This is a genomic window from Phenylobacterium sp. (assembly GCF_036821595.1).
In the GTDB taxonomy this organism is placed as follows: domain Bacteria; phylum Pseudomonadota; class Alphaproteobacteria; order Caulobacterales; family Caulobacteraceae; genus Phenylobacterium.
Map to the genome: position 1 here is coordinate 1 of NZ_DAISJG010000027.1, position 41,603 is coordinate 41,603.

The 41,603-nt window shown below is 71.0% G+C and carries 44 protein-coding genes; 13 read left to right on the top strand and 31 right to left on the bottom strand.

Annotation, left to right across the window (positions count from 1 at the left end; genetic code table 11):
• Positions 1–194: 194 nt before the first annotated feature.
• Together V7Z97_RS12760 and V7Z97_RS12765 are read right to left on the bottom strand one after the other, a co-directional pair.
• Complete coding sequence (locus V7Z97_RS12760; RefSeq protein WP_334163810.1) at positions 195–836, bottom strand: glutathione S-transferase family protein; 642 nt, start codon at positions 834–836, stop codon at positions 195–197.
• 71 nt (positions 837–907) lie between these two features.
• Positions 908–1,519 carry a DUF2306 domain-containing protein gene (locus V7Z97_RS12765; RefSeq protein WP_334163811.1) on the bottom strand — a complete coding sequence of 204 codons (612 nt, stop codon included), beginning with the start codon at positions 1,517–1,519 and terminating at the stop codon, positions 908–910.
• A 160-nt stretch (positions 1,520–1,679) separates the two neighbouring features.
• Here V7Z97_RS12765 and V7Z97_RS12770 point away from each other — a divergent pair, with 160 nt between their 5' ends.
• Positions 1,680–2,432, top strand: a complete 753-nt coding sequence (locus V7Z97_RS12770; protein WP_334163812.1) for a LytTR family DNA-binding domain-containing protein — start codon at positions 1,680–1,682, stop codon at positions 2,430–2,432.
• A 12-nt stretch (positions 2,433–2,444) separates the two neighbouring features.
• Here the strand turns inward: V7Z97_RS12770 and V7Z97_RS12775 are convergent, their stop codons facing one another.
• Genes V7Z97_RS12775 through V7Z97_RS12785 form a run of 3 tightly spaced genes read right to left on the bottom strand, consistent with a single transcriptional unit; the run spans position 2,445 to position 7,959 of the window.
• Positions 2,445–4,268: a DUF885 domain-containing protein gene (locus V7Z97_RS12775; RefSeq protein ID WP_334163813.1), complete on the bottom strand. Its 1,824-nt coding sequence runs from the start codon at positions 4,266–4,268 to the stop codon at positions 2,445–2,447.
• An 11-nt stretch (positions 4,269–4,279) separates the two neighbouring features.
• A complete protein-coding gene (locus tag V7Z97_RS12780; RefSeq protein ID WP_334163814.1) occupies positions 4,280–6,088 on the bottom strand; it encodes a DUF885 domain-containing protein in 1,809 nt (602 codons plus the stop codon).
• 14 nt (positions 6,089–6,102) lie between these two features.
• Positions 6,103–7,959 carry a DUF885 domain-containing protein gene (locus tag V7Z97_RS12785; RefSeq protein ID WP_334163815.1) on the bottom strand — a complete coding sequence of 619 codons (1,857 nt, stop codon included), beginning with the start codon at positions 7,957–7,959 and terminating at the stop codon, positions 6,103–6,105.
• Between the two features lie 186 nt (positions 7,960–8,145).
• On the opposite strand from V7Z97_RS12785, the gene V7Z97_RS12790 reads away from it, so the two are divergent.
• Both V7Z97_RS12790 and V7Z97_RS12795 read left to right on the top strand, forming a co-directional pair.
• Complete coding sequence (locus tag V7Z97_RS12790) at positions 8,146–9,438, top strand: M20/M25/M40 family metallo-hydrolase (RefSeq protein WP_334163816.1); 1,293 nt, start codon at positions 8,146–8,148, stop codon at positions 9,436–9,438.
• A complete protein-coding gene (locus tag V7Z97_RS12795) occupies positions 9,435–10,661 on the top strand; it encodes an NAD(P)/FAD-dependent oxidoreductase (RefSeq protein WP_334163817.1) in 1,227 nt (408 codons plus the stop codon). Before V7Z97_RS12790 ends, V7Z97_RS12795 begins: the two co-directional genes overlap by 4 nt.
• A gap of 10 nt (positions 10,662–10,671) precedes the next feature.
• Here V7Z97_RS12795 and V7Z97_RS12800 read toward each other — a convergent pair whose 3' ends face one another.
• Entirely contained in the window at positions 10,672–11,553 is an 882-nt protein-coding gene (locus V7Z97_RS12800) for a TauD/TfdA dioxygenase family protein (RefSeq protein WP_334163818.1), read from the bottom strand.
• A 147-nt stretch (positions 11,554–11,700) separates the two neighbouring features.
• Between V7Z97_RS12800 and V7Z97_RS12805 the strand changes: the two genes are divergently transcribed.
• Positions 11,701–12,531: a phytanoyl-CoA dioxygenase family protein gene (locus V7Z97_RS12805; protein ID WP_334163819.1), complete on the top strand. Its 831-nt coding sequence runs from the start codon at positions 11,701–11,703 to the stop codon at positions 12,529–12,531.
• Here the strand turns inward: V7Z97_RS12805 and V7Z97_RS12810 are convergent.
• The 13 genes from V7Z97_RS12810 to V7Z97_RS12870 form a co-directional block, all read right to left on the bottom strand.
• Positions 12,528–12,755: a hypothetical protein gene (locus V7Z97_RS12810; RefSeq protein ID WP_334163820.1), complete on the bottom strand. Its 228-nt coding sequence runs from the start codon at positions 12,753–12,755 to the stop codon at positions 12,528–12,530. The genes V7Z97_RS12805 and V7Z97_RS12810 overlap by 4 nt on opposite strands.
• Positions 12,756–12,774: 19 nt before the next feature.
• Positions 12,775–13,047 (bottom strand): translation initiation factor IF-1, encoded by a 273-nt coding sequence (infA, locus tag V7Z97_RS12815; protein WP_325461684.1) that lies wholly within the window; start codon positions 13,045–13,047, stop codon positions 12,775–12,777.
• A gap of 42 nt (positions 13,048–13,089) precedes the next feature.
• Entirely contained in the window at positions 13,090–13,449 is a 360-nt protein-coding gene (locus tag V7Z97_RS12820; RefSeq protein WP_334163821.1) for a DUF6481 family protein, read from the bottom strand.
• Positions 13,450–13,457: 8 nt separating this feature from the next.
• Positions 13,458–13,658 (bottom strand): hypothetical protein, encoded by a 201-nt coding sequence (locus tag V7Z97_RS12825; protein ID WP_334163822.1) that lies wholly within the window; start codon positions 13,656–13,658, stop codon positions 13,458–13,460.
• Between the two features lie 233 nt (positions 13,659–13,891).
• A complete protein-coding gene (locus V7Z97_RS12830) occupies positions 13,892–14,629 on the bottom strand; it encodes a dienelactone hydrolase family protein (protein ID WP_334163823.1) in 738 nt (245 codons plus the stop codon).
• Positions 14,630–14,638: 9 nt separating this feature from the next.
• Entirely contained in the window at positions 14,639–15,457 is an 819-nt protein-coding gene (locus V7Z97_RS12835) for an SDR family NAD(P)-dependent oxidoreductase (RefSeq protein ID WP_334163824.1), read from the bottom strand.
• Between the two features lie 99 nt (positions 15,458–15,556).
• Positions 15,557–15,769 (bottom strand): hypothetical protein, encoded by a 213-nt coding sequence (locus V7Z97_RS12840; RefSeq protein ID WP_334163825.1) that lies wholly within the window; start codon positions 15,767–15,769, stop codon positions 15,557–15,559.
• Entirely contained in the window at positions 15,766–16,686 is a 921-nt protein-coding gene (locus tag V7Z97_RS12845; protein WP_334163826.1) for a DUF5996 family protein, read from the bottom strand. Before V7Z97_RS12845 ends, V7Z97_RS12840 begins: the two co-directional genes overlap by 4 nt.
• A gap of 134 nt (positions 16,687–16,820) precedes the next feature.
• Positions 16,821–18,884 (bottom strand): cell cycle histidine kinase CckA, encoded by a 2,064-nt coding sequence (gene cckA / locus V7Z97_RS12850; RefSeq protein ID WP_334163850.1) that lies wholly within the window; start codon positions 18,882–18,884, stop codon positions 16,821–16,823.
• Positions 18,885–18,990: 106 nt separating this feature from the next.
• Positions 18,991–20,079 carry a flagellar biosynthesis protein FlhB gene (gene flhB / locus V7Z97_RS12855; RefSeq protein WP_334163827.1) on the bottom strand — a complete coding sequence of 363 codons (1,089 nt, stop codon included), beginning with the start codon at positions 20,077–20,079 and terminating at the stop codon, positions 18,991–18,993.
• Positions 20,080–20,082: 3 nt separating this feature from the next.
• Positions 20,083–20,841, bottom strand: coding sequence for a flagellar biosynthetic protein FliR (fliR, locus tag V7Z97_RS12860; RefSeq protein ID WP_334163828.1), 759 nt, complete (start codon positions 20,839–20,841; stop codon positions 20,083–20,085).
• A gap of 26 nt (positions 20,842–20,867) precedes the next feature.
• Positions 20,868–21,131: a flagellar biosynthesis protein FliQ gene (fliQ, locus tag V7Z97_RS12865; protein ID WP_325461694.1), complete on the bottom strand. Its 264-nt coding sequence runs from the start codon at positions 21,129–21,131 to the stop codon at positions 20,868–20,870.
• A gap of 349 nt (positions 21,132–21,480) precedes the next feature.
• On the bottom strand, positions 21,481–21,771 hold the full coding sequence (locus tag V7Z97_RS12870; protein ID WP_334163829.1) for a hypothetical protein: 291 nt from the start codon (positions 21,769–21,771) through the stop codon (positions 21,481–21,483).
• Positions 21,772–22,046: 275 nt separating this feature from the next.
• Between V7Z97_RS12870 and V7Z97_RS12875 the strand changes: the two genes are divergently transcribed.
• Positions 22,047–23,033: an alpha/beta hydrolase gene (locus V7Z97_RS12875; protein ID WP_334163830.1), complete on the top strand. Its 987-nt coding sequence runs from the start codon at positions 22,047–22,049 to the stop codon at positions 23,031–23,033.
• On the opposite strand, the gene V7Z97_RS12880 is transcribed toward V7Z97_RS12875, so the two are convergent.
• The 3 genes from V7Z97_RS12880 to V7Z97_RS12890 form a co-directional block, all read right to left on the bottom strand.
• Positions 23,030–25,324, bottom strand: coding sequence for an FG-GAP-like repeat-containing protein (locus V7Z97_RS12880; RefSeq protein ID WP_334163831.1), 2,295 nt, complete (start codon positions 25,322–25,324; stop codon positions 23,030–23,032). The two genes, V7Z97_RS12875 and V7Z97_RS12880, sit on opposite strands and share 4 nt — an antisense overlap.
• A gap of 85 nt (positions 25,325–25,409) precedes the next feature.
• Positions 25,410–26,996 (bottom strand): glycine betaine ABC transporter substrate-binding protein, encoded by a 1,587-nt coding sequence (locus V7Z97_RS12885; protein WP_334163832.1) that lies wholly within the window; start codon positions 26,994–26,996, stop codon positions 25,410–25,412.
• Entirely contained in the window at positions 26,993–27,748 is a 756-nt protein-coding gene (locus tag V7Z97_RS12890) for an ABC transporter ATP-binding protein (RefSeq protein WP_334163833.1), read from the bottom strand. The genes V7Z97_RS12885 and V7Z97_RS12890 overlap by 4 nt, the downstream gene beginning before the upstream one ends.
• Before the next feature lie 75 nt (positions 27,749–27,823).
• On the opposite strand from V7Z97_RS12890, the gene V7Z97_RS12895 reads away from it, so the two are divergent.
• Entirely contained in the window at positions 27,824–28,339 is a 516-nt protein-coding gene (locus tag V7Z97_RS12895; protein WP_334163834.1) for a superoxide dismutase family protein, read from the top strand.
• Between the two features lie 89 nt (positions 28,340–28,428).
• On the opposite strand, the gene fliE is transcribed toward V7Z97_RS12895, so the two are convergent.
• The 3 genes from fliE to flgB are packed head-to-tail and all read right to left on the bottom strand — an operon-like array spanning position 28,429 to position 29,605.
• Complete coding sequence (fliE, locus tag V7Z97_RS12900) at positions 28,429–28,743, bottom strand: flagellar hook-basal body complex protein FliE (RefSeq protein WP_334163835.1); 315 nt, start codon at positions 28,741–28,743, stop codon at positions 28,429–28,431.
• An 11-nt stretch (positions 28,744–28,754) separates the two neighbouring features.
• On the bottom strand, positions 28,755–29,174 hold the full coding sequence (gene flgC, locus V7Z97_RS12905) for a flagellar basal body rod protein FlgC (RefSeq protein WP_334163836.1): 420 nt from the start codon (positions 29,172–29,174) through the stop codon (positions 28,755–28,757).
• 14 nt (positions 29,175–29,188) lie between these two features.
• Positions 29,189–29,605: a flagellar basal body rod protein FlgB gene (gene flgB, locus V7Z97_RS12910; RefSeq protein ID WP_334163837.1), complete on the bottom strand. Its 417-nt coding sequence runs from the start codon at positions 29,603–29,605 to the stop codon at positions 29,189–29,191.
• Between the two features lie 89 nt (positions 29,606–29,694).
• On the opposite strand from flgB, the gene V7Z97_RS12915 reads away from it, so the two are divergent.
• Both V7Z97_RS12915 and fliP read left to right on the top strand, forming a co-directional pair.
• Positions 29,695–29,976 (top strand): hypothetical protein, encoded by a 282-nt coding sequence (locus tag V7Z97_RS12915; protein ID WP_334163838.1) that lies wholly within the window; start codon positions 29,695–29,697, stop codon positions 29,974–29,976.
• Complete coding sequence (gene fliP, locus V7Z97_RS12920; RefSeq protein ID WP_442958037.1) at positions 29,976–30,773, top strand: flagellar type III secretion system pore protein FliP; 798 nt, start codon at positions 29,976–29,978, stop codon at positions 30,771–30,773. Before V7Z97_RS12915 ends, fliP begins: the two co-directional genes overlap by 1 nt.
• Here fliP and V7Z97_RS12925 read toward each other — a convergent pair.
• From V7Z97_RS12925 to V7Z97_RS12945, 5 genes are read right to left on the bottom strand one after another with little or no spacing between them, the layout of a single operon-like run.
• Positions 30,770–33,712, bottom strand: a complete 2,943-nt coding sequence (locus V7Z97_RS12925) for an endoglucanase (RefSeq protein WP_334163839.1) — start codon at positions 33,710–33,712, stop codon at positions 30,770–30,772. The genes fliP and V7Z97_RS12925 overlap by 4 nt on opposite strands.
• Before the next feature lie 4 nt (positions 33,713–33,716).
• Positions 33,717–34,571, bottom strand: coding sequence for a MotE family protein (locus V7Z97_RS12930; RefSeq protein ID WP_334163840.1), 855 nt, complete (start codon positions 34,569–34,571; stop codon positions 33,717–33,719).
• Positions 34,568–35,068, bottom strand: coding sequence for a DUF6468 domain-containing protein (locus tag V7Z97_RS12935; protein ID WP_334163841.1), 501 nt, complete (start codon positions 35,066–35,068; stop codon positions 34,568–34,570). The genes V7Z97_RS12930 and V7Z97_RS12935 overlap by 4 nt, the downstream gene beginning before the upstream one ends.
• 3 nt (positions 35,069–35,071) lie before the next feature.
• A complete protein-coding gene (gene fliM, locus V7Z97_RS12940) occupies positions 35,072–36,148 on the bottom strand; it encodes a flagellar motor switch protein FliM (RefSeq protein WP_334163842.1) in 1,077 nt (358 codons plus the stop codon).
• 34 nt (positions 36,149–36,182) lie between these two features.
• Positions 36,183–36,779 (bottom strand): flagellar basal body-associated FliL family protein, encoded by a 597-nt coding sequence (locus tag V7Z97_RS12945; RefSeq protein WP_334163843.1) that lies wholly within the window; start codon positions 36,777–36,779, stop codon positions 36,183–36,185.
• Between the two features lie 217 nt (positions 36,780–36,996).
• On the opposite strand from V7Z97_RS12945, the gene flgF reads away from it, so the two are divergent.
• The 5 genes from flgF to V7Z97_RS12970 all read left to right on the top strand — a co-directional run bounded on the left by flgF (position 36,997) and on the right by V7Z97_RS12970 (position 40,579).
• On the top strand, positions 36,997–37,734 hold the full coding sequence (flgF, locus tag V7Z97_RS12950) for a flagellar basal-body rod protein FlgF (protein WP_334163844.1): 738 nt from the start codon (positions 36,997–36,999) through the stop codon (positions 37,732–37,734).
• Between the two features lie 13 nt (positions 37,735–37,747).
• A complete protein-coding gene (flgG, locus tag V7Z97_RS12955) occupies positions 37,748–38,536 on the top strand; it encodes a flagellar basal-body rod protein FlgG (RefSeq protein ID WP_334163845.1) in 789 nt (262 codons plus the stop codon).
• 4 nt (positions 38,537–38,540) lie between these two features.
• A complete protein-coding gene (flgA, locus tag V7Z97_RS12960; protein WP_334163846.1) occupies positions 38,541–39,278 on the top strand; it encodes a flagellar basal body P-ring formation chaperone FlgA in 738 nt (245 codons plus the stop codon).
• Positions 39,279–39,293: 15 nt separating this feature from the next.
• Positions 39,294–40,028 carry a flagellar basal body L-ring protein FlgH gene (flgH, locus tag V7Z97_RS12965; RefSeq protein ID WP_334163847.1) on the top strand — a complete coding sequence of 245 codons (735 nt, stop codon included), beginning with the start codon at positions 39,294–39,296 and terminating at the stop codon, positions 40,026–40,028.
• Between the two features lie 89 nt (positions 40,029–40,117).
• The gene (locus V7Z97_RS12970) at positions 40,118–40,579 is read left to right on the top strand and encodes a hypothetical protein (RefSeq protein ID WP_334163848.1); all 462 of its coding nucleotides are present in this window, start codon (positions 40,118–40,120) and stop codon (positions 40,577–40,579) included.
• On the opposite strand, the gene V7Z97_RS12975 is transcribed toward V7Z97_RS12970, so the two are convergent.
• Positions 40,576–41,603, bottom strand: a 1,028-nt coding sequence (locus V7Z97_RS12975; protein WP_334163849.1) for a transketolase C-terminal domain-containing protein, incomplete at its 5' end; no start/stop codon positions are given. The two genes, V7Z97_RS12970 and V7Z97_RS12975, sit on opposite strands and share 4 nt — an antisense overlap.

Sequence of the window (41,603 nt, forward strand, 5' to 3'; positions counted from 1 at the left end):
GGGGCTCGGCGCCTTCGAGGCCGACTTCGACCACATGAGCGAGCTGACCGGCCGCTTGGCGGAGGAGGCGAGCCAGCAGGCAAGGCAGGCGGCGCCGGCGTAGGGCGACGACGGCGCCGTCCGACGACTCCGACCGCGACCATGGATGCATGGCCGCGGCCGGAGTGCGGACCTCTAGGGGACCCGCGGCGACCTCATTCAGCCGGCTCGGGCTGCTTCTGCTGCTGGGCCGCGATGATCCCGTCGTCGATCTCGGCGGCGCGCAGGGCGGCCGGCCGGGCGGTGTGGCGCGCCGCATAGGCCTCGAAAGCGGGGCGCTTCTCGAGCGTGCCGAACTGCATGCCCCAGGCGAGGTGCGAGGCGAGGTAGAGGTCGGCGGCGCTGAACCGGTCGCCGGCCACGAACTCGCGGTCCTTGAGGTAGCCCTCCATGGCGTTCAGCACCCGGGCCATGCTGCCGAAGCCGAGCATGGCCTCCTGGTCGGCCGAGGGCTGGACGCCCATGGCCGCGACGCCCACCGCCTGCTCGATCGGCCCGGCCGCGAAGAACAGCCATCGGTAGTAGGGCGCCCGCTCCCTGCTGCCGGGCGGCGGGGCCAGGCCGGCTTCGGGGAAGGCGTCGGCGAGATAGGCGCAGACGGCGCCGCATTCGGTGACGACGGCGTCGCCGTGCTTCACGGCCGGCACCTTGCCCATCGGGTTCACGGCCAGGAAGGCAGGATCGTTCTTGCCCCACTCGACCAGCACGGTCTCGTAGGGCTGGCCCACCTCCTCCAGCATCCAGCGGATGATGCGGCCACGGGACATGGGGTTGGTGTAGAAGACGAGGTCGGACATGGGAGCCTCCTTCGGCGGGTTTCGGGCATTCAACACCCGTCCTGCTGCCAGGGCATGTCAGCAATACGCGATCAGGCCGGCTGGAGACGCGGCGCGCCGCGGCGCAGGTAGAGCTCGGCGACCAGCAGGTTGGGGATCCAGGAGATCCAGGCGGTCGCCACGTAGATCTGCTCGAAGGTCAGGCCCGCCATCACGCCGAGCGGCAGGTAGAGGCGCAGGGTCACGGCCGCGAAGGTGAGCGCGAAGGAGCGGATCATCCAGCGCCGGTGCTCGTCGAACCGGCGGTCCCGTGCGGTCATCCAGCCCTGGGCGGTGACGTAGATCCACAGCGGCCCCAAGAGGGCGAAGCCCAGGCCCGCCACGGGGCCGGCGGTCGTGCCGAAGGCGAGGCCGAAGCCTGCCGCGCCGCCGACGATGCAGCTCGTGGCATAGATCCGGCCCAGCCAGCGGTGGAGGCGTGGCAGGCGGCGGCGGACGGCCGGCAGGAACTGGAAGGGGCCGGCCAGCAGGGCGGTGGCCGCGCCGGCGGCGTGCACGGCCAGCCAGGGCCGGGCGAACAGATTGGCCATGACTCCCTCGGACAGAGGGCCGACCTGCGGCACATAGCGGTAGGAGACGACGGCGACGCCGACGCTCAGGAAGGCGGCGAGGCTCCAGGCTGCCAGTTGCAGGACGCGGGACATGGGGGCGGGCTCCGGTTGCGACGGGGCCTGGATCGCCGCGCCCGCCGTCCGTCGTCGAGGGGCGAACCCGCGAACGGCGCCGCGGCTGCGCGAACGGATGCGGCCATTTCGCAAGTCGTGCAGGATCGGGCGCGAACGATTCACGCGCCCGAGAGCCCGGATGCCGCTGACCGCCCTGCCGCCCTGGACCCGCCGCCTGGCCGCCGATGTGGCGCTCTATGTGGCGGTCGGGGTGGTGATGGCCTTCCTGGGGCCTTTCGGCTCGTCCGAGCGGCCGCTTCCGGAGCGGTTCGTCTACTGGTTCATCTGCATGGTCGGCGGCGGCCTGATCGGCACCGCCATCGACGAGCCCCTGCGCCGCAGGGTGAGCCACTTCTGGCTCCGGGTCGGGCTGGCCAGCGTCTTGATGACCCCATTCGTCACCGTCCTCGTCGGCCTGACGAACCACATGTTCAGCAACGGGCGGCTCGGGCCGGAGAACATCGCCCAGCCCTGGTTCCAGGTGCTCGTCGTCAGCTTCGCCACCATGACCTTCCGCCAGCTCGCCTGGGCCCATACGGTGACGCCCGAGGCGCCGCCGGAGGCCCCCGGGGATCCCCTCGCCGCCTTCCGCCGGCGGCTGTCGGCGAAGCGGCGCGAGGCGGTCCTGATCGCGGTCGAGGCCGAGGACCACTACCTGCGGGTCCACACCGACGCCGGCGAGGAGCTGATCACCGCCCGGTTCGGGGACGCGCTCGCCGAGCTCGCCCTGGCGCGCGGCTTCCGCACCCACCGCTCCTGGTGGGTCGCCGCCGACGCCATCGACGAAGTCAGGTGGCTGCGCGGCCGCGGCGAGGCGCGTCTGAAGTCCGGGCTGGTGGTCCCGGTCAGCCGGTCCAACGCCGCGGCCCTGAAGGCCGCGGGCTGGTTCTGAGCGGTCCCGTCCCTACGCCTGGTCGGCGACCCAGTCCTGGACGTGGCGCTCCAGCACCGTCAGCGGCATGGAGCCGGAGAGCAGGGTCGCGTCGTGGAAGGCCTTGAGGTCGAACTTCCGGCCGAGCTTCGCGCGGGCGTCCTCGCGGACCTTGACCCACATGGTGTGGCCGACCTTGTAGCTGCAGGCCTGGCCCGGCGAGGTGAAGTAGCGTTCCACCTCCCGCTGCGAGCGCGAGCGCGTGTTGCCGATGGTGTCGACCATGTACTGGGTCGCCTGCTCGCGGGTCCAACGCTTGTGGTGGATGCCGGTGTCGACCACGAGGCGGGCGGCGCGGAACAGCAGGGACTGCAGGTAGCCGGCCTGGCCCAGCGGATCGCTGCGGTAGGCGCCCATCTCGTCGGCGAGCTGCTCGGCGTAGAGGCCCCAGCCTTCCGAGAAGGCCGAGAACCCGAAGCCGGCCCGGCGCAGCATCGGCATGCCGGTCGACTCCTGCGACAGCGCGATCTGCAGGTGATGGCCCGGCGAGGTCTCGTGGTAGGTCAGCGTCGGCAGGTTGTACCGGGGCCAGTCCGCCGTGTCCTTGAGGTTGATGTAGAAGGCCGCCGGCCGCGAGCCGTCGAGGGCGGCGGGCTGGTAGTAGCCGTTGGACGCCCCGTCCTGGATGAAGGCCGGAACCCGGCGGACCTCCACCGGCGCCTTGGGCAGGGTCGCGAAAGCGCTCGGCAGCTGGCGGTAGATATCCTCCACCTGCCTGTTGAGGTCGGCGATGACCTGGGCGCGGCCCTCGTCGGTGTTCGGATAGCGCTGCTTCGGGTCGTTGTTCAGGGCGATCAGCCGCTCGGCGACCGTTCCCTGGCTCATCCCCTGGCCCTTGAGGATGGTGTCGATCCGGGCGGAGATCTCGGCCACCTGGTCGAGTCCCATCTGGTGGACCTGGTCGGGGGTGTAGTTGGTGGTGGTCGAGGCCTTCACCGCGTCGGCGTAGTAGGCGCCGCCGTCCGGCAGGGCCCAGGCGCCGGTGTCGGGCTTCGCCCTGGCGCGCGCCGCCTGCATGCCGGCGAGCTGGCGGTCGAGCGCCGGGAACACCTCGGCGGTGACGATCTTCTCGGCCCGTGCGGCCCAGTCGCCGCCGAGCTTGGCCTCGGCGGCCTTCTTGCCCAGGGAGGTGACCATGATGGTGCGCGCCGCCGGCTGGTCGCGCAGGGCCTTCATCTGGCCGATGGCCAGGTCGCAGGCGAAGTCGGGCGGGACGACGCCCATGGCCATGTCCTCGCGCTGGCGGGCGAGATCCTGGTCCATCTGGACGGCGAAGGCGGAGAGCCGCGAGAGCCAGGCTTCGGCGTCGGCGGCGGTCTCCACCCGGTGCTGGCTGTCCATGAAGTCGGGGATGTCCTGGTAGGCCCCGGTCCGCTGGCTGACGACATAGGGGCTGAAGTTGCCGCCGACGTTGCCGAACCGGTACTTGTCGCCGTTCGCGACGGTCCGCTCCTGCTGGTAGAGCACCACGTCGAGGTCGACCTTGGACGCGGGCGAGAGCTTCGTGCGGTCGATGGCGCGCAGGTCGCGCACCCAGCCGCGGGAGCGCTCCAGGCGGCGCTGCTTCGCGGCGGTGGAGGCGTCGTCGAGCTTCGACTTCAGGCCGGCGCGCGGGCCCTTGTCCATGCCGAGCATGGTGGCGAACTCGGGGCTGTCGTCGACGAGGGTCTCGAACATGCGGTCGAGCTGGGCGCGGAGCTTCGCATCCTCGGAGCCCTGGGCCAGGGCCGGGGTGGCGGCGACGAGGACGGCGCCGGCCGAGGTGGCCAGGAAGCTGCGGCGGTCGATGGCGTTCATTCGGTTTCCCCCTAGGCCCGCTGGGCCGCGATGTGACGGTCGACGACGCCCTCCAGCACGGTGAGCGGCATGGCGCCGCCGAGCAGGACGGCGTCATGGAACTTGCGGATGTCGAAGCGCGGACCGAGCGCGTCCTTGGCCTTCTGGCGCAGGCGCAGCCAGGTGAGCTTGCCGACCATGTAGCTGCAGGCCTGGCCCGGCCGCACGCAGTAGCGCTCGATCTCGGTGGTGGCGGAGGAGACCGGGCTGCCGTCGATGGAGACCATGGTCTCGATGGCCTTCTCGCGGCTCCAGCGCTTGGCGTGCAGGCCGGTGTCGACCACCAGGCGCGCGGCGCGGAACAGGGCGGCCTGCAGCATGCCGATCTCGCCCAGAGGGTCGCCCTCGTACATGCCCATCTCCAGGGCCAGTTCCTCGGTGTAGAGGGCCCAGCCTTCGGCGAAGGCGGAGAAGCCGGCGGTGCGGCGGAGCATCGGCGCGTCGCCCTCCTGCTGCAGGGTGCGCTGCAGGTGATGGCCCGGGATGCTCTCGTGGTAGGTGAGGGTCTTCAGGGTCCAGGTCGGGTTCTCGGCGGAATCCCGCAGGTTGATCCAGTAGATGCCGGGCCGGGAGCCGTCGAGCGCGGGGCGGTTGTAGTAGCCGCCGGGCGCGCCGGCCTCGATGAACTTCGGCACCCGGCGGACCTCGACGGCGGCCTGCGGGAGCTGGCCGAAGTACTGCGGCAGCTTCGGCCGGATGCCCTCCACGTACTTGTTGAGGTCCGCGATCAGCCGCTCCTTGGCCTCGTCGGTGTTGGGGTAGTGGTATTTCTCTTCCTTGAAGAGGGCGGCGATCCGCTCGCCCACCGTGCCCTTCGTGTAGCCCTGGCCCTTGAGCAGGACGTCGGCGCGGGCCGATAGCGACCTGGCGGTCTCCAGGCCGAGCGCATGGACCTCGTCGGCGCTGAGCGTCGTGGTGGTCATGTTCTTCAGCGCGTGGCGGTAGTAGGCCTCGCCGTCCGGGAGGCGCCAGCAGCCGGCGTCGTGCACGGCGCGGGGCCGCAGGCTCTCCATCAGCGCGATCTGGCGGTCGAGGGCCGGGATCACCTTCTGGCTGTAGATGGCCGAGGCCTGGGCCTCGTAGTCGCCGGCCACGCCCTTGGCCTTGGCGCGGTCGGCGACGGAGCGGACCAGGGGGGACTCGCCCGGGGCGGTCTTCAGGCCGCGCATCTGGGTCAGCGTCTTGTCGAGGATGAAGTCGGGCGGCACGACGCCTTCGGCCACGTCGCGGCGGACGCGCTCCACCTCCTCGTCCATCACCGTCGCGAAGGCCTCCAGTCGCGCCAGGTAGGCGTCGGCGTCGGCCTTGGTCTCGATGGAATGCTGGGTGCCCAGGAAGTCCGGCTTGTCCTGGTAGGCCCCGGTGAGCTGGGAGAGGACGTAGGGCTGCTGGCCGAAGGCGTCGCCGTAGTCGAACCTGGCGCCCTCGGCGTTGGTGCGGGCGGTGAAGAGGACCGTCTCCCAGTCCGAGCGGCTGCGGGGCGAGAGCTTGCCGCCGTCGATCTGCTCCAGGCGGCGGAGTTGGCCGGCGTTGCGGGCCCGGTCGTCCGCGAGATCCTTCAGCGACTCCCCGTCGAGGCGGGACTTGGCGGCGGCCCGGGCGCCCTTGTCGAGGCCGAGGCGGGTGACCGCCTCGGGCGAGGCGGCCAGGTTCTCCTCGTACATGGCGTCCAGCAGGGCGCGGAGCTTCGCGTCCTCGGCCGAACCCTGCGCGAGAGCCGGACCCGCCAGCGCCGCCGCGCCGGTGGTGAGCAGGAAGGCGCGGCGGTCGATGGCGTTCATCTTCATCCCTTCAATCAAGCTCGCGCGGAGGCGATGTACTGGTCGATGCGGTTCTCGAGAACCGTCAGCGGCATGGCGCCGGCCAGCAGGCCCGCGTCATGGAACTGGCGCAGGTCGAACCGCGGGCCGAGCGCCGCCTTCGCCTTGTCCCGCAGGCGGACCCAGGTCAGCTTGCCCACCATGTAGCTGCAGGCCTGACCCGGCCACACGCAGTAGCGCTCGATCTCGGTCGTGGCGGCGCTGCGGGGGCTTCCGTCGATCGAGGTCATGGTGTCGATCGCCTTCTCGCGGCTCCAGCGCTTGAAGTGCAGGCCGGTGTCGACCACGAGGCGCGCCGAGCGGAACAGGGAGGACTGCAGGTAGCCCACCTCGGCGAGCGGATCGTCGGCGTAGACGCCCATCTCCTGGGCGAGTTGCTCGGCGTAGAGCGCCCAGCCCTCGCCGTAGGAGGAGAAGAACATCGCCCTGCGGATCATCGGCAGGTCCGCCTCCTGCTGCAGGGCGAGCTGCATGTGATGGCCCGGAACCGCCTCGTGGTAGGTCAGCGTCGGCAGGGTCCAGGTCGGGTTCTCCGCCGTGTCGCGAAGGTTGATCCAGTAGATCCCCGGCCGCGAGCCATCGAGAGTGGGCTGGTTGTAGTAGCCGCCGGGCGCGCCGGCCTCGATGAACTTTGGCACCCGGCGGACCTCCACCGGCGCCTTGGGCAGGGTGGCGAACATCTGCGGCAGGCGGGCGCTCATGGCCTCCGCCTGGGCGTTCAGGTCGGCGAGCAGCTTCTCCTTGCCGGCGTCGGTGTTGGGGTAGTGGTACTTCTTGTCCTTGTAGAGCGCCTGGATCCGCTGGCCGACCGTGCCGCGGCTGTAGCCGGCCTTCTTCAGGAGGACGTCGGCGCGGGCGGAAAGCTCGCGGGCCTGGTCGAGGCCGATCTGATGGATCTCGTCCGGGGAGAGGGTGGTGGTCGTCGAGCCGCGCAGCGCCACGTCGTAATAGGCTTCGCCGTCGGGCAGGCGCCAGGCGCCGGCGTCGTGCACGGCGCGGGGCTGGATCTCCTTCATGAAGTCGATCTGGCGCTGCAGGGCGGGCGCGACCTTGTCGCGGTAGATCAGGCTGGCCTGGCCGGCGTAGTCGCCGGCTATGCCCTTCTCCTTCGCCCGGGTGGCGACCGAGGTGACAAGCGGCGAACGCTCTGCCGGCCCAATCAGCGCCGCCATCTGGGTCAGCGAGCGCTCGACCACGAAGTCCGGCGGGATGACGCCCAGGCCCACGTCGTGGCGGGCGCGCTCCAGCTCCTGGTCCATCTGGACCGCGAAGCCGTCGAGACGCGACAGGTAGGCGTCGGCGTCGGCCTTGGTCTCGATGGTGTGCTGGGTCCCCAGGAAGTCCGGGACCTGCTGATAGGCGCCGGTGAGCTGGGACAGGACATAGGGCTGGCCCGCGCCCTGGTAGCCGTACTGGAACCGGCGGTTGCCCTCGTCGGCGACCTCCAGGGTGGCCAGCAGGGTGTCGTAATTCACCGCCGCCATGCCGGTGAGCGGCGCGCGGGGGATCGCCTTCAGCCGGCGGAGCTGGTCGGCGGTGAGCGCCTTGTCGCGGGCCAGATCGGCGAGCGAGGCGTCGTCCAGGCGGGCCTTGGCGGCGGCGCGGTCGTCCTTGTCGAGGCCGAGGCTGGTGACGAACTGCGGGCTGTCGTCCAGCGCCTCGCGGAACACCTGGTCCATGTAGGCGGAGAGCTGCGCCTCGGGCGCGGGGGGCGGCGGCGCGCCGACCGGCGGCGGCTGCGGTGCGGCGACGACGCTGGGTGAGGCGGTGGCGCACCCCACGAGCGCCACGCTGGCGCCGGCGGAAAGCAGGAGATTGCGACGGCTCAGCATGAGCGTCCCCCCAATTGTTACGTTTGTGACCGGAAGGCTTAAGGGTCCCGGGCGCAAGGCCGCAAGCCGCGCGCAAGGCTCTCGCCGTTAAATTCCGGTAATGCGCAAGGACTTCCCCCTGACCGCTGGTCCGCCGCGCGCAGATCGGCTCATATGCGGCCGCTTCCAGCCAAGGATTCCCGACCGATGTTCTCCGCGCCGCGTCCCGTGCTCGCCGCCGTCCTGGCCCTGACCCTCACCAGCGGCGCCGCCGCGCAAGGCCGCGGCGGACCCGAGCAGACAGTCCAGCGGCTGGTCGCCAGCGCGCCCTTCAAGGCCGCCGTGGCGACGCTCGACCGGACGCACGACCAGACCGTGGCCGACACCATCAAGCTGACCGAGATCCCCGCCCCGCCCTTCAAGGAGGAGGCGCGCGCCAAGGCCTACATGGAGATGCTGAAGGCCCACGGCCTGACGGATGTCGAGATGGATGCGGAAGGCAACGTCATGGGCCTGCGCCGCGGCGCGGGTCCGGCCGGCGGCAAGGTGGTGGTGCTGGCCGCCCACCTGGACACCGTCTTCCCCGAGGGCACGCCGATCAAGGTGCGGCGGGAAGGCACCAAGCTGCATGCGCCCGGCGTCGGCGACGACACCCATTCCCTGGCCGTCCTGCTGGCCTATGTCCGCGCGCTCGACGCCGCGAAGATCAGGACGAAGAGCGACATCCTCTTCGTCGGCAACGTCGGCGAGGAGGGGCCCGGCGACCTGCGCGGGGTCCGCTACCTCTTCACCAAGGGCAAGTACAAGGACCGCATCGGCGCCTTCTTCTCCATGGACGGGACCTCGGCCGAACGGGTGACCTACGGCGCGGTGGGCTCCCGGCGGTACCGCGTCACCTTCAAGGGGCCCGGCGGCCACAGCTACGGCGCCTACGGGGTGGTGAACCCCATGGCCGCCATGGGGACCACCGTGGTCGAGATGAACCGGATCACCACGCCGGCCAAGCCGAAGACCACCTATGCGACGAGCGTGGTCGGCGGCGGCACGTCCGTGAACTCCATCCCCGACGCCATCTGGCTGGAGGTGGACATGCGCTCCGAGAGCAAGGAGGAGCTGGCCAAGCTCGACAGCCGCTTCCTGGAGATCGTCAAGGACGCGGTGGCGACCGAGAACAAGGCCCGCAACACCCGCTTCGGGGAGATCAGCGCCGAGGTGAAGCTGATCGGCGACCGGCCGACCGGCTCCACCCGCGAGGACGCCGAGATCGTGCGCGCAACCACCGCGGCGGTGAAGGCCGCCGGCTACACCCCGGTGCTGGGCGCGAGTTCGACCGACTCGAACATGCCGATCAGCCTGGGCATCCCGGCGGTGACCATCGGCTCCGGCGGCACGGGCGGCCGGGCGCACGCGGTGGACGAGTGGATCGACGTGGAGAAGACCCAGTCGGTGCGCGGCCAGGCCGTCGGCCTCGCCGCCGTGCTGGCCATGGCCGGGGTGTGAGCAGGGCCGTCGCCGTCGTCGGCGCAGGCCCGGCGGGGCTCATGGCCGCCGAGGTGCTGGCGGAGGCCGGCTGCCGGGTCACGGTCTACGAGAAGATGCCCTCGGCGAGCCGCAAGCTGCTGATGGCCGGCCGCGGCGGCCTGAACCTGACCCATTCCGAGGACTTCGAGGCCTTCGTGCGGCGCTACGGCGCGGCGGCCGAGCGGCTGCGCCCGATGATCGAGGCCTTTCCGCCGTCCGCCCTCGTGGCCTGGGCCGAGGGCCTCGACCAGCCGACGTTCGTGGGCTCCTCGGGACGGGTGTTCCCGCGGGCGCTGAAGGCCTCGCCGCTGCTGCGCGCCTGGCTCGGCCGGCTGGCGGCGCTCGGCGTGGAACTCCGGACACGCTGGGAATGGCTGGGCTGGGGGCCGGATGGCGCCCTGCGGTTCCGCACCCCGGACGGCGAGACAGCCGTCCGGCCGGACGCGACGGTCCTGGCGCTCGGCGGGGCGAGTTGGCCGCGGCTGGGCTCGGACGGCGCCTGGGCCGGGCGGTTTGAGGGGGCCGTGTCCCCGTTCCGCCCATCGAACGTCGGCTTCGACGTGGCCTGGAGCGCGGTCTTCCGCGACCGGTTCGAAGGGCAGCCGCTGAAGAACGTCAGCCTGGGATTCGAGGGCCAGACCGCCCGCGGCGACGCGGTGGTGACACGCTACGGCCTGGAGGGCGGCGCGGTCTACGCCCTCTCCGCCCCGCTCCGCGACGCGATCGAGGCCGACGGCGGAGCCACGGTGACGATCGACCTGCGGCCCGACCAGACGGTGGCCAAGCTCACCCAGAAGCTGCTGCGCCCCCGCAAGGGCGAGAGCCTCGCCAACCAGCTGCGCAAGGCGCTGAACCTGTCGCCGCTGGAGGTGAACCTGCTGCGCGAGTCGGCCGGCAAGGACCTGCCCGCAGAGCCCGCGGCGCTCGCCCGGCTGATCAAGGCTGCACCCCTGCGGCTGACCGGCGTGCAGCCGATCGCCCGGGCGATTTCCACGGCCGGCGGTCTGAAGCTGGAGGCGGTGGACGACAACCTGATGCTGACGTCCCACCCCGGCGTGTTCGCCGCCGGCGAGATGCTGGACTGGGAGGCGCCGACCGGCGGCTATCTGCTGCAGGCGAGCTTCGCCAGCGGCGTGGCGGCGGCGAAGGGCGCCCTCGCCTGGATGGACAGGGACCCGGCCGGCGCCGGCCGCAAGCCGTAGCGCGAGACCTCTAGCCCGCCCGGGCCAGCTCCACCTCGCGGGCCTGCTCGGCCATGGCCGGCCAGGGATCGACGGTGACACGGCGCATGTGGCGGCGCTGGCCCGGATAGTCGTTCAGCGCGAAGTGCCAGACGGAACGGTTGTCCCAGAAGGCCACCGAGCCCTTCGCCCAGGTGAACCGGCAGGTGAAACCCTCGTAGCGGCAGTGGTTGAACAGGTAGTCGAGGAGGGCCTTCGACTCCGAGGTCTTCCAGCCGTCGATCCTGAGCGTGAAGGCGGGGTTGACGTAGAGCGCCTTGCGGCCGGTCTCCGGGTGGACGAGCACGACCGGGTGGACGTACTCGCCGACGTAGCCGTCGGCCTCGGCCACGCTCATCCCCTTGCGCTTCTGGGCGGAGTGGCCCTGGGCGGAGTACTCGCGGCTGGCGGAGTGGACGGCGCTCAGCGTCTCCAGCGTCGCCTTGAGGCCGGGCGACAGCGCGTCGTAGGCCGCCGCCTGGCTCGCGAACAGGGTGTCCCCGCCCCAGTCGGGCACCTGGACGGCGTAGAGGATGGAGCCGATGGCCGGCGTCTGGAGGAAGCTCATGTCGGAGTGCCATCCGCCGCCGAAGTTGATGCGGTCCTCCGGCTCCTTGACGATCTCCATGACCTCCGGCTGGTCGGCCATGCCGGCGACGTAGGGGTGGATGTTCAGCGGCCCGAAACGGGCGCCGAAGGCCACCTGACGGGCGGGCGTCAGCTCCTGGTCGCGGAAGAAGACCACCTGGTGCTCGACCAGCGCCTGGCGGATGGCGGCGATGGTGGCGTCGGGCAGGTCCTGAGCAAGGTCGACGCCGGAGATCTCCGCGCCGAGCGCGCCGGCGACGCGGCGGATCTTCAGGGGCTGGACCATGGGACGTCCTCCGTTGTCGGTGGAAACATCCCCCTCGCCTCTCCCGCTGGCAAGCCGAGCAGGTCTGAAGGCGCCCGCAGGGCTTCTGCAACCGTTGGCCTCCGCGGCGGCGACCAGGGTAAAAGGGACCGGGGAGGATTTTCGGCCATGGACGTCGCCACCCACCGCTTCGACGCCGACGCGCACGCCCGGCGCATCGAGACGCAGGGCTACACCGTCATCGAGGACTTCCTGGACGCGCCGACGGTCGCGTCCGTGCGGCAGGGCCTCGCGCCCTATCTCGGAAGCCACCACGGCCGCAATGACTTCGAGGGCTTCAGGACCGAGCGGGTCTACACCCTGGTCGCGCGCGGCAAGGTGTTCGAGGACATCACCGAGGAGCCCCGGCTGATGGCCCTGCTGGGCCGGTTCCTGCAGCCGGGCTTCCTGCTGACCGCCAGCCAGGCGATCTGCATCCATCCCGGCGAGACGGCGCAGGACATCCATGTGGACGACGGCTTCTACCGCCTGCCCCGCCCGCGGCCGGCGATCAGCTATACGGTGATCGTGGCGGTGGACGACTTCACGGCCGAGAACGGCGGCACGGAGATCGTGCCGGGCAGCCATCTGTGGACCCAGGCCGAGATCGACGCGCGGCGCGACGAGCTGGAGGCGATGCTGACGCCAATGGTGATTCCGTCGGGGGCGGCGGTGGTGTTCGCCGGGACGCTGCTGCACCGCGGCGGCGCGAACCGCAGCAGCAGGCCGCGGCTGGCCTTTACCAACCAGTACTGCGAGCCGTGGGGGCGGACGCAGGAGAACTTCTATCTGGGGATTCCGCGCGAGCAGGTGGCGGCCATGTCGCCCCGGCTGCAGCAGCTCCTGGGCTACGACGTCTGGCCGCCGTTCATGGGCCAGGTCACCGCCTCGCACCCGGCCAAGGCCCTGGAGCCCGGCTGGGTCCCGCCGGTGGTCCAGCAGCGGCCGCGCCAGCCCTAGAAGGGGACGACGTCGCCGCCGGCGGAGGACGGCCCCGGGTCGAGCCGGGCCAGGTAGGCCGAGCCCTCCGGGGTGATGTCCCAGCCCTGGCGGCTGCGGGTGGCGAAGCCGAGCTCCGTCAGCCGCCGGGCGTCGCCGATGTTGAGGAAGGCGGTCACGGAGCCCGCCTGCTTCTGGGCGAGGTTGCGCAGGCAGCGCACCTCCGCCTCGGTCAGGTCCGCCATGCCGCGCCGCCTTCGGCCGTCAGCGCCGACGGTACTGCGGACGCGGCGCGCCCGAGCCCACCCGCGCGCCCTCGGGCTTGTGGCGGTAGGTGATCCGTCCCCGGTCCATGTCGTAGGGGGTCATCTCGACCGTCACGCGGTCGCCGACCATGGAGCGGATCCGGTTCTTCTTCATCTTGCCGGCCGTGTAGGCCAGGATCTCGTGATCGTTCTCGAGGCGCACGCGGAAGCGGCCCTCGGGCAGGAGTTCGGTGATCTGGCCGTCGAATTCGACGAGCTCTTCCTTCGCCAAGCGGAATCCTTTCGTGCTTGAGGGGTGGCCGGTGTCCGGCCGTTACTTTCGGGCCTTGCGGGCGGCGTAGCGGGCGTCCCGCTTGGCCTTGGCCTCGGCCTTGGTCAATGCCTTGCGCTCCTTGCGCTCGCCGCGCTTGGCGTCGAGGGCGGCGGCCACCACGGCCTCTTCGGCCTCGCGCGCGGCGACGACGGCGTCTTCGGCGGCCTGCTTGCGCGCGGCGCGGGCTTCGGCCCGCTCGAGGCGCACGCGGGTCAGTTCGGCCGCGCGCTGAGCGGCGCGTTCGCCGATCTGCGGGTCGGTGACGGTGGGCTTGGGCTGGAACTTGGCCAAGAGCGCCTTGCGGGCGTCAGCCTGGGCTTGCAGGCGGTCGTCGAAACCGTCTCGAAGGGCGTTTCTCATTCGATCCTTTAGGAAGTCGCCGCGCCCAGGAAGACGCGGCCGTTGCGGGCGCGGCGCTCCTCCGCCTCGGCCAGGTCGGCCCAGACGGCGGCGGCGCGCTCGTGCTGTTCTCGGGTGCGGTCGAGGGCGCAGCCCTGGGCCGCCTGGGCGGACGCCTCGGCGCGAGCCCGATATTCGACCGCGCGGATTTCAGACTTCTGCGTCGTCATTCACCCTCCGAGCTCTCAACGCCCGATCAGGCGAGGAGATCAATTTTCGGACAGGGTCGGACGGGGCATCCGGAACCCAAGTCTACGACCAGGTCCAGATTGCCGAGGGATCCAGATCACGATTTGATCTGGCTGATATGGAGATGATCGCCTCGAAAATCAAGGTGATATCTGGATCAACGGCCCGGAGCGCGGCGTTCTTCTAGAGCCATGCGCATGAAATCATGTGCAAATCAGCCGAGGTTCCGCCGCCAGAGCGCAAACAGCCGCTCCCAGTGGCGTTCGGCCGACGGCTTGTCGTAGGCGGCCCGCTGGGGGAAGGCGAAGCCGTGCTCGACGCCGGCATAGAGCTCCACCTCGGCCCGAGCCCGGCCCTGCTTCACCGCGGCGTCGAGCGCCTCGACCATCTCCAGCGGCGCCCAGCGGTCCGTCTCGGCGCAGGCGAAATAGAGCTCGGCCCGGGCCCTCTGCGCGGCCAGGTGCGGGCTGTCGTCCTGGTCGGTGACCAGCTGGACGCCGTAGATCGACGCCGCCGCCCCCACCCGCTCCTGATTCCGCGCCGCGTAGTTGATCGCGTACTGGCCGCTCATGCAGTAGCCGAGGGTCCCGATCGGCCCCTTGCCGGCGGCAAGGTCGCGGTCGGCGAAGTCGAGCAGGGCGTCGGCGTCGTCCATGACGCCGGCGATGGTCAGCGAGCCCATCAGGTCGAACATCCGGGCCCGCGCCGCCTCCTCCGGCAGCGGCGGCAGGTCCGCCAGCTCCATGACGCCGCGCCGGTAATAGAGATTGGGCAGCATGACGTAGTAGCCGACGGTAGCGATGCGGCGGGCCATGTCGCGCAGCTCCTCGCGGATCGCCGGGGCGTCCATGAAGAACAGGATCACCGGATGCGGCCCGTCCCGCTCCGGGTGGACCACGAAGGTGGTGGTGGCGCCGTCCTTCGTGGGGATGTCGATCGTCTGCTCGATCATGGGCTTCTCTCAGACCAGTTCGGCCGGCTTCACGCCGAGCTCCTTCAGGAAGGGCTCGGCGTAGTCGATGCGGCCGGTCATGGTCTTCGGGTCGCCCGAGGCCAGGCGGTAGACCGCCTCGGCAATGTATTCGATCGGCTGCACGCGGTCCTTCGTGGCCTCGTTGATCAGGCCGTGGACGGCGACGCCCGGGGTGTCCACCAGGCCCGGCGAGACCACGTTGACGGCGATATTGTCGTCATAGACCTCGGAAGCGAGGCCCGTCGTGAAGCGCTCCAGGGCCGCCTTGCACATCCCGTAGACGGTGCCGCCGCGGCCGCGTGCGAAGGGCAGCTTCGGGTGCAGGCCGGCCGGCGAGGAGATGTTTACGATCCAGCCCTGCTTGCGCTCCCGCATCGACGGCAGGACGAGCTGGGAGAGGTGGAACGGGGCCCAGACCTGGACCTCCATCATCAGCTTGAACCGCTTCTCCGGGAAGGTCTCCACCGGGATGAAGAAGGTGACGGCCGCGTTGTTCACGAGGATGTCCACGGGGCCGTAGGCGTCCACCGCCTCCCGGACCAGGCGCTCGCGATCCTCCTCCGAGGAGAGGTCGGCGCGGATGAAGGTCGCCTCGCCGCCGGCGGCGCGGATCCGGTCGACGGTGGCGTGCAGGGTGCCGGGCAGCTTGCTCTCGCCGGTCTCGGCGGTGCGGGCCGAGCAGACCACCCGGGCGCCCTCCATGGCGAGGCGGGCGGCGATGGCCTCGCCGATGCCGCGGCTGGCCCCGGTGACGATGGCGTTGCGGCCCTTCATCGAGCCATTGGGATCTATGCGCGCCTCACCCATCACGTTCCTCCGAAATGTCTTTGGTTCCAATCCGCAGACGCTCGCGCCTTGCGCGCCGGGATGCAAGGCGCCTGGAGGACGGGACCGGAGGGAGGCGCTCTAGCGCTTCGGCGCGCCCACCTTGCGGACGACCAGCTCGTCGACCTCGAGCCGGCGCACCCTGAGCCGGCCTATGGTCATGCGGCCTACGGCCAAGCGGCCGATGGCCAGGGCGCCCAGGGCCAGCGCGCCGAGCGCCGCGGCGCCCAGGGCGCCGGCGCCGAGGGCCGCGGCCGGCGACGGTCTGCGCACGGCGGGGACGGGTTCGCTCATGGGGATCTCCGGTCCAGCTCAGCGCGCGGCCAGCCGCCGAGGTCGGCGGCGGCCTCGTAGGCGCGCTGGAAGAAGTTGAGGAGGGCAAAGTCGGGCGCGTGGGACAGGCGCGCGGCCTCATAGGGCAGGACGAACTCCCCGAGCGCCTCGTCGTACTGCGACAGGCGGGTCACGTGGGCGTCGCGGAAGCTCGGCGGCTCGGGATAGGCGTAGGCGTAGAACACCGGCTCCTGTCCCGGCCCGCCCGGCCAGAAGCCGCAGCTCGACACCTCGTGCGAATAGGCCTCCAGACTCACGGAGGCCGGCAGGATCGCCGAGCCCGGGTGCGGCGGCGCGCGGCGGCCGGAGAAGCGGGTCACCGCCAGGTCGAAGCTGCCCCAGAAGAAGTGCACCGGGCTCGACTTGCCGATGAAGCGGCCGCGGAAGACCTTCATCACCCGATCGGCCTGGACCAGGACGCGCCAGAACCGCTGCGCCGCCTCGGCGTCATAGGCGCGATGGACGCGGTCCTGCTCGAAGGGGATGGGCTCGGGCAGTTCGCACGGCGTGGTCCAGATGCGCACACGGACGCCCAGGCGGTCCAGGGCGGCCATCAGCCTTTCGTGGAACTCGGCGACGGTCAACGGCCGCAGGTCCAGGCGCTGGCGCGCGCCGTCGCTGCAGGTCACGTCCAGCCGGTGGTCGAGGAAGTTGAACTCCATTTCGAAGCTGCGGCCACCGTCGGGGATGGCCGAGGTGGTGAGGCCGCGCGGGCTCACATAGAGCGGCACGTGCCACCAGTGGTTCACAGGAGGGGTCAGCGCCATGCGCACCTTGCCGACCACCTGGGTCCACAGATGCAGGGTGGCGGCCGTGTCTGCCCAGTCGTCGTACGCCAGGGGCGGCCAGTCCTTCCGGAGCTGCGCCGAGAGGCTCATCCCCGCGCGTCCCTGGCGCGTCGGACGACCGGTAGGGCTCTGGGCGACGGCGCCGGGGCTTCGGGCACGGGAGGCCTCATGGAAGCTGCAGGCCCGATCATTGGATCGGGGGCGTCGCCGAGGCAAGCGGAGCGTCAGGCCGCCTTCTGCAGCTCCTGCTTCACGCGCTCGGCCAGGGTCTTGATGTCGATCGGCTTGGGCAGGAAGGAGACGTTGGTCTCGCCCTCCAGCAGGTCAGAGAACTCGCTCTCCGCATAGCCCGAGATGAACATCACCGGCGCCGCGCCCAGGTAGCCGCGGGCCTGCTTGAGCAGGTCAGGGCCCTGCATGCCTGGCATGACCACGTCGGAGATCATCAGGTCGATCTGGCCGGCGTGCTCCTCGGCCAGCTCGAGCGCCTCCTCGCCGGAGGCGGCCTCGATGACCTCGTAGCCGCGGGCCCGCAGCAGCTTGGCGGCGACGCCGCGGACCGCGTCCTCGTCCTCCACGAAGAGGATGCGGCCGGCGCCGGAGAGGTCGCGGGCCACCGGGCGCTTGGGCTGCACGGGCTGAACCGGCGGAGAGACGGCCGACGGCACATGGACCGGCAGGAAGATGCGGAAGGCCGCGCCCTCTCCCGGACGCGAGTCGATGCTGATCCAGCCGTCCGACTGCTTCACGATGCCGTAGACGGTAGCGAGGCCCAGGCCCGTCCCCTCGCCCACCGGCTTGGTGGTGAAGAAGGGTTCGAAAATCTTCTCCATGATCTCCGGCGCGATGCCGGGGCCGTCGTCGGAGACCTCGATGAAGGCCTGGTCGCCCTGGGCGCCGGGGTAGCCGAGCTGGTGGGCCTGCTCCTGGGTGAGCCGCGCGGTGCGGATCTTCACCTGGCCGCCGCCGTGGGTGCGCACGGCGTCGCGGGCGTTGACCGCGAGGTTCATCACCGCCGTCTCGAGCTGGCCGCGGTCGGCCTTCACCTGCGGCAGGTTCCGGCCGTAGTCGGTGACGAGCTTGACGTCCTCGTAGAGCACCCGGCGCAGCAGCACCTCGAACTCGCTGATCAGTTCGCCGAGGTCGAGGACCTCGCGCTGGACCGTCTGCTTACGGGAGAAGGCGAGCAGCTTGCGCACCAGATCGGCGGCGCGCGCCGAGGTCTGCCGGATCTCGTTCAGCCCCTCGTAGGAGGGATCGCCCACCGGGTGGCGCGACGCCAGCACGTCGAGCTGCATGAAGATGGCGGTGAGCAGGTTGTTGAAGTCGTGGGCCACGCCGCCGGCCAGCTGGCCGATGGCCTGCATCTTCTGGCTCTGGGCGAGCTGCAGCTCGATCTGCTTCTGCTCGGAGACGTCCACGAGATAGGCGACCCAGCGCCCGTCGGACTTCGACAGGTAGAGGTGGGCGATGCGGGCGGGGTCGTGCGCCAGCCGCACCTCCAGGGCCCCGACGTGGCCGCCGGCCGCCAGCCGCTGGGCGGCGTCGGCGCGGGACGCCGGCTCGATAAGCTCGCCGAACGCCTGGCCGACCTCGCCGCCGCCGGCGACGGCCTTCAGCGCCGGATTGCCCTCCAGGATGGTCGCTTCGAACGGATCCTCGCCCTCCAGCAGGGCGGCGCCGAACGGCGAGGCGGCGGCGAAGGCGTCCAGCACCTTGGGCGGCGGGCTACGGGCGGTGGAGACGGCGTTGATCACCTCCAGGGCCGCGGCCGGCAGGGCCAGCGTCTGGCCATGGCCGGCGAGCCGGACGAGGAAACGGCGGGCGCCCAGGGGGGAGACCAGGGCCTCGTGCTCGGTCCCGTTGGTCCGGATCGAGGCGCGGCCGGTCTCGCCCCGGCGCGCGGCGCCCAGCGCGGCGAACAGGCTGGCGGCGGAGGAGCCGGTCTTGGGCAGACGGTTGGCGCCGCCCAGCACCTTCTTCCAGGCGGCGTTGGCCGCCTGGACCCGGCCGTCGGGCGCGGCGATGGCGGCGGGCTCGGTGAGCGCCTCGATCAGCTTGTCGGCCCCGGGCTCGCTCTCGCTGACGGGCTCGGGCTGGCCGCGCAGGACGAAGAGGCCGAGTGTGGCGACGCCGGCCAGGCCGATGAGCAGCAGGAGGCCGGCCAGGGTCGCGGGCCCGGCGTTCAGAGCCGGCGCGGCGGCAAAGCCCACGGCCAGCAGGAAGAACACCACGGCTGCGGCGGTCAGCGGGTCGAACCCGCGGCGCTTGGCTTTCGGCTCGGCCATGGCGCGCGACGTGGTCTCCGGGTGGTGGGCGGCGAGCCCTATCGAATCACTCATACGCATTCTCTCACAGCACCCGGATTGTCACAGGGCCGGCTCAACTTCCGGTTCACAGCGGCCTCGCCCTTCGCTCCGGCTTGCGGCCGGCGTTCAGGATGAAGCCGATGACCTTGGCCACCGCCTCGTAGTGGGCGGGCGGGATCATTTCCTCGACGTCGACGGCGGCGTAGAGGGCGCGGGCCAGCGGCGGGTCCTCGATGACCGGCACGCCGGCCTCCTCGGCGATGGCGCGGATCTTCAGGGCGAGGGTGTCCAGGCCCTTGGCGACGCAGAGCGGGGCCTCGTCCTCGCCCTGCTCGTACTTCAGCGCGACCGCGTAGTGGGTCGGGTTCATGACCACGACGGTGGCGTTGGGCACCGCCTGCATCATCCGCTGCCGGGCGCGGGTCATGCGCAGCTGCTTCTGGCGGGCCTTCACGTGGGGGTCGCCTTCGGACTGCTTGTAGTCGTCCTTGAGCTCCTGCTTGGACATCCGCATACGGACCATGAAGCGCTGCTTCTGCCAGAACCAGTCGGCCCCGGAGACCACCAGCAGGAGCCCGGCCACGGCGAACACCAGCCGCCTCAGGACGTCGGCCATGAGCGGCAGCATCAGGACGGGGTCGAGGGTGGCCAGGCGGGTGATCGCCGATAGGTGAGGCTTGAGGATCCACCAGGCCAGCAGGGCCACGGCGAAGATCTTCACCACCGACTTCACGAACTGCATCAGGCCGTCGATGCCGAAGACGCGCTTCATGCCCGCCAGGGGCGAGACCTTCTTGAAGTCCATCTTCAGCTTGTCGGGCGTGAACATCAGCCCGGTCTGGACGAGATGCCCCGCGGCGCCCGCGAAGGCCGCCGCGACGATCACCGACAGGATGATCGGGGCAGCCGCGATGAGCGCCCGGCGCGCCACGTCGGCCGCAGCCTGGCCGCTGACGTCGATGCCGTCCGGATCGGCGATGAAGGGCAGCATCTCCACGGCCAGGTTGCGGCACATCCAGCCGCCGGAGATGGCCAGCACGCTCGCCGCCGCCAGGAAGGACAGGAACTGCGGCAGGTCCGGCGTCTTGGCGACGTCGCCCTTGGCCCGCGCCTGCTCGAGCTTTCGCGGGGTAGGTTCTTCTGTCTTCGACGCCTGGTCGCTCTCCTCCGCCACGGGCTAGGCTCCGAAGCGTGCGAGGAGATCGCGGTAGCGATCGGTCCAGACGACGCCGATCACGCCCAGGCTGAGGGCGAAGATCGACAGCCCCATCAGCACCATCAGCGGCGCGGCGACGAAGAAGATCTGGAACTGCGGCATCACCCGGCCGACGAGGCCCGTCGCGACGTTGAAGATCAACGAGAAGACCACCACCGGGGCCGCGAGCTGCAGCCCGAGCGCGAAGGAGGCGCCCACCGTCTGGACGGCGAGCTGGCCGGCGTCGGCCACCATCACCGGCTTCGTGAAGGGGAACAGCTGGTAGGACTTCACGATCGCGCCAATGAACAGGTGGTGCAGGCCGGTGGTCATGACCAGCACGATGCCGATCAGGCCCAGGAAGGTGCCGAGCGTCGTCGACGGCTGGGCCTGGGAAGGGTTGGCGGTCTGGGAGAAGGCGAGCGTGGTCTGGATCGAGACGATCTCGCCCGCCGCCGCGAGCGACGACATGAACAGCCGCAGGATGCCGCCGATCATCAGGCCGATCATGATCTCCTTGATCACTGCGCCCGCCACGCCGCTCAGCGCCTCCGGCACGGGCGGCACGCTCTGGCCGATCAGCGGGAACAGCAGCAGGGCCATGACGAAGGCCAGCGCCATCCGCACCCGCGGCGGGATGAAGCCCTCGCCGATGCCGGGGATCAGCATGATGATCGCCGCCAGTCGCGAGAAGACGAGGCCGGCGGCGTAGACCTGCTGGGCTGTGGCGTAGGTTTCCATGGCGGGACCCTGCCCTGCCCCTTCCGCTACATGGCCGAGATGCGGGCGGCGATCTGGCGCATGAAGCCGCTCATCAGCGCGCCCATCAGCGGCAGGAAGACGAGCAGGGACACGAAGATGGCCACGATCTTCGGCGCGTAGACGAGCGTGGCTTCCTGGATCTGGGTGAGCGCCTGAAAGAGGCCGACGCCCACGCCCACCACGAGACCCACGATGAGGACCGGCGCGCAGAGCTGGATGGTCAGCCAGATGGCGTCGCGGCCGACGTCCAGAACCTCGGCGCCGTTCATGGGGACCTCACGGAAAAGCTTACGGAATCGGCCTCTGGCCGGGTCCAGGTCACCTTCGTCCGGCATGGTTAACGGAAGGCTAAATGGTTAACGAAAGGACTCGCGCTCCGCGTGCTCCGGTGTACCGTGCAGCCTGAAGGTGATCGGGGGATCGCATGGACGACTGGGAGAAGCTGGCCACCGCCATCATCGCGGTCGGGGCGCTGGGCACGGCCGCGTTCGGGGTCGTCGAGGCCTTCGGCAAGGCGCTGGTGATCCGGCGCCGGGGCCTGCCCTTCGTGGGCTTCGGCTGCGTGGACGCCCTGCTCAGGGCCTACGGCCCGGCGCTGCGCTTCACCTATGGCGACAGCTACGCGCAGATCGTGGCGCAGCAGTACCGCGACGGCCGCGCCGCGGGCCGGGCGCCCGAGACCATCCGCAACGGCGTGCGGCTCGCGCTGCCGATGATGGACTTCGACGCCGCCGTCGCCATCGTCGAGCAGGCCTGGGGCCTTGGACGCCAGGCGGCCATAGACCTGGTGAAGGCCCTGCAGGCCGAGCACACAGGCGCCAGGATCACCCCCGCCCAGGCGGCCGACGCCGCGGTGATGGCCGGGCGGTTCGGCGTGGCGCTCGACAGCCGGATCGGCGCGGCCTTCACCCTCGCCGAGGAGCGCTACCAGTCGACCGCGCGGTGGCTGGCCGGCGTAGCGGCGCTCGTCCTTTCCTTCCTGTTCAATCTCGGCATGCGGGGCGTCACCTGCGAGGGGCTGTCCTGCGAGGTGGGGAAGACCGGCGGCTATTCCTGGATCACGGCCCTGCTGATCGGGGGCGACCGCCGTGCCGCTGGCGCCGGTGGCCAAGGATCTCTCGAGCGCGCTCACCGAGGCGCTCAGGGCCTGGAAGCAGGTCGGCTCGGCGACCCGGGGCTGAGGCGTGTACGTCCTCTCCTTCCGCGACCTGTCCGGACGCCACGCCCAGGGGATCACCGCGGGCGAGCTGCTGGAGTTCCCCTCGGTCGGCAAGACCACCGACTGGCGCCGGCCGGAATCGCTGCGCGACCGGTTCCTCGCAGGCGAGGTCCGCCGGGTGGACTGGGGCGACGTGGGGGGCGTCTTCGCCGACCGGCGGGTCTGCTTCATCGTCCACGGCTTCAATGTCGACCGCGACCATGGCTATGCCGGCTACGGCGCCATGGCCCAGGAACTGCTGGGTCTCGGGCCCGCGCTGGACCTGCCGCCGGTGACCGGAGCGGATCTGGTGATCCCCATCCTCTGGCCGGGCGACTGGTATCTGCCGGCGATCAACTATCCCTTCGAGATGGGCGACGTGCGCGAGACCGGGCGGCGGTTCGGCGCCTTCCTGCGCGGGCCGGCCTCGCTGGCGGCGAGCTTCGCCTTCGTCAGCCACAGCCTGGGCGCCCGGGTGGTGCTGGAGACGATCACCCAGGCGGTGCTGTCCGGGCCGCCGCCCCAGGCGTCCTTCGAGCTGGCGATCCTCTCCGCCCCCGCCGCCGACCAGGACGAACTCGACAACCCGCGCTACCACGCCGGCGTGAAGGTGCTGGAGCGGATCATGGTGGTCAGCTCGCCGGACGACGAGGTGCTGGGGTTCGCCTATCCCGCCGGCAACATCATCGAGGCGGCGCTATGGCGCGGCGAGAAGGCGCGGGCCCGCGCGCTCGGCCGCCACGGCCCCAAGGCGCTGAAGCCCCAATCCGCGGCGCGCGAGAAGCTCCGCTGGTTCCAGATCGCCGAGGGACCGGCCGACCCCTGCCTGCACGGCGACTACTTCCCCGCGCCATGGGCAGGCGCCGCGAAGGCCTGGAACCGGCAGCGCAAGGCGTTCGGCCGCTTCCTGCACCAGGCGCTGGGGCCGGGGTTCAAGCCCGGCTGGCCGCCGGAGCGCGAGCTGCCGCGCTAGGCTCCGAAGATCCAGTCGCCCGTCAGGCTTGCGAGCTGGACGCCGACCAGAACCATCCGGCCCCCGCCATCCATGCTGATGACCACATCCGCGCCGACCTGGGCGGTGGTGTAGGTGGTCCCGGGCAGCAGGTTCACCCGGTCCCCCTCGGCCCGGTTGAAGTCCAGCACGCGATCCAGGCCGGCACCGCCATGGGTGTGGAAGAGGTCCGCGCCGACCCCGCCCGTGATGGTGTCGTCGCCGCGGTCCCCGGCGATCCAGTCGTCCCCTGCGCCGGCGTCGAGCACGTCGTCGCCCTGGCCGCCCCGGACCCAGTCGACGCCGTCGCCGCCGAACTGGGTGTCGTTCCCGAGGTTGCCGTAGACCACGTCGTCGCCGTCGTCGCCGGAGAGGCGGTCGTCGTCCTTGCCGCCCACGACCCAGTCGCCGCCGGCGCCGCCGGAGACGGTGTCGTTCCCGGCGTTGCCGTGGACGTCGTCGAAGCCGTCGCCGCCGGAGATGCTGTCGTCGCCGTCCTCGCCACGGAGGTAGTCCATGCCGCCGAGGCCCGACAGAGTGTCGCCGCCGGCGCCGCCGAACGCCCGTTCGTTCCCCTCCCGCAGCTGGATGAAGTCGGCGCCGGAGGAGCCCGCCACCTGGGCATTGGCGGCGAAGCCCTGCAGACCCTGCGCTCGGCCCACCGCCAGATAATGCTCGAGTCCCGAGGCGTAGGCCCCGGCGGTCACCGCCACGGCGACCGAGGGGTTTTCGGTCAGGTAATAGGCCTCGTTGAAGCCAGCCGCGCCGCGCAGCGCGGGGTTGAGGCCACCGGGGCCGGTGTAGAGCTTGTCGTCCGCCAGGACCTCAAAGAAACGAAGGCCCTGCATGGTGTCGACCTCGCTGATGAAGCCGAGCCGCCCGTCCGGGGTCATGTAGGGATAGAACTTGCCATCGTAGCTTGCGCCGGCCGAGACCGACAGGGTGTGGAACTGCTCCCACATGACCGACACGAACTTGCCGGCGCCGGTGTTGACGTAGATCTCGTTGGACCAGGTCTTGGCGGTCATGCCGCCCGCGCCGAGCTGGGGGGGCGCGGGCATGACGATGTCCACGAACCCGTCGCCGTTGACGTCCATCAACTGGGCCTCGTGGGAGCTTTCGTTCTGGCCCAGCCAGGTGTTGTAGAGGACTGTGTTCGTGACGTCCTCGAACTGCAGCCCGCCCTTGTTGCGCAGGAACTGCACGACGCCCGCCGGGCTCTCGCCGTACGGCGTCCAGACCATTGAGAAGACCAGGATGTCCTTCAAGCCGTCGTTGTCGAAATCCAGAACCTGGAGCTGGATGTCGTGCGAGAGCTGGTCGCCCAGCTGCGAGTTCATCCCGGCATACTTGGGATCGGCCTCGAAGTAGGGCTGGGGAAGCGCGATCAGCCGGCCTGAGGCCATGGTCGCGCCGAGCTCGATGTCCGTGATGACGTAGGTGTCGGCGTCTTTCCAGTCGAGCGACGAGTAGAGGTCGGTGACCACCACTTCGGGGCGGCCGTCGCCGTCGAGGTCGGCGATGATGCTGGCCGACCCGCTGGACCAGTTCGTCGCGTTCCAGGGGTCGCTCATCGTCTTGAGCTCCTCGAGCGGCCGGTCGAGCACCAGCGGCAGAGGCGTGAAGGCGCCGCCCCCCTGGTTGACCTGCAGGAGGAGCACGGCGCCGTCCTGACTGATGCCCTGGACCCAGTTGCCGCCGTTGCCGGTGTACAGGAAGGGCTCCAGGGTCTTCTCCGCCCAATAGGCGGAGAGCACCATGTCCGGGAGGCCGTCGCCGTTGATGTCGCCGACCTCGCCCTCATGAGCCGCCACCTTCGGACCGACGGTCTGCTGAACGAAGCCGGCGTCCGTCCGCACGAACAGAAAGCTGGGAGTGGTGACGAAGGGGCTCTCATTGTGGCCCACCATCATCAGGTCGTTGCGGCCGTCGCCGGTGAAGTCGGCGATCCGCAGGATCGCGGTCCCGGGGGAGCTGTCGCGGCCGAGGAAGGTGGCGGCGTCGAGCATGGTGGGACCGTTCGGGCCGGTGGATATGACCGTGATTGGCACCTCCGGCGGTGTCCCCACCGCGTCCCACCCGCGATAGGACCAGCCGGTGACGACGATCTCCGGCCAGCCGTCACCGGTCAGATCTCCCATGGCGTGGTAGAGCACCTGGCCGACATCGCCTCGGACGAGAGGGGTTCCCACCTCGCGGGCGCTGAACAGGCCCACGTTCCACTGCACGCTCGACGGCAACGGATTGAGAACGAAATCGGCGGGCCCGGCCATGGGTACACACTCCTCAAGGTACTTCCCCGAGGGTACTGGCGGCGGTTTCAGGCCGCCTCCCCCGTTTGAGGGAGGGGGCTCGCGCCTAGCGCGGCGGCGGCCCGGAGAGGGCGGCGGGAGATCCGGTCGCCAGCGTGGCCGCCAGCGCCTGCGCCGCCTCGGCCGGGGTCGCCTTCCGATCGTCGCGGTCGACGCTGTAGTTGGCGGCGCGCATGGCCTCGACGGAGATGGCGCCGACCAGCGGGCGCAGGGCGGCGAGCAGGCGGGCGTCGCCCGCGCGCTTCGGCGACACCAGGATCACGGCGTCGTAGGGCGGGATGGCTCCCTTGGGATCCGCGAGCGTCACCAGACCGTCGGCGGCGATCCGCCCGTCGGAGGAAAAGGCGCTGATCACGTCGGCTTCGCCGCCCGCCAGCGCACGGTACATGAAGGTGGGCTGGTAGGAGCGCTCCGCCCGGAAGCTGAGGCCGTAGGCGGCGTCCACCGCCTTCCATTCCGGGCGCGAGAGGAACTCCAGGTCCGAGCCCAGGGTAAGGCTGGGCGCCTGCCGGGCGAGATCGGCGATCGAGGCGATCCCCAGCGCCTTGGCGCGGTCCCCCCTCATGGCGAAGGCGTAGGCGTTCTCGAAACCCAGGGAGCCCAGGACGAGGACGCCGTCGCGGCGCCTCAGCTCGGCGGTGAGCTGGTCCAGCACCGCCTGGCGGCCGGGGTTGTCGGCGCGGCCGAGGGCGTTGGTCCATAGCGTGCCGGAGTAGTCGACGTAGACGTCGAGCTCGCCCGCGGCGAGGGCGGAGTAGGCGATGGAGGAGCCGAGGTTCTCCCGGCGGCTGACCTCGGCGCCCGCGCGCTCCAGCCGGCCGGCGATCAGCTCGGCCAGGATGTACTGCTCGGAGAAGTTCTTGGCGCCCACCACATAGGCCGCGGGGCGGCCGAAGCTCATCAGCGGGGCGAGCGCCAGGGCGGTGCCGGCGACGAGGCCGGCGAGGCCGAGGAGCGCCAGGAGCCGGCTGCGCCTGCGGGCGGCGGCCTCCAGCAGGCCCAGGAGCTGGTCGGCGGCAAGGGCGAGGCCCGCCGAAGCCGCGCAGCCGAACAGGACGAAGACCCAGTTCTCGGTCTGGAGCCCGGCGAAGATGTAGTTGCCGAGGCTGGTCTGGCCGACCGGCGTGGAGAGGGTCGCGGCCCCGATCGTCCAGACCGCGGCGGTCCGCACGCCCGCCATGATCACCGGGGCGGCCAGCGGCAGCTCGACCTGCAGGAGCTTCTGGCGCGACGTCATGCCGACGCCGTCGGCGGCCTCGCGCACGGCCGGGTCGACGCCCAGGATGCCGGCCGCCCCGTTCCGCAGGATCGGCAGCATGGAATAGAGCGTCAGCGCCAGCAGCGAGGGCAGGAAGCCGAGCGCCGAGAACCCGTGGCCGAAGACGGAGGCGCTGAGGACGGAGAGCGCCAGCAGCAGGGGGTAGAAGAGCGCCAGCAGCGCCAGGCTCGGGATGGTCTGGACGAGGCTGGCCAGGGCCAGGACTGGCCAGCGCAGGCGCGGGCTTCGGGCTGCGCCGATGGCCAGCGGCAGGCTGACCGCGAGGCCCAGGACGAGGGCGCTGGCCGACAGCAGGACGTGCCAGGCGAGATACTCCGGCAGGAGGGCGAAGGCCTGCGCGACCGGGCCGCTCATGGCGTGAGCCTCGCCGCCAGCCGTTCGGCCTGCCGCTTCGGCGCCTCCAGCAGGGCGCGGACATCGGGATCGGTCGCGTGGGCGAGGAGGTCGGCGGGAGCCCCGTCGGCGGCGATCCGGCCGGCCTTCAGGACGACGATGCGGTCGGCGAGCAGCACCGCCTCGGCCATGTCGTGGGTGACCATGACGGTGGTCAGGCCCAGCCGGTCGTGCAGGGCGCGGACGTCAGCGCCGAGCGCGTCGCGGGTCAGCGGGTCCAGCGCCCCGAATGGCTCGTCCATCAGGAGGATGGCGGGCTCGGCGGCGAGCGCCCGGGCGACGCCGACCCGCTGCCGCTGTCCGCCCGAAAGCGCGTCGGGGGTGCGGGCGGCCATGTCCCTGGGCAGGGCCACGAGGTCGAGGAGCTCGGCCACGCGCGCCTCGGCGCGGGCGCGGTCCCAGCCCAGCAGGCGCGGCGTGACGGCGATATTCTCGGCGACCGTGAGGTGCGGGAAGAGGCCCACCTCCTGGAAGACATAGCCGATCCGGCGGCGAAGGAGGTGGGGCGCGACCGCCGCGGCGTCCTCGCCCTGCACCCGTACGCGGCCGGCGTCGGGCGCGACCAGGCGGTTGATGGTCTTGAGCAGGGTGGTCTTGCCGGAGCCGGAACCGCCGACCAGGGCCGCGAATTCCCCTTCCTGCACGGAAAGGGTGACGCCGCTGAGCGCCTCGGCGGCGCCGTAGCGCTTGCCCACGTCCAGAAGCTCGATCACCGGCGCCGCCATGGCAAAGGCCTAGCACGTGCTGGTAGGAACTGCCCTCCCCCTGTGACGCGTAAGGAGAAGACCATGACCATCGCCAAGCTCCCCCTCGCCGCCGCCGCCGCGGCCCTGCTCCTGGGAACCGCCGTGCAGGCGCAGGACAAGCCGCAGCCGACCACGGCGGAGCTGAAGAACGGCGCCGGCGAGGCGATCGGCAAGGTGACGCTCACGCCCGCGCCCAAGGGTGTGCTGATGCGCGTGGAGGCCAAGGGGCTGACGCCGGGCTGGCACGGCCTGCACTTCCACGAGAAGGCCGACTGCTCGAAGAGCGACTTCACCTCGGCCGGCGGCCACACCCACGGCGGCGGCGACCGCGTCCATGGGCTCCTGAACCCCAAGGCCAACGAGACCGGGGACCTGCCGAACCTCTACGTCGACGCCCATGGCGTCGGCGCCACGGAGGTGTTTTCCAGCCTGACGACGCTCGAGAAGCTGAAGGACGCGGACGGCTCGGCCGTGCTGATCCACGCGGGTCCCGACGACCACATGACGCAGCCGATCGGCGGCGCCGGCGCCCGGGTGGCCTGCGCCGCGGTGAAGTGACCGCGCAGCGGATCAACCCGGCGTAGGCCGGGATCCATTCTGAGGCTCAGCCTGGATCCCCGCTTGCGCTGGGATGAGTCGCTTCGCGCTCAGATCGGCATCCGCATGATTTCCTGGTAGGCGCTGATCACCTGGTCGCGGACCGCCATCACGGTCTCGAGGCTGGCCTCGGCGGCGGAGATGGCGGTGACCACGTCCACGAGTTCGGCGCGGCCGGCGACCTGGGCGGCCATCTGGGTCTCGGCGTGCTTGGAGGCCGAGATGGCGTCGGTCATCGCCGATTTCAGCAGGTCGGCGAAGCCGCCGCCGACGCCGGCCACGTCGCCGCCGCCCATGCCCGGCTCGATGCCGGCGGTCTTCTGGGTGGCCGCATAGGCCTTGGCGGCGGCAAGGGCGTTGATCACGGCCTAGGCTCCTACTTCTTCAGGAGGTCGAGGGTGCGCATCTCCATGGCGCGCGCCGTCTCGATGATGTTGAGGTTGGCTTCGTAGGCGCGCTGCGCCTCCTTCATGTCGAGCGCCTCGACCATGGTGTCGACGTTGGGCAGCTTCACGTAGCCGGCCGCGTCGGCGCCCGGGGCGCCCGGGTCGTATTCGGTCTTGAAGGGCTTCTGGTCGGGCTGCACGCCGGTCATCCGCACGCCCTGGGCGCCGGAGACCCGGGTGGGCTCGAAGATGGGCGCCTGGCGCCGATAGGGGTCGCCGCCCGCCACCCGCGAGGTGGAGTTGGCGTTGGCCAGGTTCTCGGCGATGACCCGCATGCGCGCCTGCTGGGCCCGCATGGCCGAGGCTGCGACCGCCTGGGCGACGCCGGACAGGGATCTGGGATCGGCCATCGTCTACTCCCGACTTAGCGGCCCGGGGCCCTGGCGGCCATCCGGAGCAGGTTCATGGACTTCTGGTAGAAGCCGATGGCGGCGTCGTAGCTCATCCGCGACTCGCTCATCTTCAGCATCTCCTCCTCGAGGGACACGGCGTTCCCGTCGAGGGTGGTCTCGGTGATCTCGGCACGGGTGGTCTTGACGCCGGAGGCGGCCCCGCGCTTGGCGCTCGGCGACACCATGTGTCCCGCGTGCGTCACCGCCTGCACGCCGGCGGCCCGGTTGGCCTGCACCTCGGCATGGAAGGTGAAGGGCTTGAGGTCCTTCGGCGCGAATCCCGGGGTGTCGGAATTGGCCACGTTCTGGGCGATCACCTTCTGCCGTTCCGACAGGTAACCCATGCGGCTGCGCAGCAGCGAGAACAGGGGGATATCGGCCAGATCCATGCCGAACATGGTGAATAAACAGGGTTAATCACCGATTAAGGGATTCAGCCCCGAATGCCCCTCAGAACCCTCTAAGTGGCAGAAGCTGCATGGATTTTCCCGCCCTCCTCCGGGCCGTCTTCGCCCTGGCGCTCACGCTCGGACTGATCGGTCTGGGCGCGGTGGCGCTGCGCCGTTTCGGCCCCGACGCGCTGGCCAGGCTCACCCGGCCCGCCAAGCGGGAGCGGCGCCTGACCGTCACCGAGAGCCTGGTGCTCGATCCCACGCGCCGGCTGGTGCTGGTCTCCTGCGACGGCCAGGAGATGCTGCTGCTGCTTGGCGAGGGCCGGGTGCTGGCCGAGGGCGTGCCCGCCCCGAAGGATCCCGCCTGATGCGCGAGCTCTGGAAGGCTATCCGCGGCCTCCCCGCGGAGGACTGGCGGCGGGCGGCGATTCTCTCCGTGCTCATCACGCTCGGCTTCATGATCTTCCCGGCGGCGGCGGCCGCCCAGGCGGTGAACATCGACCTCGGCACCGGCGCGGGCCTCACCGAGCGCGTCGTTCAGCTGATCGGCCTGCTGACCGTGCTGTCGCTGGCGCCGTCGATCGTGATCATGACCACCTCCTTCGTGCGGATCGTGGTGGTGCTCTCCCTGTTGCGCACGGCGCTCGGCCTGCAGCAGAGCCCGCCCAACGCGGTGATCATCTCGCTGGCCCTGTTCCTGACGGCGATCGTCATGGGCCCGACGCTGGAGCGCTCCTACGAGGAGGGGATCAAGCCGCTGCTCGACCAGCAGATCGAGCTGCCGCAGGCCTTCGACGCGGCCGGGGGGCCGGTGAAGACCTTCATGCTCAGCCAGGTGGACCGCGACGACCTCGCGCTCTTCGTGCGGCTCTCCAACATTCCCCGTCCCGCCACCGTCCAGGACACCCCCATCCGGGTGGTGACGCCGGCCTTCATGATCAGCGAGCTGAAGCGGGCCTTCGAGATCGGCTTCCTGCTCTTCGTGCCCTTCCTGGTCATCGACCTGGTGGTGGCGAGCGTGCTGATGAGCATGGGCATGATGATGCTGCCGCCGGTGGTGGTCAGCCTGCCGTTCAAGCTGATCTTCTTCGTCCTGGTGGACGGCTGGCGGCTGGTCTGCGGCAGCCTGGTCGAGAGCTTCCAGAAGGGGGCCGGGGCCGGCTAGCCCTTGGCGGGCGCCGTCTTCGGGGGATCGGCGGCGGCCTGTTTGGCGGCCGCCGGCGCGGCGGCGGGCTTGCCGCCCGTGGGGCCCGGCCTGGTGCGGAAGCGGACCTTCATCTTGGAGACCCAGCCGGCGAAGGCCTCGTTGTCGGCGGTCACCCGGCCGAAGTCGGCGGCGCTGACCCGGCCGGTCGGCAGGCCGGTGAGCGCCACGCGCAGGGCTTCGGGATTGTGCGCCTGCTCGTAGAAGCCGTTGTACTGGCCCTCCAGCCGCGCGAGCGACGCCTCGTCGCCGGCCAGGCTGTAGGCGACGCCGGCGCGGAGCAGCTTGCCTTCCTCTTCGCTGGAGAGAGGATCGGGCCGCTTCCAGCGGTCGCCCAGAGCCCGCTCGAACAGCGGACCGGCGGCGGCCCAGTTCTTCTGCTTCCAGGTGATCTCGGCGCGCAGCTCGTCGGCCTCACGGGACTTGTCGCGCTCGATGATCTCCAGGGCGGCGTCGTAGCGGCCGACGCCGGTCCAGGCCCGGGCCTCGATCAGCCGCCGCTCGAGCATCATGGCCGACGGCAGCAGGGTGGTGCGCGAGGAGTTGATCGCCTGCAGCGCCTGCTCGGGCTTGCGGTCCATCAGGTAGATCACCGCCAGGTCGGTGGCGACCTGGGCGCGCGGCACACCGTCGAGACGGTTGTCGGCCTGATACTTCAGGAGGTCGGCGGCCTGGGTGAGCAGGTCCACGTCCACCAGCCGCCGGACCAGCTTGCGCACCATCAGGTCGCCGTCGGCGCCGATGGGGGTCAGCTCCTTGAAATCGTAGAACAGGGCCAGCGCCTGGATCGGCTCCAGCCCGTCGGCCAGACCATCGAGGAACAGCCCGCGGAAGGCGGCGGAGAGGTCGGCCTGCAGCTGCAGCGCCTCGGGCAGGTCCGGCAGGCGCATGCCGGCCGAGCGCAGCGCCTCCAGCGCCTCGCGGTAGCGGCCCTGGCTGAGGTAGAGCTGCCCGAGCGCGCGAATGGTCTCCAGCTCGGTGGCGTCGCCGCGCCAGCGGTAGCGCAGACCGTCGAACGTCTGGGCGGCCTGGACCGGCGTGATCCGGCCGGTCTCGAGCTGGATCTGGGTGGCGCGCAACAGGGCCGGCGAGGAAAGCTTCTCCAGCGGCGCGCGGGTGATCGCCTGGTAGATGCGCAGCGCCCGGTCCTTCCCGCCCTGCAACTCCACGACCCGGGCCTGTACGAGGCGGGTCTCCAGCTCCTCCAGCGGATCCGTGCGGTCGGCGAGCGCCAGCCTGATGCGCGACTCGGCGCCGACGAGGTCGCCGAGCGCGAGCGCCGCCTGGGCGTCGCTGCGGGCGAAGCGCGCCTTCCAGAGCGGCGAGAACTGGGCGAAGGCCTCGACGCCCCTGGCGAACTGGGTCCGGGTCTCGGGCCAGTGGGCCTGCTGGGCGGCGATGTAGCTGCGCCAGAGCGCGGCGGAGGGATCCTCCGACAGCACCGGCGCGGAGAAGTCGGCCTCGGCCTCCTTGTAGCGTCGGGCCATGACGCGGGCCATGCCGCGCAGGCCGCGGAACTCCGGGTCGTCGAACAGCTCGGGATGGCGGCGCGCCGCGGCGTTGAGCACGCCGATCGCCTCGAAGGACAGCTCCGAGCCCACCAGGAAGCGCGCGAGCGCCATCTGGGCGGCGACTGGCGAGCCCTTCTCCCGGCTGGCCGCCTCCTCGGTGGCGGCCGTGAAGAGGGTGTTGTAGCGGGCCAGGAAGCCGCTCTCGCCGACCTTGCCCCAGTCCGGGTCGATAAGGCCCGGCATGGCGGCCCGGCGGGGGACGCCCAGGGCCTCCGACTCGCGCTCCTGTCCGGCCCAGGCGGGCGACAGGGTGAGCCCCCGCTCGCGGGCGATGCGAACGATGTCGTTCTCCCGGGAGACCTGCAGGTCCTCCACGAAGCTCTCGACCGCCAGGCCCTGCACCGACGGCAGTATGGCCATCTGCACGTAGTCCCGGCGGGACGGCAGGCCCTTGGCCGGCCCGAGCGCGGTGACCACCGTGACCTCGTCGCCCGCGCCGGGATCCGGCATGCGGATCACCCGCGTGGCTCCGGCCACGGGCGCCTTCAGGATCGGTGGCCCGTCGGTGGCGTCGCGGCTGACGCGGACGATCGACGGCTGACCCTGGTCGCCCGGACCGAAGGCGATGATCCAGGAATTGCCCTGGGCGGTGGCGAACAGCGGCACGCCCTTGGCCGCGTCGATGCGCACGGCCGAGTAGTCGGCGCCGCGGAAGGTCTCCAGGGCCGAGAAATGCCTCACGCCCTTCGGCGCCTTGGAGACATCGAGCTTCGCCGAGGCGTCGAACACCACCCAGACGGTGTCGCCCCGCCGGAAGACCGCAGCGCCGGCCGGATTGGCCCAGGTGAAGGTGAGCAGCGTCTGGCTGTTCACCACCTTGGCGTCCATGGCCACGACGCCGCTGGCCGGGACGGGGTTGGCGCGCGGCGGCTCCGGCTCCACGGCCCAGTCGACGGGCTTCTCGGGCTCGGGCGGCGGCGCGGGCTTCTCGAAGACGTTGACGTAGGTGGCGCCGTCCGCCGCGCCCACCTTGGCGTCGGCGTCGTCGGCAAGGATCAGGGTGAGCTCGAGCTTGCCGCCGACGCGGCGCTTCTCGGCCCCGGCCAGCCAGCGCGGCGGCGAGGTGCGCAGGCGCGCGATGTCGGGATCGGCGTCGCGGCTGAAGGTGACGATCAGCTTCTGGCCGTCGCGGCGCGTGGTGGCCCGCGCCCCGCCGGCCCAGTGGAATTCGATGCGCGAGAACTCGGACGCCTGGGCCACGCGCACGTCGAGGGGACCGCGCGCGGCCGTCTTCGGCCCCGGCTCCGGAGCCGCCACGCCGGCGGGCGCGACGACGCCTGCGATGCAGACCGCCGCGACCCCGGAGCGGAGGGTCTGGCGCAGGCTCATCCGGTCAGCCGGCCTTGGCCGGCGGCGCGGCCGGGGCGGCGGGCGGCGCGGCCGCCTGGTTGGCGCCCGGCGCGGCCTTGCGCGGCGGCGCCGCGGCCGGACGGGCGGCGGGAGCCCCGGCCGGGCCGGCCGCCTGGTTGGCGGTGGCCGCGGCGTTGGCGGCCATGGCGCGGGCCTCGGTGAAGCGCTTGGCCATGGACTCGGTGAGCTTCTTGGCCTCGGCCGGCGGCATCTGGGCGAGGATCGCCGACAGCGCGCGCTCCTTCATCTTGGCGGCGATCGGCAGGCGCACGGCGTCGTCCAGATTGACCATGCGCGGGGCGGCGTCCTTGGCCTTCATGCCCTCGAACACCTTCACCAGGCGGTCGATCTCGGCGGCCTCCTTGGCGTCGGCCTCGCTGAGCAGGCCACTGATCTCGCCCTTCAGGCCGTTGAGCGCCCGGACCTTCGCGTCGAGCTTGGCCTCGGCGGCGGCGAGCAGGGCGATCTGGGTCTCCAGATCGTTCTCGCGCTGGTCGAGCTGGCCGCGGCGTTGTCCGAGGCTCTGCAGGACCTGCAGCTCGGCCGGCGACAGGCCCGCCTGCTTGGCGAGTTCGGCGGCGGTCGGCGCGCAGATCGCCTGCGGCTTGATGTTGGCCGACGGCAGCGCCGGGAGCGCGGCGGCGGCGTCCTTGCCCTCGCCGGTCCTGGCCTTGTCGTCCGGCTTCTCGGACTTGCCGCCCTTCGTGGTCTCCTCGGCGAAGGCGCGGGCGCCGGACATCAGCTCGGGCAGGCCCTTGGCGCCGGCGAGCGCGTTCACGGCGAGGACGCCGCCCATGGCGACGCCCACCAGCGGCAGGATGCGGGGGATGCTCTTCATCGGCGGGCGCCCCGGACGGCGGTCAGCGCCAGGGGCTCGTCGTCGAACAGGTCGTCCTCGAACAGCGGCTTCGGACGGGCGATCGCCTGGCGGTCGGGCATGCGTTCGGGCCGCTGCCGCGCCTCGCGGGCCGCGGCCAGCAGGGCGCCAAGGCGGCGCTCCTGGGCGCGCTCGTCGTCCGGCTCCGGCTCGGGCAGGCGCCGCGCGCCGGCCTTCGGCGCCTGGTCGATCAGGCGCTCCAGCTTCTGGACCAGCTCACGGCCCTTGTGGATGCGGTCGCCCAACGCGTCGGTGGCCTCGTCGGTGGCGGCGCGCAGGTCGGCGAGGCCCTGCTCGGCGCGCTCGGCGGCGGCGTTCAGCTCGCGCACCGCGGTGGCGAACCCGTCATGGGAATCGCGAAGCGCCTGCAGGCGCTTGTTGAGCCGCCAGCCCATGGCCAGGGCCGCGCCCAGCAGGCAGGCCAGCAGCAGGTTCAGGCCGATGCCGATGATGCTCATGGTCTAGACCCTCTGGACGGCTTGCCGGGCGGTGGGCGGGAGAGGCGCCTCGACGCGGACGGCGATGTGGGAGTTGCGGCGGCCCATGCGGCCACGGGTGAGCGGAATGGCCCCGGCGCGAAGCTCGATCAGGCTGTCGGGCGTGGCGTTGAGCATGATGGTGTCACCGACCTTGAGGTCGAGGACCTGCCGGAGCGGGACCTCCTGCTCGTCGAGCACGGCGCGGACCTCCATGTTGGTGGTCCAGAGCTCGGTGGCGAGGTGGCTTTCCCAGATGTTGTCGCGGCCGAACTTCTCGCCCATGAACTGCTGCAGCAGCATCTTCCGGATGGGTTCAAGGGTGGCGTAGGGCAGCAGGAGCTCGATGCGCCCGCCGCGATCTTCCATGTCGATCCGGAGCTTCACCAGGATGGCGGCGTTGGCCGGCCGGGCGATGGCGGCGAAGCGGGGATTGGTCTCCAGCCGGTCGAGGGTGAAGGTCACCGGCGTCAGCGGCTCGAAGGCTTCCTTGGCGTCGGCCAGCACGACCTCCACCATCCGCTGGACGAGCACCCGCTCGATGGTCGTGTAGGGCCGCCCCTCGATCCGCATGGCCGCGGTGCCGCGCCGGCCGCCCAGCAGCACGTCGACGATCGAGTAGATCAGGTTCGAATCGACCGTCAGCAGGCCGTAGTTGTTGAGCTCCTCGGCCCGGAACACCGACAGGATGGCCGGCAGCGGAATCGAGTTCAGGTAGTCGCCGAAGCGGATGGACGAGATGTTGTCGAGGCTCACCTCGACGTTGTCGGAGGTGAAGTTCCGCAAGGAGGTGGTCATCAACCGCACCAGGCGGTCGAAGACGATCTCCAGCATCGGCAGGCGCTCGTAGGAGACCAGCGCCGAGTTGATGATCGCCCGGATGCCGGTGCGCTCGCCGCCCTCGTCGTCATTGAGGTCGAAGCCGAGCAGGCTGTCGATCTCGTCCTGGTTCAGGATGCGCTCGGACGATAGCGCGCCGTCCGCGCCGGGCGCGGCCGCGGCCTGGCCGCCCGCCCAGGCGGCCCCGGTTCCTTCGGCTTGGGATTCGTTGTCTTCGGACATTGGCGCTTGCGAACCGCCGCCCCCGGGAGGGGCGTCAGTTGATCAGCATCTCCTCGATCAGGACGGCGTTCGCCTTGGACGGTGCGATCACCAGATTCACCCGGCGCAGGATCTCCATGCGCAGCTGGTACGAACCCTGGCTGCCCTGCAGGTCCTCCGGGCGCAGCTCGCGCAGGAAGGTCTGGAACATGTCCTGGAGCCTCGGCATGTTCGGGTCGAGCTCCTCGACCACGTGGTCGTCGGGCAACTCGAGGGTGAGCTTCAGCTTCAGGAAGGTGGGCCGGCCCTCGGCGGTCTGCATGTTCACCACCACGTCGGGCATGGTGTAGAAGACCACGCCGTCGGGCCCCTCGCGCACCACGGCGCCGCCGGCCTCGCCTCCGGCATGGCCCTTCTCCTCCTTGCCCTTCTTCTCCTTCTTCTTGTCCTTCTTGCCGTGGTCGGCCGCGGCTTCCGCGTCGGGCTTCGGCTTGAGGAACATGAACGCGGCCGTGCCGCCGCCGCCCAGAACGACGAGGGCCGCGGCGCCGGCGATGATCAGCACCTTCAGCGGCGGCTTCTTCTTGCCGCCGCCTTCCTCGCCTTCGCCGCCCTCCCCTTCGGGGGCTTCCTTGACCTTGTCCTCGGCCACGCGCGCGTTCCTTAGAATCCTAGTCCCACACCCATGGCCCCGGTTTGGTTAAGAACCGGTTTTTAACAGACCTTAACGGCGCCAATTCCTACCCGGCAGAAAGCGCCGGGCGGTGGCCGTTAACCATTTTAACTGTTGGATTTCCTGAGGTTTTCGGCTGGCCCGAAGCTTGCAGCGGACAGGCGGCAAAAGTGTCGCGGAAGCCTGGCAGACCTTAATGGAAAACGCGCTCTACGTCGGATTGTCCCGCCAGATCGTGCTTCGGCGCGAGATGGACATCATCGCCAACAACATCGCCAACGCCGACACCGCCGGCTTCAAGGTCGAGTCGCTGATGACCCGGGCCGATCCGCAGGCCCCGGCCTTCACCCTGGGCGGTCCCAAGCCGGTGAAGTTCGTGGTCGCCGACGGCGTGGCCCGTGACTTCGCCCAGGGCGCGCTTCGCAAGACCGACGGGCCGTTCGACATGGCCATCGAGGGCCAGGGCTTCTTCCGGGTGCAGAGCGCCGAGGGCGAGCGGTTCACACGCGACGGCCGGTTCCGCACCGACGAGATCGGCCGCCTGACCACCCAGGGCGGCTCGCCCGTGCTGGACGAGGGCGGCGGCGAGATCACCGTCGATCCCGAGCTCGGCCCGGTCACCATCGCCCAGGACGGCACGATCAGCCAGGGCGGGGAGCGGATCGGCAAGGTCGCCGTGGTCGCCTTCGACGACCTGGCCGTGCTCGAGAAGCGCGGCGACAACCTCTACCAGAACACCTCCAACGCCCTCCCCCAGCCCGCCCTCGAGGCGAAGGTCCGCCAGGGGATGCTGGAGGGGTCGAACGTCCAGCCCATCGCGGAGATCACCCGGATGATCGAGGTGCAGCGCGCCTACGAGTCCATGGCCCGCATGATGGATTCCAATGCCGACCTGTCGCGCCGCACCGTCGAGCGCATGGGCCGGGTGAGCTAGGGAGTAGACGACGATGCAAGCGCTTCGCACCGCAGCCACGGGCATGTCGGCCCAGCAGCTGAACGTCGAGGTCATCTCGAACAACATCGCCAACATGAACACGGTGGCGTTCAAGCGTCAGCGCGCCGAGTTCCAGGACCTGCTCTATCAGACGCTCGAACAGCCCGGGGCGCAGTCCTCCGACCAGGGCACCATCGTGCCGACCGGCGTGCAGATCGGCGCGGGCGTGAAGGCCGGCTCGGTCTACCGGATCGCCACCCAGGGCTCGTTCACCCGCACCGACAACAAGTTCGACCTGGCCATCGACGGGCGGGGCTACTTCCAGGTGCTGCTGCCCTCCGGCGAGACGGCCTTCACCCGGGCCGGCAACCTGGCGATCAACGACCAGGGCCAGCTCGTCACCCAGAACGGCTACGCGGTCCAGCCGGGCATCACCATCCCGAACGACGCCACCGACGTCTCCATCTCCCTGTCGGGCCAGGTGCAGGTGACGCAGCCGGGCCAGGCGGAACAGGCCGTGGTCGGCAACCTCGAACTCGCCACCTTCATGAACGAGGGCGGCCTTTCGGCCCAGGGCGCGAACCTGCTGATGGAGACCGCCGCGTCCGGCCCGCCGATCACCGGCATTCCGGGCACCCAGGGGATCGGCCAGCTCATGCAGGGCTACACCGAAGCCTCGAACGTGGACGCGGTGTCCGAGATCACCGCCCTGATCGTCGCCCAGCGGGCCTACGAGATGAACTCCAAGGTCATCTCCACCGCCGACAACATGCTGGGCGTGGCCAACCAGGTGAAGTCGTAGAGCCATGAAGCGCATCCTCCCCGCCCTCTTCGCGGTCCTGCTCGCCACCCCGGCGTTCGCCGGCCAGCCGGTGACGCTGAAGGCCGACACCTCCGACGCAGACGGGATCGTCACCCTGGGGGACCTGTTCGAGGGCGCGGGCGCGGCGGGCAAGACGCCCGTGGCCGGCCGGGCCGGCGACAGCGTGCTGCTGGACGCCCGCATCGTGCAGGCGGTCGCCCGCCGCGCCGGCCTCGACTGGGCCAACGCCGAGGGGCTGAAGCGCATCGTCGTCCGCGGCCCGAACGCCGGCGGTGCGGCCCCGGCGGCCCGCGGCAACGTGGAGGTGCTGACCTACGCCCGCAGCCTCGCCGCGGGCGAGGTGGTGCAGCCGCAGGACCTGGTCTGGGCCAGGGCCGCCGCCGCCCCCGCCGACGCGCCGTCCGACGCCGAGCAGGTGATCGGCCTGGCCGCCCGCCGCCCGCTGCGGGCCGGGGCCGCCGTCTCCGGCCGCGACGTGGCCGCCGCCCAGGTGGTGAAGGTCGGCGAGCTGATCACCGTCACCTACGAGGACGCCGGCATCTCGCTGTCCCTGCAGGCGCGGGCGCTCTCCGCCGGCGCGGCCGGGGACCTGATCAACATCCAGAACACGCTTTCGAAGAAGACCGTCCAGGCCGTGGTCATCGGTCCGGGCCAGGCCGTGGTCGGCCCCGCCGCCGATCAGCTCAAGGCTGTCCGCTCCACCCGCTACGCGCTCCGCTAGAGGAAGCCTCCCGTCATGCGTCTCCGCACCCTCGCCCTCGCCGCCGCCTTGGTCCCGCTGGCCGCCTGCTCCACCGTGGTGGAATCGGTGAAGGGCCCCGAACTCGCCCCGGTCGGCTATCCCGCCGCCCTGGTGCCGCAGCACCAGGTGGTGCTGCCCGCGGTTCCCGCCCAGCCCGCGAGCGCCAACTCGCTGTGGCGGAGCGGGGCGCGCGCCTTCTTCATCGACCAGCGGGCGAACAGGGTCGGCGACATCCTGACCGTCAACATCGACATCGACGACAGCGCCAAGACCATCAATTCGAGCACCAGCACGCGGACCGCGGGCTCGACGCTCGGCACGCCGCACCTGCTCGGGCTGGAATCCAGCATCGGCCGGCTGCTGCCGCCCGGCACGCCCGCCATCGACCCCTCGGCCCTGATCGAGACCGGCTCCAAGAGCTCCAGCACGGGCAACGGGGCGGTGAACCGGGCCGAGAAGATCTCCCTGACCGTCGCCGCGGTGGTGAGCGCGGTGCTGCCCAACGGCAACCTGGTGATCCAGGGCACCCAGGAGGTGCGCACCAACTTCGAGGTCCGCCAGCTGACCGTCGCCGGCATCGTGCGGCCGGAGGATATCTCCAGCGCCAACACCATCCGCCACACCCAGATCGCCGAGGCGCGCATCAGCTACGCGGGCCGCGGCGACATCAGCCGCGTCCAGAAGACTCCGGCCGGCCAGTCGCTGGTGGAGCGCTTCTCGCCGTTCTGAGCCGCCGGCAAATAATTCCCGGCCTGTGACGGAAGTCACAGAACCGGTTGCGGCCATGTGACGTTCTTGCCTCCAGAAGGGGTCGTCACATGCGCCGCCGCGCCGCCTTGAGCTTCATCGTCGCCTGCACGCTCAGCGCCTGCGCGCACCAGCAGACGCCCGCCGCCCTTCCGGGGATGGCCTGGTCGCTGCACGAGGTGGAGGGCGAAGGCGCCAAGCTCGCGTTCGGCCAGCCGCAGAGCGACAACGTGGTCCTGATGCTGAGCTGCGCCCCCGGGTCCGGCGAGGTCCTGGTCTCCGCGAACGCGGGGCCGGACGCCCGGCCCGAGCTCGAACTCGCCTCGGGAAGCCGCAGCACCCGCTACCGCGCCGAGGTGGCGCCGAGCCTTGGCGAGGGCGTGCTCGTGGAGGCGATCGCCCCGGTCCGCGATCCGGTGCTCCAGCGCTTCGCCGACAGCGGCGACCTGGCCGTCGGCGTCAACGGCCGCCGCACCCCCGTCCCCGGCGACAAGGCCAAGGCGCGCCAGTTCCTGACGAGCTGCCGCGCCTAGGCCCGTCGGCCCTTGGCGGCGGCGTTGTCGATGCCGAGCGCGGCCAGGGCGCCGCGGACGATGCCTTCGGCGTCGAGACCCGCCTGGGCGTACATGGCCTCGGGCTTGTCCTGATCCTGGAAGATGTCGGGCAGCACCAGGGTGCGGACCTTCAGGCCGCGGTCGAGGCCGCCGTGCTCGGCGAGCGCCTGCAGGACGAAGGCGCCGAAGCCGCCCATGGCGCCTTCCTCGACGGTGATCAGGGCCTCGTGCTCGCGGGCGAGCCGGAGGATCAGGTCCACGTCCAGGGGCTTGGCGAAGCGGGCGTCGGCGACGGTGGCGGAAAGCCCCCGCGCGGCGAGCATGTCCGCCGCCTTCAGGCTCTCCGACAGGCGGGTGCCGAACGAAAGGATGGCGACGGCCGAGCCCTCGCGAACGATGCGGCCCTTGCCGATCTCCAGCGGCTCGGCCAGCTCGGGGATCACCGCGCCCGTGCCCTCGCCGCGCGGATAGCGGAAGGCCGAGGGACGGTCGTCGATAGCCACGGCGGTGGCGATGGCGTGGGCGAGCTCGGCCTCGTCGGACGGCGCCATCAGCACCATGCCGGGCAGGGCGCCCATGAAGCCCACGTCGAAGGCGCCTGCGTGGGTGGGCCCGTCGGCGCCGACCAGGCCGGCACGATCCATGGCGAAGCGCACCGGCAGGCGCTGGATGGCCACGTCGTGGACCACCTGGTCGTAGCCGCGTTGCAGGAAGGTGGAATAGATCGCGCAGAACGGCTTCATGCCGTCGGCCGCGAGTCCGGCGGCGAAGGTCACCGCGTGCTGCTCGGCGATGCCAACGTCGAAGGTGCGCTCGGGGAACCTCTGGCCGAACAGGTCGAGGCCGGTGCCCGAGGGCATGGCCGCGGTGATGGCGACGATCTTGGGGTCGCGCTCGGCCTGCTTCACCAGCTCCTGGGCGAACACCTTGGTGTAGCTCGGGGCGTGGGTCTGGCTCTTGGCCTGGGCGCCGGTGACCACGTCGAACTTGACCACGCCGTGGT

What these genes read in the sequence shown, in the direction of transcription:
- V7Z97_RS12760 (WP_334163810.1), bottom strand. Translation starts at nt 836, where the DNA reads ATGTCCGACCTCGTCTTCTACACCAACCCCATGTCCCGTGGCCGCATC.
- V7Z97_RS12765 (WP_334163811.1), bottom strand. Translation starts at nt 1,519, where the DNA reads ATGTCCCGCGTCCTGCAACTGGCAGCCTGGAGCCTCGCCGCCTTCCTG.
- V7Z97_RS12770 (WP_334163812.1), top strand. Translation starts at nt 1,680, where the DNA reads ATGCCGCTGACCGCCCTGCCGCCCTGGACCCGCCGCCTGGCCGCCGAT.
- V7Z97_RS12775 (WP_334163813.1), bottom strand. Translation starts at nt 4,268, where the DNA reads ATGAACGCCATCGACCGCCGCAGCTTCCTGGCCACCTCGGCCGGCGCC.
- V7Z97_RS12780 (WP_334163814.1), bottom strand. Translation starts at nt 6,088, where the DNA reads ATGAACGCCATCGACCGCCGCGCCTTCCTGCTCACCACCGGCGCGGCG.
- V7Z97_RS12785 (WP_334163815.1), bottom strand. Translation starts at nt 7,959, where the DNA reads ATGCTGAGCCGTCGCAATCTCCTGCTTTCCGCCGGCGCCAGCGTGGCG.
- V7Z97_RS12790 (WP_334163816.1), top strand. Translation starts at nt 8,146, where the DNA reads ATGTTCTCCGCGCCGCGTCCCGTGCTCGCCGCCGTCCTGGCCCTGACC.
- V7Z97_RS12800 (WP_334163818.1), bottom strand. Translation starts at nt 11,553, where the DNA reads ATGGTCCAGCCCCTGAAGATCCGCCGCGTCGCCGGCGCGCTCGGCGCG.
- V7Z97_RS12805 (WP_334163819.1), top strand. Translation starts at nt 11,701, where the DNA reads ATGGACGTCGCCACCCACCGCTTCGACGCCGACGCGCACGCCCGGCGC.
- V7Z97_RS12810 (WP_334163820.1), bottom strand. Translation starts at nt 12,755, where the DNA reads ATGGCGGACCTGACCGAGGCGGAGGTGCGCTGCCTGCGCAACCTCGCC.
- V7Z97_RS12820 (WP_334163821.1), bottom strand. Translation starts at nt 13,449, where the DNA reads ATGAGAAACGCCCTTCGAGACGGTTTCGACGACCGCCTGCAAGCCCAG.
- V7Z97_RS12825 (WP_334163822.1), bottom strand. Translation starts at nt 13,658, where the DNA reads ATGACGACGCAGAAGTCTGAAATCCGCGCGGTCGAATATCGGGCTCGC.
- V7Z97_RS12830 (WP_334163823.1), bottom strand. Translation starts at nt 14,629, where the DNA reads ATGATCGAGCAGACGATCGACATCCCCACGAAGGACGGCGCCACCACC.
- V7Z97_RS12835 (WP_334163824.1), bottom strand. Translation starts at nt 15,457, where the DNA reads ATGGGTGAGGCGCGCATAGATCCCAATGGCTCGATGAAGGGCCGCAAC.
- V7Z97_RS12840 (WP_334163825.1), bottom strand. Translation starts at nt 15,769, where the DNA reads ATGAGCGAACCCGTCCCCGCCGTGCGCAGACCGTCGCCGGCCGCGGCC.
- V7Z97_RS12845 (WP_334163826.1), bottom strand. Translation starts at nt 16,686, where the DNA reads ATGAGCCTCTCGGCGCAGCTCCGGAAGGACTGGCCGCCCCTGGCGTAC.
- cckA (WP_334163850.1), bottom strand. Translation starts at nt 18,884, where the DNA reads ATGGCCGAGCCGAAAGCCAAGCGCCGCGGGTTCGACCCGCTGACCGCC.
- fliR (WP_334163828.1), bottom strand. Translation starts at nt 20,841, where the DNA reads ATGGAAACCTACGCCACAGCCCAGCAGGTCTACGCCGCCGGCCTCGTC.
- fliQ (WP_325461694.1), bottom strand. Translation starts at nt 21,131, where the DNA reads ATGAACGGCGCCGAGGTTCTGGACGTCGGCCGCGACGCCATCTGGCTG.
- V7Z97_RS12880 (WP_334163831.1), bottom strand. Translation starts at nt 25,324, where the DNA reads ATGGCCGGGCCCGCCGATTTCGTTCTCAATCCGTTGCCGTCGAGCGTG.
- V7Z97_RS12885 (WP_334163832.1), bottom strand. Translation starts at nt 26,996, where the DNA reads ATGAGCGGCCCGGTCGCGCAGGCCTTCGCCCTCCTGCCGGAGTATCTC.
- V7Z97_RS12895 (WP_334163834.1), top strand. Translation starts at nt 27,824, where the DNA reads ATGACCATCGCCAAGCTCCCCCTCGCCGCCGCCGCCGCGGCCCTGCTC.
- flgC (WP_334163836.1), bottom strand. Translation starts at nt 29,174, where the DNA reads ATGGCCGATCCCAGATCCCTGTCCGGCGTCGCCCAGGCGGTCGCAGCC.
- flgB (WP_334163837.1), bottom strand. Translation starts at nt 29,605, where the DNA reads ATGGATCTGGCCGATATCCCCCTGTTCTCGCTGCTGCGCAGCCGCATG.
- V7Z97_RS12915 (WP_334163838.1), top strand. Translation starts at nt 29,695, where the DNA reads ATGGATTTTCCCGCCCTCCTCCGGGCCGTCTTCGCCCTGGCGCTCACG.
- fliP (WP_442958037.1), top strand. Translation starts at nt 29,976, where the DNA reads ATGCGCGAGCTCTGGAAGGCTATCCGCGGCCTCCCCGCGGAGGACTGG.
- V7Z97_RS12925 (WP_334163839.1), bottom strand. Translation starts at nt 33,712, where the DNA reads ATGAGCCTGCGCCAGACCCTCCGCTCCGGGGTCGCGGCGGTCTGCATC.
- V7Z97_RS12930 (WP_334163840.1), bottom strand. Translation starts at nt 34,571, where the DNA reads ATGAAGAGCATCCCCCGCATCCTGCCGCTGGTGGGCGTCGCCATGGGC.
- V7Z97_RS12935 (WP_334163841.1), bottom strand. Translation starts at nt 35,068, where the DNA reads ATGAGCATCATCGGCATCGGCCTGAACCTGCTGCTGGCCTGCCTGCTG.
- fliM (WP_334163842.1), bottom strand. Translation starts at nt 36,148, where the DNA reads ATGTCCGAAGACAACGAATCCCAAGCCGAAGGAACCGGGGCCGCCTGG.
- flgF (WP_334163844.1), top strand. Translation starts at nt 36,997, where the DNA reads ATGGAAAACGCGCTCTACGTCGGATTGTCCCGCCAGATCGTGCTTCGG.
- flgG (WP_334163845.1), top strand. Translation starts at nt 37,748, where the DNA reads ATGCAAGCGCTTCGCACCGCAGCCACGGGCATGTCGGCCCAGCAGCTG.
- flgA (WP_334163846.1), top strand. Translation starts at nt 38,541, where the DNA reads ATGAAGCGCATCCTCCCCGCCCTCTTCGCGGTCCTGCTCGCCACCCCG.
- flgH (WP_334163847.1), top strand. Translation starts at nt 39,294, where the DNA reads ATGCGTCTCCGCACCCTCGCCCTCGCCGCCGCCTTGGTCCCGCTGGCC.
- V7Z97_RS12970 (WP_334163848.1), top strand. Translation starts at nt 40,118, where the DNA reads ATGCGCCGCCGCGCCGCCTTGAGCTTCATCGTCGCCTGCACGCTCAGC.